The sequence below is a fragment of the Paenibacillus sp. NPDC055715 genome (assembly GCF_053617595.1).
The window spans coordinates 30,069-87,739 of the sequence record NZ_JBSHGA010000002.1; the positions used below are offsets into that span (position 1 = coordinate 30,069).

49 protein-coding genes and 7 pseudogenes are annotated in these 57,671 nt (G+C 43.7%); 43 read left to right on the forward strand and 13 right to left on the reverse strand.

Annotated features, from left to right (window positions below; all coding sequences use genetic code 11):
• The 7 genes and pseudogenes from ACWGOO_RS04430 to ACWGOO_RS04460 form a co-directional block, all read left to right on the forward strand.
• On the forward strand, positions 1-1,828 hold a 1,828-nt coding region (locus tag ACWGOO_RS04430; RefSeq protein WP_452481621.1), incomplete at its 5' end, for a WIAG-tail domain.
• A 156-nt stretch (positions 1,829-1,984) separates the two neighbouring features.
• The gene (locus ACWGOO_RS04435) at positions 1,985-2,455 is read left to right on the forward strand and encodes a hypothetical protein (RefSeq protein WP_452481622.1); all 471 of its coding nucleotides are present in this window, start codon (positions 1,985-1,987) and stop codon (positions 2,453-2,455) included.
• A 169-nt stretch (positions 2,456-2,624) separates the two neighbouring features.
• Complete coding sequence (locus tag ACWGOO_RS04440) at positions 2,625-3,338, forward strand: response regulator transcription factor (RefSeq protein WP_452481623.1); 714 nt, start codon at positions 2,625-2,627, stop codon at positions 3,336-3,338.
• Positions 3,339-3,340: 2 nt separating this feature from the next.
• Complete coding sequence (locus ACWGOO_RS04445) at positions 3,341-4,720, forward strand: HAMP domain-containing sensor histidine kinase (protein ID WP_452481624.1); 1,380 nt, start codon at positions 3,341-3,343, stop codon at positions 4,718-4,720.
• Positions 4,721-4,935: 215 nt separating this feature from the next.
• Entirely contained in the window at positions 4,936-6,003 is a 1,068-nt protein-coding gene (locus tag ACWGOO_RS04450; RefSeq protein ID WP_452481625.1) for an ABC transporter ATP-binding protein, read from the forward strand.
• A 302-nt stretch (positions 6,004-6,305) separates the two neighbouring features.
• Positions 6,306-6,707 (forward strand): annotated as a pseudogene (locus tag ACWGOO_RS04455) (GH12 family glycosyl hydrolase domain-containing protein).
• 199 nt (positions 6,708-6,906) lie between these two features.
• A pseudogene (locus tag ACWGOO_RS04460) lies at positions 6,907-7,581 on the forward strand (cyclase family protein).
• A 116-nt stretch (positions 7,582-7,697) separates the two neighbouring features.
• Here ACWGOO_RS04460 and ACWGOO_RS04465 read toward each other — a convergent pair.
• Positions 7,698-8,111 (reverse strand): DUF4183 domain-containing protein, encoded by a 414-nt coding sequence (locus tag ACWGOO_RS04465; protein WP_452481626.1) that lies wholly within the window; start codon positions 8,109-8,111, stop codon positions 7,698-7,700.
• A 399-nt stretch (positions 8,112-8,510) separates the two neighbouring features.
• Between ACWGOO_RS04465 and ACWGOO_RS04470 the strand changes: the two genes are divergently transcribed.
• Positions 8,511-9,062 carry a DUF4183 domain-containing protein gene (locus ACWGOO_RS04470; protein WP_452481627.1) on the forward strand — a complete coding sequence of 184 codons (552 nt, stop codon included), beginning with the start codon at positions 8,511-8,513 and terminating at the stop codon, positions 9,060-9,062.
• 31 nt (positions 9,063-9,093) lie between these two features.
• Here ACWGOO_RS04470 and ACWGOO_RS04475 read toward each other — a convergent pair.
• Positions 9,094-9,299: pseudogene (locus ACWGOO_RS04475) on the reverse strand (oxidoreductase); the annotation flags it as partial.
• Positions 9,300-9,544: 245 nt separating this feature from the next.
• On the opposite strand from ACWGOO_RS04475, the gene ACWGOO_RS04480 reads away from it, so the two are divergent.
• The 14 genes and pseudogenes from ACWGOO_RS04480 to ACWGOO_RS04545 all read left to right on the forward strand — a co-directional run.
• Positions 9,545-9,730, forward strand: a complete 186-nt coding sequence (locus tag ACWGOO_RS04480) for a hypothetical protein (RefSeq protein ID WP_452482057.1) — start codon at positions 9,545-9,547, stop codon at positions 9,728-9,730.
• Between the two features lie 154 nt (positions 9,731-9,884).
• Positions 9,885-10,469, forward strand: a complete 585-nt coding sequence (locus tag ACWGOO_RS04485; protein ID WP_452481628.1) for a TetR/AcrR family transcriptional regulator — start codon at positions 9,885-9,887, stop codon at positions 10,467-10,469.
• A 75-nt stretch (positions 10,470-10,544) separates the two neighbouring features.
• The gene (locus ACWGOO_RS04490; protein ID WP_452481629.1) at positions 10,545-11,126 is read left to right on the forward strand and encodes an NAD(P)H-dependent oxidoreductase; all 582 of its coding nucleotides are present in this window, start codon (positions 10,545-10,547) and stop codon (positions 11,124-11,126) included.
• Between the two features lie 31 nt (positions 11,127-11,157).
• Entirely contained in the window at positions 11,158-11,688 is a 531-nt protein-coding gene (locus ACWGOO_RS04495; RefSeq protein ID WP_452481630.1) for a transposase, read from the forward strand.
• A gap of 496 nt (positions 11,689-12,184) precedes the next feature.
• Complete coding sequence (locus tag ACWGOO_RS04500; RefSeq protein WP_452481631.1) at positions 12,185-13,588, forward strand: radical SAM protein; 1,404 nt, start codon at positions 12,185-12,187, stop codon at positions 13,586-13,588.
• Between the two features lie 62 nt (positions 13,589-13,650).
• Positions 13,651-15,042, forward strand: coding sequence for a radical SAM protein (locus ACWGOO_RS04505; protein ID WP_452481632.1), 1,392 nt, complete (start codon positions 13,651-13,653; stop codon positions 15,040-15,042).
• Between the two features lie 53 nt (positions 15,043-15,095).
• Complete coding sequence (locus tag ACWGOO_RS04510; protein WP_354454073.1) at positions 15,096-15,251, forward strand: hypothetical protein; 156 nt, start codon at positions 15,096-15,098, stop codon at positions 15,249-15,251.
• A gap of 241 nt (positions 15,252-15,492) precedes the next feature.
• Complete coding sequence (locus ACWGOO_RS04515) at positions 15,493-16,725, forward strand: site-2 protease family protein (RefSeq protein ID WP_452481633.1); 1,233 nt, start codon at positions 15,493-15,495, stop codon at positions 16,723-16,725.
• Positions 16,706-17,389 (forward strand): ABC transporter ATP-binding protein, encoded by a 684-nt coding sequence (locus ACWGOO_RS04520; protein WP_452481634.1) that lies wholly within the window; start codon positions 16,706-16,708, stop codon positions 17,387-17,389. The genes ACWGOO_RS04515 and ACWGOO_RS04520 overlap by 20 nt, the downstream gene beginning before the upstream one ends.
• 80 nt (positions 17,390-17,469) lie before the next feature.
• Positions 17,470-19,545 carry an ABC transporter permease gene (locus tag ACWGOO_RS04525; protein WP_452482027.1) on the forward strand — a complete coding sequence of 692 codons (2,076 nt, stop codon included), beginning with the start codon at positions 17,470-17,472 and terminating at the stop codon, positions 19,543-19,545.
• 42 nt (positions 19,546-19,587) lie between these two features.
• Positions 19,588-19,953 (forward strand): FtsX-like permease family protein, encoded by a 366-nt coding sequence (locus tag ACWGOO_RS04530; RefSeq protein ID WP_452482028.1) that lies wholly within the window; start codon positions 19,588-19,590, stop codon positions 19,951-19,953.
• 12 nt (positions 19,954-19,965) lie between these two features.
• A complete protein-coding gene (locus tag ACWGOO_RS04535) occupies positions 19,966-20,901 on the forward strand; it encodes a CPBP family intramembrane glutamic endopeptidase (protein WP_452481635.1) in 936 nt (311 codons plus the stop codon).
• A 470-nt stretch (positions 20,902-21,371) separates the two neighbouring features.
• Positions 21,372-21,734 (forward strand): hypothetical protein, encoded by a 363-nt coding sequence (locus ACWGOO_RS04540; RefSeq protein ID WP_452481636.1) that lies wholly within the window; start codon positions 21,372-21,374, stop codon positions 21,732-21,734.
• An 87-nt stretch (positions 21,735-21,821) separates the two neighbouring features.
• Positions 21,822-22,445, forward strand: a pseudogene (locus ACWGOO_RS04545) (IS3 family transposase); the annotation flags it as partial.
• A 322-nt stretch (positions 22,446-22,767) separates the two neighbouring features.
• Here ACWGOO_RS04545 and ACWGOO_RS04550 read toward each other — a convergent pair.
• Both ACWGOO_RS04550 and ACWGOO_RS04555 read right to left on the reverse strand, forming a co-directional pair.
• Positions 22,768-23,127 (reverse strand): putative zinc-binding protein, encoded by a 360-nt coding sequence (locus ACWGOO_RS04550; protein ID WP_452482029.1) that lies wholly within the window; start codon positions 23,125-23,127, stop codon positions 22,768-22,770.
• 502 nt (positions 23,128-23,629) lie between these two features.
• Positions 23,630-24,931: an IS1380 family transposase gene (locus ACWGOO_RS04555; protein WP_452481637.1), complete on the reverse strand. Its 1,302-nt coding sequence runs from the start codon at positions 24,929-24,931 to the stop codon at positions 23,630-23,632.
• A 23-nt stretch (positions 24,932-24,954) separates the two neighbouring features.
• Between ACWGOO_RS04555 and ACWGOO_RS04560 the strand changes: the two genes are divergently transcribed.
• The 8 genes from ACWGOO_RS04560 (at position 24,955) to ACWGOO_RS04595 (ending at position 31,593) form a co-directional block, all read left to right on the forward strand.
• Entirely contained in the window at positions 24,955-25,431 is a 477-nt protein-coding gene (locus tag ACWGOO_RS04560; protein WP_452481638.1) for a phage portal protein, read from the forward strand.
• A gap of 35 nt (positions 25,432-25,466) precedes the next feature.
• Positions 25,467-25,775: a phage portal protein gene (locus ACWGOO_RS04565; RefSeq protein WP_452481639.1), complete on the forward strand. Its 309-nt coding sequence runs from the start codon at positions 25,467-25,469 to the stop codon at positions 25,773-25,775.
• 868 nt (positions 25,776-26,643) lie between these two features.
• Positions 26,644-27,189 carry a MarR family winged helix-turn-helix transcriptional regulator gene (locus tag ACWGOO_RS04570; protein ID WP_452482030.1) on the forward strand — a complete coding sequence of 182 codons (546 nt, stop codon included), beginning with the start codon at positions 26,644-26,646 and terminating at the stop codon, positions 27,187-27,189.
• Positions 27,190-27,315: 126 nt separating this feature from the next.
• On the forward strand, positions 27,316-27,822 hold the full coding sequence (locus tag ACWGOO_RS04575; protein ID WP_179031575.1) for a hypothetical protein: 507 nt from the start codon (positions 27,316-27,318) through the stop codon (positions 27,820-27,822).
• 1 nt (position 27,823) lies between these two features.
• A complete protein-coding gene (locus ACWGOO_RS04580) occupies positions 27,824-28,690 on the forward strand; it encodes an SDR family oxidoreductase (protein ID WP_452481640.1) in 867 nt (288 codons plus the stop codon).
• Positions 28,691-28,794: 104 nt separating this feature from the next.
• Complete coding sequence (locus ACWGOO_RS04585; RefSeq protein WP_452481641.1) at positions 28,795-29,223, forward strand: phage major capsid protein; 429 nt, start codon at positions 28,795-28,797, stop codon at positions 29,221-29,223.
• Positions 29,224-29,754: 531 nt separating this feature from the next.
• The gene (locus tag ACWGOO_RS04590) at positions 29,755-29,880 is read left to right on the forward strand and encodes an SHOCT domain-containing protein (protein ID WP_452481642.1); all 126 of its coding nucleotides are present in this window, start codon (positions 29,755-29,757) and stop codon (positions 29,878-29,880) included.
• Positions 29,881-29,970: 90 nt separating this feature from the next.
• The gene (locus ACWGOO_RS04595) at positions 29,971-31,593 is read left to right on the forward strand and encodes a recombinase family protein (RefSeq protein WP_452481643.1); all 1,623 of its coding nucleotides are present in this window, start codon (positions 29,971-29,973) and stop codon (positions 31,591-31,593) included.
• 10 nt (positions 31,594-31,603) lie between these two features.
• Here the strand turns inward: ACWGOO_RS04595 and ACWGOO_RS04600 are convergent, their stop codons facing one another.
• The 3 genes from ACWGOO_RS04600 to ACWGOO_RS04610 all read right to left on the reverse strand — a co-directional run bounded on the left by ACWGOO_RS04600 (position 31,604) and on the right by ACWGOO_RS04610 (position 35,835).
• Positions 31,604-31,891, reverse strand: coding sequence for a hypothetical protein (locus tag ACWGOO_RS04600; RefSeq protein WP_452481644.1), 288 nt, complete (start codon positions 31,889-31,891; stop codon positions 31,604-31,606).
• A gap of 404 nt (positions 31,892-32,295) precedes the next feature.
• Positions 32,296-32,769: a hypothetical protein gene (locus ACWGOO_RS04605; protein WP_452481645.1), complete on the reverse strand. Its 474-nt coding sequence runs from the start codon at positions 32,767-32,769 to the stop codon at positions 32,296-32,298.
• 6 nt (positions 32,770-32,775) lie between these two features.
• Positions 32,776-35,835 carry a CdiA C-terminal domain-containing protein gene (locus ACWGOO_RS04610; RefSeq protein ID WP_452481646.1) on the reverse strand — a complete coding sequence of 1,020 codons (3,060 nt, stop codon included), beginning with the start codon at positions 35,833-35,835 and terminating at the stop codon, positions 32,776-32,778.
• A 545-nt stretch (positions 35,836-36,380) separates the two neighbouring features.
• Between ACWGOO_RS04610 and ACWGOO_RS04615 the strand changes: the two genes are divergently transcribed.
• The 6 genes and pseudogenes from ACWGOO_RS04615 (at position 36,381) to ACWGOO_RS04640 (ending at position 40,650) form a co-directional block, all read left to right on the forward strand.
• On the forward strand, positions 36,381-37,343 hold the full coding sequence (locus tag ACWGOO_RS04615; protein ID WP_452481647.1) for a helix-turn-helix transcriptional regulator: 963 nt from the start codon (positions 36,381-36,383) through the stop codon (positions 37,341-37,343).
• 113 nt (positions 37,344-37,456) lie between these two features.
• Complete coding sequence (locus ACWGOO_RS04620) at positions 37,457-38,083, forward strand: type 1 glutamine amidotransferase family protein (protein ID WP_452481648.1); 627 nt, start codon at positions 37,457-37,459, stop codon at positions 38,081-38,083.
• Between the two features lie 51 nt (positions 38,084-38,134).
• Positions 38,135-38,659 (forward strand): VOC family protein, encoded by a 525-nt coding sequence (locus ACWGOO_RS04625; RefSeq protein WP_452481649.1) that lies wholly within the window; start codon positions 38,135-38,137, stop codon positions 38,657-38,659.
• A gap of 805 nt (positions 38,660-39,464) precedes the next feature.
• Complete coding sequence (locus tag ACWGOO_RS04630) at positions 39,465-39,605, forward strand: hypothetical protein (RefSeq protein WP_452482031.1); 141 nt, start codon at positions 39,465-39,467, stop codon at positions 39,603-39,605.
• A gap of 19 nt (positions 39,606-39,624) precedes the next feature.
• Positions 39,625-39,900, forward strand: a pseudogene (locus ACWGOO_RS04635) (recombinase family protein); the annotation flags it as partial.
• Between the two features lie 36 nt (positions 39,901-39,936).
• Positions 39,937-40,650 carry a recombinase zinc beta ribbon domain-containing protein gene (locus tag ACWGOO_RS04640; RefSeq protein ID WP_452482032.1) on the forward strand — a complete coding sequence of 238 codons (714 nt, stop codon included), beginning with the start codon at positions 39,937-39,939 and terminating at the stop codon, positions 40,648-40,650.
• A 28-nt stretch (positions 40,651-40,678) separates the two neighbouring features.
• On the opposite strand, the gene ACWGOO_RS04645 is transcribed toward ACWGOO_RS04640, so the two are convergent.
• From ACWGOO_RS04645 to ACWGOO_RS04655, 3 genes are all read right to left on the reverse strand, one after another.
• Positions 40,679-40,966, reverse strand: a complete 288-nt coding sequence (locus ACWGOO_RS04645) for a hypothetical protein (protein WP_452481650.1) — start codon at positions 40,964-40,966, stop codon at positions 40,679-40,681.
• 185 nt (positions 40,967-41,151) lie between these two features.
• Entirely contained in the window at positions 41,152-41,943 is a 792-nt protein-coding gene (locus ACWGOO_RS04650; RefSeq protein WP_452481651.1) for a hypothetical protein, read from the reverse strand.
• Positions 41,944-42,053: 110 nt separating this feature from the next.
• Positions 42,054-44,993, reverse strand: coding sequence for a contractile injection system protein, VgrG/Pvc8 family (locus tag ACWGOO_RS04655; RefSeq protein ID WP_452481652.1), 2,940 nt, complete (start codon positions 44,991-44,993; stop codon positions 42,054-42,056).
• 614 nt (positions 44,994-45,607) lie between these two features.
• Here ACWGOO_RS04655 and ACWGOO_RS04660 point away from each other — a divergent pair.
• From ACWGOO_RS04660 to ACWGOO_RS04670, 3 genes and pseudogenes are all read left to right on the forward strand, one after another.
• A pseudogene (locus ACWGOO_RS04660) lies at positions 45,608-46,739 on the forward strand (IS3 family transposase).
• 92 nt (positions 46,740-46,831) lie between these two features.
• Positions 46,832-47,095, forward strand: coding sequence for a hypothetical protein (locus ACWGOO_RS04665; protein WP_452481653.1), 264 nt, complete (start codon positions 46,832-46,834; stop codon positions 47,093-47,095).
• Between the two features lie 195 nt (positions 47,096-47,290).
• Complete coding sequence (locus tag ACWGOO_RS04670) at positions 47,291-47,860, forward strand: SF0329 family protein (protein ID WP_452481654.1); 570 nt, start codon at positions 47,291-47,293, stop codon at positions 47,858-47,860.
• Positions 47,861-47,898: 38 nt separating this feature from the next.
• Here ACWGOO_RS04670 and ACWGOO_RS04675 read toward each other — a convergent pair whose 3' ends face one another.
• Together ACWGOO_RS04675 and ACWGOO_RS04680 are read right to left on the reverse strand one after the other, a co-directional pair.
• Complete coding sequence (locus tag ACWGOO_RS04675; protein ID WP_452481655.1) at positions 47,899-48,129, reverse strand: IS3 family transposase; 231 nt, start codon at positions 48,127-48,129, stop codon at positions 47,899-47,901.
• Entirely contained in the window at positions 48,126-48,350 is a 225-nt protein-coding gene (locus ACWGOO_RS04680; protein WP_452481656.1) for a hypothetical protein, read from the reverse strand. The genes ACWGOO_RS04675 and ACWGOO_RS04680 overlap by 4 nt, the downstream gene beginning before the upstream one ends.
• 415 nt (positions 48,351-48,765) lie before the next feature.
• Between ACWGOO_RS04680 and ACWGOO_RS04685 the strand changes: the two genes are divergently transcribed.
• The 3 genes from ACWGOO_RS04685 to thrC all read left to right on the forward strand — a co-directional run bounded on the left by ACWGOO_RS04685 (position 48,766) and on the right by thrC (position 53,117).
• On the forward strand, positions 48,766-50,160 hold the full coding sequence (locus ACWGOO_RS04685) for a TldD/PmbA family protein (RefSeq protein ID WP_452481657.1): 1,395 nt from the start codon (positions 48,766-48,768) through the stop codon (positions 50,158-50,160).
• A 3-nt stretch (positions 50,161-50,163) separates the two neighbouring features.
• The gene (locus ACWGOO_RS04690) at positions 50,164-51,507 is read left to right on the forward strand and encodes a TldD/PmbA family protein (protein WP_452481658.1); all 1,344 of its coding nucleotides are present in this window, start codon (positions 50,164-50,166) and stop codon (positions 51,505-51,507) included.
• A gap of 218 nt (positions 51,508-51,725) precedes the next feature.
• Positions 51,726-53,117, forward strand: coding sequence for a threonine synthase (gene thrC, locus ACWGOO_RS04695; protein WP_452481659.1), 1,392 nt, complete (start codon positions 51,726-51,728; stop codon positions 53,115-53,117).
• A gap of 195 nt (positions 53,118-53,312) precedes the next feature.
• Here the strand turns inward: thrC and ACWGOO_RS04700 are convergent.
• Positions 53,313-54,509: pseudogene (locus ACWGOO_RS04700) on the reverse strand (transposase); the annotation flags it as partial.
• A 476-nt stretch (positions 54,510-54,985) separates the two neighbouring features.
• On the opposite strand from ACWGOO_RS04700, the gene ppsA reads away from it, so the two are divergent.
• Positions 54,986-57,604 carry a phosphoenolpyruvate synthase gene (gene ppsA, locus ACWGOO_RS04705; protein WP_452481660.1) on the forward strand — a complete coding sequence of 873 codons (2,619 nt, stop codon included), beginning with the start codon at positions 54,986-54,988 and terminating at the stop codon, positions 57,602-57,604.
• Positions 57,605-57,671: the final 67 nt, after the last annotated feature.

The window sequence follows — 57,671 nt, forward strand, 5'->3', positions numbered from 1 at the left end:
GGTGAAGGCCGTGCACATCGCACCGGAGTCCATCCAGCCGCACCATTTGCAAATTGAAACCATTCAGGGCGTGCATATCGCATCACAGGCGATATCAACCCATGCCTTACAGGATGAGTCTGTTACGTCCGCCAAACTGGCGGATGAGAGCGTGACGTCCGCCAAGCTGTCTGCCCACTCGGTACAGCCGTGGCACATTACAGACGAAGCTGTGCAAGGAAACCATCTGGCAGAAGAGGCTATCCAGTCGAGCCATTTAGCCCCGGAATCCGTCACCTCTGCCCATTTGCAGGCTTCAGCGGTGCTTACGAGCCATCTGGCCCCGGATAGCGTGTCCAGTCGTGCGCTTCAAGCGGAAAGCATCACCTCGGAAAAGCTGGCAGCGCGCTCGGTGCAAGGAATGAACCTCGCAGAAGGTAGCGTAGGTCCTCTGCATCTGTCTGCGCAGGCAGTACACCCCCAGCATCTGGCAGCTGGAGCGGTACAGGATAGAGCGCTGGCAAAGGGGGCGGTGAAGTCCGTGCATATCGCACCGGAGTCCATCCAGCCGCACCATCTGCAAATTGAAACCATTCAGGGCGTGCATATCGCATCACAGGCGATATCAACCGATGCTTTGCAGGATGAGTCTGTTACGTCCGCCAAACTGGCGGATGAGAGCGTGACGTCCGCCAAGCTGTCTGCCCATTCGGTACAGCCGTGGCACATTACGGACGAAGCTGTGCAAGGGAACCATCTGGCAGAGGAAGTCATCCATTCGGACCATTTAGCCCCGGAAGCTGTCACCTCCGCCCATTTGCAGGCTTCGGCAGTGCTGACCCGGCATATCGCGCCGGGAAGTGTGTCCGTTCACGCGCTCCAGGCGGGGTGCGTGAACGCAGAGAAGCTTGCACTTCGGGCGGTGCGTGCTTCGAATCTGGCGGAAGCCAGCGTAAGCTCCACACATTTGACCGAGCAAGCCGTGCACACCCAGCACCTGGCCGATGGATCGGTACAGGAATCGGCGCTGGCAGAAGGCGCGGTGCAATCAAGGCATATCGCGCTGGATTCCGTCCAGTCGGAGCATCTGCAAGCAGGCGTCATCCAGCAGCAGCATATAGGCTGGCAGGTGGTGTCGGAAGACGCATTGCAGGAAGAAGCGGTTACGTCTAGCAAGCTTGCAAATGGAGCGGTACAGTCCCGGCATGTGGCAGAGGAAGCCATTGAAGGCCGACACATTGGAGCAGAAGTTATTGAGACGCACCACCTGAAGCCGGGCGTGGTAACACTGGCTCAGCTGTCCACAGACATTCATCTCTCGGGGCTTTTGCCAGAGGAAGGGGTCAGTGGTGACAGACTTCAGGCGGAGAGTGTATCCCGCCGTCATCTTCAAGTTCAGGCTGTCGACAGTGAGGTGCTGAGTCCCGAAGCTGTGGGATCAGAGCATTTACAGGCTGCTGCGGTACAAAGCCATCACTTGGCAGAGCGAAGTGTCGAAGGGCATCATCTGGCGGAAGGCTCCGTAGGCTCACGTGAGCTGGAGCAGAACGCAGTGAAGCCGGAGCATTTGAGCATCACCCCGGTTCGTACCTGTGCCAATCAGTCCGCATTGCAGCAGTTCGGCAGAGCGCCGTTTCTTTTGAAGGGCAGCGAAGGAGAGACGGAAGTAACGATTATATTTGGGGAGTCTTTTGTCAACCCTGACTATACACTTGTAGCCATGACCAACCATCCTCTCTTTCATGCGACACTGAAATCGCAAACACCGGATGGAGCGGTGATCGTAGTAACCAAGTGGAACGAAACCGCGCATAACTACGGTATTGTTTCCTGGATTGCCATCGGTTAGTGAATATAATTGTGTAAAACTTATAGCGTGCAGACTCACGTATTTTCTGAATACGGGGCTGCACGCTTTTTCATATACTTTTCACACATTTGTTCCACAATTATCCCGAATTCTCCTGATAAGCTAAAGATACTTTAAAGGAGAGGTGATACAATCATGAAAAAATGGACTAAAAATGCAGCAGCCGTATTGACCGTAGTAAGCGTATTGGGAGGAGCAAGCAGCGCATTCGCCGCTACAGCAACTCCAGCCACAACTGCACCAGCAACGAAAGCTCCGGCGGTTACAACCCCGGCTACTAAAGCACCCGCAGTAAAAGCACCTGTTAAAAAAGCTGCAACAGCTCATAAAGCAACAACAGCTAAAAAAGCTCCTGCCAAAAAAGCTGTTGCCAAAAAAGCGGCACATAAAGCAAAAGCGGTAAAAGCGAAACACCGTACCGTTAAACATCATGCTAAAAGACATCATGTAGTAAAACATAAAGCAACAGCTCACAAAACTCGTGCACACCATGTTGTAGCTAAAAAAGTGGCTCATAAAGCTCCTGTTAAAAAAGTGACTCATGCAAAAACAGTGGTAAAAACAGCTCCAAAAGCAGCAGCTAAAACAGTAACAACCCAGAAATAAGGTTGGAGCGCAGTTCGTTTCCAGCTCGCCTGGCATATACAGCAGCGATTCATGATAAGAAAAGACGGGACCGGGAACGGTATACCCGTCTTTTGTCTATTTTGCTAGGCTTCTGTTAAGCTTATAGAGAGGATGCAATCATTCAGAACAACGGCAAGGGGTTAAGGCCATGACAAAAATAGTAGTAGTAGATGACGACGTGTTCATTTTGCAATTAATATCTGAATATTTGAAAAAGGAATCCTACGAGGTAACTTCCTTTTCCAGTGGAAAAACACTGGTAGAGCATATCCGTTCCGACCGTCCGGATTGCCTTGTTCTCGATATCATGATGCCCGGAGTTGACGGACTTTCCCTGCTGACTCAGCTGCGTGAATTTACGGAAATGCCGATCATTATGATCTCCGCTCGCGGGGAAGAAAGTGACCGTATTCACGGGCTGGATCTGGGATGCAGCGATTTTTTAACCAAACCGTTCAATCCTCGGGAGCTGGTAGGCAGAGTCAAAGCGATGCTGCGGCTGACCAAGGCCGGAACTTCTGCACCGGACGATAAGGAGGCAGCAGAGGCGGATGGAGATGTATGTCGTGCGGGCAATCTGTGTATTTTCGCTGAATTCCGTAAGGTTACGGTGGACGGTCAAGAACTGAATCTGACCTCACGTGAATTTGATCTGTTGCTGTTTCTTTCAAATCATCTGGAAAGACCTTTTGGCAGGGAGCATCTGATCCAGCAGGTATGGAGCTATGATTTTATAGGTGATGTGAGGGTCGTGGACGATCTGGTCAAACGAATTCGCAAAAAGCTGGCGGAATGCCACTCGAAGCTCGTCATTAACACTGTATGGGGGTTCGGGTATAAAGCAACGGTGCAGGAGCTGTAGCCATGCGCACGATGAGAGCTAAAATATTACTGTCTCTGTCCCTCGCCATGCTCATTACTGTCTGCATAACGGTGTTCCTGTTCGTCAGGCTCATCGACGACATTCTTGTAAATCAGGCTAAATCCAAGCTTCATGATCAAGCACGCAAAGCGGTTCATATTATGAGCGACGGGGGCTTTGACCGACTGGACAGCGCTGAGTTTAACTATGTTATCAAAGATGTGCTTTTGTCTGCCGATTACTTTATTTTAAACACGGATCACCGCATCGTCGATTCAAGCGTCTCCGCAATGAAGGGCAAGAAAATAGAACAATTGCTGTTGATCAAGCAGGGATTTTTTGCGTCGGTTCATCCGTCTTCTCGCGATCTGACTACTACACATGAAGGGGTGGCCGTGCTCCAAGGTAAAAAAATACTGTTTACAAATGAAGAACTGCCTGGGAAGCCTTTTCGTATTTTTGTATATTCACCGTTGTCTTCTTTAAGAGCGCTGTATGTGCCATTAATGAGGACCACGCTGCTATCCATTGTCGCGAGCTTTGTCGTCATTCTCGTCATTGGACTGATGGTCGTTTCACGCTTGGTGCGCCCGCTCAAACGATTGAAGGAGGCCGTAGGCAACTATGAGCCGAACCAACCGCAGGACAGTGACTTCCCGCAGGCGGACAAGAGTGAGATTGGCGAGCTGATCGGTACTTTTCATTCCATGTCCACCCGTATTCAGCAGCATCACCACGGTCAAATTGAATTTTTGCAAAATGTTTCTCACGAGCTAAGGACACCGTTAATGTCCATTCAGGGCTACGTATACGCCATTCAGGATCAGGTGGTCTCTCAGGACGAAGGGCTGAGTATTATCAAAGTACAGTCACAGCGGTTGATTGACATGGTGGAAAAGCTGCTTCAGCTATCGAGGCTGGAGGCGCTGAATGAAGAATGGCCTGTCTCATTGATTGATCTGAAAAGCATGGCAGAGGACGCCATTCATCTGCTGATGCCCGTGGCTGCTGAATGTTCTGTTTCGCTTCGAGTGGAGGGCGAGGGACTGCATGTGGCCGTTCCGGCTGAACAGTTATTTCGCATGATGCTGAATTTGTTGCAAAATGCGGTTCGACACACCTCCACCGAGGTTGTCATCCATTTGGAGGCGGGAACCACACCGGAGGTCGTATGGGTAATTCATGTGGATGATGACGGAGACGGTTTGAGCGAACAAGAGGCAGCGGAGGTGTTCGGTAGATTCTATACCGGCTCGAACGGGGTCACAGGTCTTGGATTGGCTATTTGCCGTCAAATTGCCTCCCGGCTAAACGGGGAACTGATCTGCACACGTTCACCCTTGGGTGGAGCGCGGTTCAGCTATATTCAACGCATGTTATAAATGAGTGCAAAAAATGGTTAAAAATGATCGTTTTTCTGGATGGACATCCCGTGCATGTAACATAATATGGCAGGTTGTAGATATTTTTGCAGATATAGCTTGACTGGCGGGTACTAAACTGAGTAAAATTAAGCGTATATACCTTAACTTTTGAACGTCGTTTTTTTAGATAGTGGTCAATAATAGTGGTTAATAATAAATGAAAGAGTGATGAGATGAACCGCCTTTTGGAAGTGAAGGACTTAACGATATCTTTCAAGACCCGCCAGGGACTAGTGCAGGCCATTCGTGGCGTAAACTTTCATGTTAATAAAGGGGAGACGCTGGCGATCGTGGGCGAATCCGGTTCAGGTAAAAGTGTCACCTCACAGGCTGTGATGAAGCTGATTCCGACCCCTCCCGGTATTTATCAGAAGGGTCAAATTATGTTTGACGGACAAGAGCTGATTCATAAAACGGAAAAGCAGATGCAGAAAATTCGTGGTAAGGAAATCGGCCTGATTTCTCAGGACCCAATGACCTCGCTTAACCCGACGATGAAAGTTGGCAAGCAGATCACGGAAGTGCTTTTCAAACATGAAAAAATATCCAAGAATGCTGCTTACGAACGTGGTATTGAGCTGCTTAATCTGGTAGGTATTCCACATCCGGAGCAGCGTTTTAACCAATATCCGCATGAGTTCAGTGGTGGTATGCGTCAACGTGTCGTTATCGCGATGGCATTGGCTGCCAATCCGAAGCTCCTGATTGCCGATGAGCCGACGACTGCACTGGATGTAACGATTCAAGCTCAAATTTTGGAGCTGATGAAGGATCTCCAAAAGAAGATCGACACTTCCATCATCTTTATTACCCATGATCTTGGCGTTGTAGCGAAGATGGCGGATCGTGTTGCGGTTATGTATGCCGGACAAATCGTGGAAACAGGTACGGTTAATGAAATTTTCTATAACCCGAAACATCCATATACTTGGGGGCTTCTCGCTTCCATGCCAAGTTTAGACAGCCACGGCCAGAAGCTGGCGGCGATTCCGGGTACACCTCCTGATTTGCTTCATCCGCCTGTAGGGGATGCTTTTGCAGCCCGCAGTGCTTATGCGATGAAGATTGATTTTGAAAAAGAGCCTCCGCTCTTTCAATTATCCGACACGCACTTTGTGAAATCATGGTTGCTGCATCCAGATGCGCCTGCGGTTGAGCCGCCAGCTGTGGTAAAGGCCAAACTTCGCAAGCTGGATAATGCATTTGAAAAACCGGTTCTGGTGGAACAATACGGCGGTTAATGTGTAATAGAAGAAGGGCTGTTCTCTCCGTGGAAGAATCTACGGTGGGAACAGCCTTTTTGGTGTGAAGCCTCAGGTGTGAAAGCCTGTGGCTGTTTGTGTTAGCGGGGAAGTTTTTTACAACTTGCCGGAACCGGCTTGTGAAGTGACTTCTGCCTTCACGCTGGCGGATGGAGAAACCTTATCGTTCAGCGATGGTTTCCAGCCTACAGAAGAGCTAAGATCCGCGTTGGAGCCTGCCTTTACAGCTTGTCCATTCAGGATAGTGCCTGTGTCGGACAGGGCTGTGCCTCCAAAGACAGATACGGACCTACAACGCTGCTTATGATGTGTGGTTCCACGAAACGGACAAAGCGAGCTGGGACTCGACTCCGACCGATGAATTAATGATTTGGCTGAATCATACGAATGCCGGCCTGGCTGGAACTTATCTGGAAACCGTCTCCCTTGCGAGAAGTAACTGGGATGTGTACAAAGGCTGGATCGATGCAGGCAGTGGTAAGGGATGGAACGTGTTTTCCTTTGTGTGAAAGTTCAATACGAGTAGCGCGTCGTTCAATATCAAAAATTTTACCGACAATATGATTTATATGAAAAAATGGATGAGTAACGCGAAATTCGTCAGTAGCGTGGAATTCGGTACTGAAATTTTCGGTGGTAGCGGCTCTATTCATATCAACAAATGGAATGTTAATGTACAATAGTCATCAAGATCATAGCCCCTCTCAAGCAGGCACACGAAAAAGGACATCTGTATGATGAACCTTTTGCTGTCGATGGAGAGGGGCTTTTTTGCACATCGAGATATGGGGACAGACGAGTATGATCCTATCAGAGACATCTGTACTTTTCGGGAAACAATGGGTACAACTCTTGTAATATAGCTGAGGAGGAATGAGCATCATGGCAGAGCACTTAGCAGATATGCTGAAGTTATTGAAGCAAAAAGAATGGGTGGATTTGTCCCACGCCTTTTATCCTGAAATTCCTCATTTTCCGGTATTCGATAATGTTCAGGTTGACACGCTGTTTACTCATGACGATGGTTTTTTTGTGAAGGGCAAACGTTATTTACATGAGCTTTCCTTGAAGGAACTGGTTCTGCCGCTGGTCGTTATCGACCGTTCAGCAGCCGTTGCCGCTAATCCCGACTATGAGCTTACGGTTGCGGATATTGTGGACTTTGAGAAGGAGCATAGACGAATTGTCGATCAAGCTTTTGTAGCCTTTCGCAGTGATTGGAGCAAGCGTTGGCCTGATTCGGAAGCCTTTTCGAATCAGGATGCAGCTGGAGAAGCACACTGCCCGGGCTGGTCGCTGGATGTGCGTTTTTTGGTGGAAGAACGGAATGTCGCTGCCATCGGACATGAAACGCTGGATACCGATTCTTCCGTGGCTTATCGCAAAGCAGGCAAGCTGGTAGGGGAATATTACATATTGGAACAGGATCGTTATCAGGTTGAGGTACTGACGAATTTAGACAAGTTGTCTGCGACGGGGGCGGTCATTTAAAATATCGTTCCGAGCATTCAGGATTCCCCCGGATTTTCGGTGCGTTCTTTTGCTATTTTGCCTTAATCATAAACAAGGAAAGGCCGATTACAGGCATGAATATCTGTGATCGGCCTTTTATGGTCTATATGGGTAGTGTGAAGCCTCATTCATGTTCATTAATTTAAGATTTTGAAACGTCCTCAAGTAATAATAGTGACGGTAGGAGCAGAAATGGTAGGCTGAGTTGTTATACTGGAGGTGGTAGAGCCGAAATTTACTAATTCCACGGTAACTGGAACACCTAGTGATACGTCTATTGTGTCAAGGACCAGACTTGCAGTTGTTAGAGTGGATAAGGAACTTTGCTGAAGTACTCCGTTAATATACACATTGAGAGTATCGGCAGTCGTTACTGCCGGAAAAGCAGCAATCGGAGCTCCAGCGTCATCTGTGAATTCTCCTGCAAGAATAGTTGTCTCTGTTGCTCCGATATCCCCAGCTGTAATTGCGGCAAAGAAACGGGTCGTGCTTGGAGCAATAGTAGTTGTTATGACACCGCCGCTTGAGACTGGAGCTGTTGCAACCGCTGTAAAAACAGGTTTTACTATTGGCATGATTTTCAACTTCTTTCTGTTTGGTTTGGACCATTTCCTGGCTCTTAATCAATAAATGAGTTTGAAGCAGATTCGGAAACGGCATATTAACCTTTATGTTAATAATTAGGGTGGGTGAAGGAAGCCCTATTTTTCCGCAAATATGGATGGAAGCGGTTGCCTGATAGCTGTCTGTTACAAATGCCTAAAACCCTACAGGATGATGTGCATACAATATCATAGAGATGAGAAAAGGAGGTGTAAACGGCTGGTATGGGCAAACGCGACTCATCACTAAAGAGGCATGGAAAGCGAACCGCACTTTGCAGATTCATCAGACGTAAGAAATGTACAACAAGTTATAAATTCAGACGTAGAAGAAAGACGAGGCTACATTCCAAAAAGCATCCAAAGCTAATCATGCATCGGCGGCATTGCAACGTTCCTGCCAAACGACGCAGAAGATTGGGCTTGACGGGAAAACAAGGTATACCGGGTCCGGTAGGGCAGCAGGGCAAATCTGGCCCGGCAGGAGAGCCAGGCGTAGCGGGCTCGCCAGGACTGACAGGTGCACAAGGCGTTCCGGGTTTGGCAGGAGCGCAGGGTTTACCGGGATCAGCGGGCGCACAGGGTGCAACAGGTCCTTCTGGCCCGGCAGTCGACATTACGGATATTGAAATTGTCCCTACCGCTGAACGGTATTTTTATTTTGTCCCCGAGGATATTCAATCTTCGGTCACGATTATGGTGGATCAATTCTCTGTTGATGGAGTACAAGAAGCTTTTCAGCTGTTTAATGTCGGAAGCAACAGCTATGCCAATTTGTATATTAACGGGATAATACAAGAAAGCACTTTGTATAGCCTAACGCCTTCTTCGGTGACGATTCACCTCAACGAAGGAGAAACGATTTACTCCGGTACACCCATTATTGTGGAAATCGTTCAATTTAGTGCGCGATACAGTGCGTAATACAGCGCGTCATACGAAGATGTACAGTTATTCAAAACCAAAACTGGTTATACGGCTTAGGGCCTTCAATGCGGACACCGAGTTGTTCGGCTGCCTGTCTGGGCCAGAATGGATTACGCAGTAGTTCCGGCCTACCGCCACCACATCAGCCCGACCATTACGCAAAATTTCCTCTGCCTGAATCCCGTGAGTGATTAGTCCTACGGCAGCAGTCGGAATATCAGCAGCAAGGCGAAGTGCTCGTCGCTCCATAAGCCGAGGCTACCCGAATCTTTCCCCTGCGGGGTAACCGCATGTACCTCAAGCATGACCAGCCCCGCCTGTTATTTGGTTACATATCTATTTTATCACGCCTGTTGATTAACCACTAAATGGTAGAAAAAGAGTCGTCGACCCGGTAAAATGTTTGTACCCCTACAAACCAACCGAAAGGTGACGACTCCATGAAAAGGTCTACCCTGTTCCAGAATTTCCTTTAATCTTTGATCACGGAAGAAGATGTGAAGATAGCCAGTGATAACTCAGAATATAAAGAAAATGCACGTAAATTCACCGTCCACACCTTGCTTCAGTACTGGGCCCAGGCAGCCTTTGAGCAGTGGAATGGATTTCGAGATGGCGCAGACCGCGCCTTTGTTATGTTGCCCTTCATGGAACGACAGTTTTAAGGCACGGTGGCAGATTGAACTATTTTTCAGATGGATTAAACAGCATTTGGATATCCCGACTTTATTCGGTACATCCGAAATGCAGTGTACTGGTATAGGAAGATTTGCATAAATATCATTTGCAATTTAGTTAGTTATCACTTACTATATGTTTATGAACAAGAAAACACATGTAGATAGCAAGAAGAAGGATATTATGCAAGCAGCTATGCGCTTATTTGCGACCAAAGGCATCGACGGCATTTCTGTCAAAGAAATTGGGGAGGCTGCCGGTGTAACGGATGCCGCGATTTATAAGCATTTTAAGAGCAAAGATGCGATGGCCTTGGAAGTATTCGGGCAGTATTGCAACAGCTATACTACGTTGATTGACTTCTACTGCAAGCAGAGCGGGAGCTTTATTAGCCGTTTTCATCAATTGGTGGACGAGGTGCTTGTGATGCACGATGAAGATCAGTATGGTTTGCTTCTGTTATCACAGCATCATGAGCTATATGTAGAGGCAAGCAAAAGTTCGAATGTCCGGGAGCCGCTAGAGGCGTTAGTCGAGTTTATTGAGCAGGGGATTCAGCACGGAGAACTGCCCAAGCAGGATGCCCAGCTATCCGGTGTGCTCATTATTGGAGCCATTACACGCTTGTCCGTGTCCAGTCTGGAGGGTGAATTGCCCCAGCAGCTTATTCCGTTTGCAACGGAGGTCAAGGAACGTTTAACCGCTTTATTAAGTCAAGGTCAGTAGTGACCTTTTCTTTTTAAATATAAAGTTAGTGTTTTCTAACTAAAAAATAAAATATAAGGGTAGGAAGTGGCTCGAATGTCTAAAAAGATATTGGTTATTCAGGGAAATCCGGTCGTTGGCAGTTATGGAGAAGCGCTGGCTCAATCCTATGTAAAAGGAGCGGAGGCTGCGGGGGCTGAGGTGCGTTTATTGCAGTTGTCCGCGTTGGACTTTAATCCTAATCTATTAGGTGGATATCGTAATAAATTGCCGCTGGAACCGGATTTAATCAAAGCTCAGGAATCCATTAAGTGGGCAGAGCATCTCGTTTTCGTCTTTCCGATCTGGTGGGGGAGCTTGCCTGCATTAATGAAAGGATTCATTGACCGTACCATTATGCCGGGGTTTGCGTTCAAGTATCAAAAAGGAAAGCCTATGCCTGACAAGCTCCTAAAAGGCAGAACGGCCCGCCTCATTACTACGATGGACGGACCGGGCTGGTACTACCGATTTTTCCAGGGACAGCCCGGGCATCGGATGATGAAGGATTCCACGCTGCATCTATGCGGTGTCAAACCGGTGCGTTCTACTACAATTGATCTCATGAATAAGAAAACAGATCAACAGCGCAACGATTGGCTGAGCAAGGTCGAGCAGCTAGGACGTAGCATGAGTTAAGTTTTCATGATGAAGGGATCAGCTTCTGATCTTGGAACTGGGCGAACAGATCGAGAAATACGGTTTCGCTGTCGGCAACTTCGTGAAAACCAAATTGTTTTATTTTTGTCGTATCCGTGATCACATCATATTTTTGTACCATAGCATCCCAGGTTTCCTTGAAACAAAGCTGGAGAACACGGTTGTGGACCTCTTTAACCGTGAGATGATTGGTTTTAGCAGTGATCCCCGAAAGACAGCGTCGCTCGTGTACAAAGCGATTGCCAGCCTTTCTGTGCGATTAGATCGTATTCAGATGTTTCATACCGACCGAGGAAAGGAGTTTGATAACCAGCGGATCTCCGATGTTTTAGAAACATTTGGCGTCACTCGTTCACTAAGCGCAAAAGGCTGTCCTTACGATAATGCTGTCGCTGAGGCCACCTTTAACATCTTCAAAATGGAGTTTGTGAACCAGGCTCATTTTCAATCGGAGGAGCAGCTTGATGTCGAGCTGCGCGACTATGTCCACTGGTTAATCATCACCGCATTCGCGGAACACTCGGGTACCTCATGCCTGTAGAAGCCAGAAAAATGCCCTCTTAATTGATGAGAGGGCTATTTGTTATGTATGAATTTATAGAATTCGACTTAATTAGATAAAACTTCCTAATGAAAAGGAAAGTTTTATAATTTATACTATTCTTGTTACTAATCAACATTCTATGTGTGAAACTATAATAAAATTGGAATTTTAAGAGGAATACCGATGAATACCAGAGAATGTATGAATTATAGCTCTCTGGGGGCGATCTTGTGAGTAATTCTGTTAAAAGATATTTCTATACATCCGGTCCCACTGTACTCGTGGATCGGCTTTGTCGTGAAATTGGGTTCGAATCGTTCATCAATAAGCTACTTCCTTGGGCTGCTCTATATTGTAATATTTATAAAACTTTACCTCGAACTGTATAAATACCGAAAATAAAAACAGGTGTACAATATACCATACTTATTTAATGTATTTTTTGTGAAATTATTCACGTATTTCAAATGAAATAAGGTGAGAATGAGAGGAGATGGTTTTCTTGATAAAGAGCAAGTATTATTTACGTTATGAACTAGAAGAGGAATCACTAGTTATCAATACCTTAACAGGCTCGGTTGACTACTTCTCGGAAGAAATGATTAAACTATTTGACAAGTTAGAGTCCGTTGAATACAGTGATTTATCAGGTGAAGAGCAAGAGTTCATTCATCATCTCAAACAAAGAGGATATGTTTTTTCTTCTAAAGAAGAAGAGAAACGCTTAAAGCAGGCAATGAAGTTTGCAACAAGTCTGGATGTCATGCAATACATTATCTGTCCTACTTATGCCTGTAATTTTAGATGTTCGTACTGCTTTGAAGATCATGCTATTCATGAGAAAGCTTCGATTATGTCAGATGAGCAACTGGAAGGTGTATGGAATGCGATTCAACATTTTCATCAAGAAAGTGGTCTTACGAAAGGACACCTTCACTTGTTTGGCGGAGAACCACTTCTCCCTATGACACAGAAGATTATCAAAAAAATCTGTGACAAAGCTGTAGAATGGGATTTTCGTATTGGCTGTAATACGAACGGTTTCCATATTGGTTCATTTGTCGATACTTTAGCAAGTTATGGGGACCGAATCAGTATAGCAGTAACTATTGATGGACCTGAGGACATAAATAACCAACGCCGCATTTTGGCTGGCGGTCAAGGAACGTTTCAACAAATCGTCCGTGCGATTGGAGAAGCTCTTGCCAAGGAACTGCGTATTGTAGTCCGTGTTAATATTGATCAATCTAATATTTCACGAGTAGGCGAACTTGTGGAGTATTTTAGAGGGAATAAGTATCTTGACTATGAGAATTTTGGAATACATTTTGCTCCTATCACCGATCATACTTGCCAGAGTACGGGAGAAAACCTAATGCAGGGAGTAGCCATTATTAAGCTACTTCGCCGTGATATTCCTGATTTTGATGAGCTTGTTGCTTCAAGAAAACTTATGATCGGGCCTGACATGTGGCGTTTTATGCAGCCATTGGTTCAATTAGACCCTGAGTTGAAGGGGCACGCACAACCATTTTTCCCACAGACGGTATTCTGTGAATCTGTGCAGGGAAAACAAATTGCTTTTGGCCCAGATAGTCACATCTATGCTTGTACTGATCTTGTCGGTCGACCAGAATTCAAAATCGGAGATTACTTTCCAAAAATGAATTTAAATGATTGGAAGTGGCGAAAGTGGAATGAGTTCAACTCACTTACAATCTCCCAATGTAAAAGTTGCTCTTCTGCACCAATTTGTGGTGGAGGCTGTGCAGCGGAGGCATTAGTTACTTTTGGAAATCTTGAGCAACCTCATTGTACATACGCGGATAATAAAGTGTTTGAATATCTTGATACTATTCGTAATGATCTTGTTGCTCAAGGGGGTACATCCAAATGATATCTAGCACATATAATTCATTCTATAAACTATCGAATGGTGATTATGTTCTCATTAATTCCTTGAGTGGAGCGATTGATACAATAGGTGTGGAAGTGAAGCAATTCCTAGACCGTATTCGAAAAGGTGATGTGTCTTCACGAAATAAGGATTATGAACCGCTGTATCAATTCCTTGAAAAAAGAGGGTACATTTACGAAAATCGTGATTCCGAGTGGGCAAAGTTACTTGAAATACGAGACCACGTTTATCGGTTGCAAGATACCTCTGTTGCAGGGATTACTTTTAATGTATGTACAACTTATATGTGTAACTTGCGATGTCCGTACTGCTATCAAGGACATGAAATCCACGAAAAATCACATGCACTCACAATGACGGAAATAGACAAAATGTTTAAGGCAGTTGATGGAATCCTTGCAATGGAAAAAGAAAAAGGTCGCTATCAAAATGCAACACATCGTATGATGCTCTATGGAGGAGAACCTCTGTTGCCTACAACTCGCGAAACAGTGAAGGAAGTTGTAAGGAGAGCTGTCGATGAGTACGGTTTTAGAATATATGCCATTACTAACGGGACTTTTCTACATGACTATCTCGATTTCTTCGAACAGTATAAAGAAGAATGGGATTATTTCCAAATCTCTGTAGATGGACCTAAGTCGATTCATGATCAGAGAAGGATTACAGCTGGCGGTCAAGGAACGTTTGATAGAATAGTTCGCAACATTGATATGGCATTAGAGCGCGGCTTTCGAATCGCATTGCGCACAAATATCAACAAGGATAATGTTGATCATCTAGAAGAGTTAGTCTCTTTTGTTGAGCAAAAGGGCTGGCACGAGCACCCATTATTTTTCTGGCAGATCTCCCCCGTTACTGACCACTATGGCGACAATTTACCTAACCACTTACCTGAACATAAACTACTAGTGGCTCTTTACGAGAAGTTCGGCGATTTGGAAGAGTTTCTGGACAAGTACAGCGTCCAGCTTGGTACAGATTTGAGTATGAGGACTTCAAGAATTCGTCAGGCCATTACCTCCAAAGACTGGGTTATGAACAACCCTAGCGATAGTTGTACTTCTACACCTAACACACTTCCAATTTTTAAAGAATGTAGCGCAAGAGAGCATCGTTTCTATGCCTTCGGTGCAGAAGGAGCGATTTACGCCTGCCCAGAATCTGTAGGATGTTCGGAGTTTGCCATTGGGGCATTTTATCCAGAGTTTGTGATTAATCCCATCAAACATAACATGTGGGATAAGGATATAACAGATTCTGAACAATGCGGCACGTGTAGTGTTTCTCTGTTCTGTGGCGGCGGGTGTGCCTACTCAAATTTGATGCGCAATGGGTCTATAACTGAACCGTACTGTAACTACTCTCATCCAACCATTTCAACCTATGTGAAGCGGAATGAAGACATCTTTTTACAGGTGCAACATAAATAAATTTCAAATCCCGTTCATGTGAATAGAAACTTTAGTGAAAGGAGGTGAGAAATATGTCATTTAAAATTCATTCTGTTAATGAAAATGCGAAGCTTTGGACTGAATTGGCAGACGAAATGGAAGTTTTAGAAAATCGCGATGAAATGTCTATTATCAATGCAGGATCTTGTTGTTTCCAACCTTGGACTTGTTGCATCAAAGTTAACTAATACTTATTCGGCGATAAACCCAATTTATAATTTTGGAATAATTTACAAACAGAGGATAAGATTCGTCTGCTTGTGAACAGGAATTTAGGTGTCTATGATATTTGGGTTGTACTTCTGCAACGCCACATTTTTAGAGGCTTAAATTGTTGTGAAAATCAGGAACTGATTTCGGTGTTGGCACTTATTCAACGAAGAAACTCCACTTTCATGTGGAGTTTCTATCCTGCTTTGGGGTGAAAATGTGGATAGGAAAATTAGCAATCCTCATTTATTTCCATATACAGTCAGTCCCATGGATATCTGGGACAAGGGAAGTCACTATATTGTTTCTTTTGAGACAGGGCTGCAATTAAAAGTTACAGAGAGATTACTCAACATATTCTCCTGTATGAATGGAAATCTCTCATACGAAGAGATAAAAGAGCAGTTAAAACAGAAATACGATCTATATATCGAAATAGAAGAGTTATGCTATTTTGTTGAGAATTTATTAATTCCTCACGGTGTACTCGCTGGTTATGCCAAAAAGTCTGAACATAACTCAGCTATTTTATTTCGAACGCCACTTATGACAGGAGAGCGTTTTGAAAAAATAGCGAAGCCTTTTCATTGGTTATTTCAAAAACCTTGGTCCATCCTCACGCTATTTGGGATGGGATTTTGTTTGCTTTTGAACTTTTACCAAGTACAAACAGCAGATATGATGGGGGCATTTGGAACTTTTAGTGGAGTTGGAATGTCACTCATACTTCTTCTCTTATCTATTGTATTCCATGAGTTTGGGCATGTGGTGGCAGCATACCGATATGGTATTCGTCCACGTGATATTGGGATAGGATTATATATGTTGGTGCCTGTGATGTTTGTAGATCTAAGTGAAGCGTGGAAATTACCCCGTAAGCAGAGGGTTGTAATAGATTTTGCAGGTATATACTTCCAGTTAATAATGATATCCGGTCTTGCCATTTGGTATAGTTTGGCAGCGGAACGAGACATACTGATTGCTAACCAATTAATTTTATATTCTGTCGTTTTAAACCTAAACCCTATCCTACGTTATGATGGTTTTTGGGCATTGAATGATGCAATTGGTATTTATAATGTTCATACAAGAGCCTTTGCCTTACTTAAAACGGGAATAAAGGGATATCTACTGCGTCATCAGGAGTCGAGGGGTGCTTTTCACAAGAGCATAAGAATGATGGAGAAAAAACTTCGTTCTGTCCTACTTTTCACTCTATATCCTTATGGCAACAGCAGTGATCTCATATATTTTGTATACGATGATCCATACGTTATTAGCAGTACGTCCGTTGACTTTGGAAAGTACGAAAGGATTATGGATGCTTGCGTTGGTGATCCTCGTACAACTAGTTTTGAACATGAGCTATCGCCTTATACAAAAGAAGAAACAGATAAAACAAATAAAACAAATGATGAAGGAGGGATAATCTTTGTCTCAAGTAATTGTTGAAGTAAGAAATATCCGAAAAGAGTATCAAACAGAGTCAGGTACCTTACAAGTTTTAAAAGGGGTCAACACAGACATTCGTAAAGGTGAGGTTGTCAGTATTATGGGACCAAGCGGAAGTGGAAAGTCTACTTTGCTTGGTATTTTAGGAACCTTGGATACACCAACTTCTGGTCAATTAATGATTGATGGTGATGAGGTTACTGGTTTGACCGAGAGCCAACTTACCGAGTATCGCGCAAAAAAGATTGGCTTTGTCTTTCAGGCTTACAATTTGATCTCCACCATGACTGCCAAAGAAAATGTAATGCTCTCCTTGATGTCTGCAAAAGGAAAAAGTAATTTCAAAATGGAACAAAAAGCGCTTGAACTGCTAGATATGGTAGAAATGAAAGAGCGTTGTAATCATCTGCCGAGTCAACTGTCGGGCGGACAACAACAAAGGGTAGCCATTGTCAGAGCTCTTGCCAATCATCCATCTATCATCATTGCCGATGAGCCAACGGGGAACCTTGATTCGACGACCGGCAAACTCATTCTTGATCTTATATGTAGCCTCCGAGAAAAGGTAGGCACAACATTTGTCATAGCAACACATGATCCAAACGTTGCCGAAGTTTCAGATCGGGTACTGCACATTTTAGATGGGCAAATCCAAGAAAATTAAGTAAAGGTTGTGAAGTTTCCATGTTGTGGCTATCTTCTTTTCGGAGTTTATCTCGAAATAAGTTAAGAACTTTTTTTACGATGACAAGTATAGCCATAGGAGTTGCGAGTTTTTTCTGTATGTCTATGCTTTCTGAGCTTGTACCGCAGGCAGTACATGAATCCTCCAAGAAAGTTTTAGGGGGAGATATCCAAATTCAAGCTTATATGAAGCCTACTACTCTGACAGATTTGGAAAAAGTGATACCTGATCACGCAAGAAAAAACATGACGATTGGGTATGTCACAAACACGATGATCAGATCAGACCACAAAATAACGAGTGCTTTTGTAAAAGGGATTGATCCCAAACAGTATCCTCTCTATGGAGAAGATATGCTTCCGGGTGTTCGCTCGTTACACGAAAACGAGGTCTTGATCACAAAAAATCTCGCCAATCGCTTACAAGTGCAAGAAGGGGATAACATCTCGCTTCCGAATAAACAGGGCGAGCTTACTACTTTTCAAATTCGTGGATTGGTAGAAAAGATCCAAGAGTCATATGGAGATTCTATGATTTTTGGCATGATCTATATGGGTTACAATCCGTTGATACATTTGCAAAACTTAACACCAGGTATCACAAATGAAGCGTGGGTCACTCTTACGAACAACGAAGAAATCGGTCAGATACGAAAAAATACAACTGCAGCCATCGAAGGAAGTAATGTATTGGATTCAGCCGACAAAGAGAAAAAGATGCTGACCGACGTCCGCTCTTTGTTACTGTTTTTGCGTGTGTTCAGTCTTATTACACTTGCTATAGCCGGTATGACTACCTTTAATACAATGACGATTATGATGTCTACTCGTATCAGAGAAGTAGCCGTGATGAAAGCCATTGGTCTCAAAAATAGCTTCATCATGTACAGTTTCGCTGTCGAGGCATTTTTAATCGGGCTACTTGGAACCATTGGAGGAATTCTGGTTGGAGAAATTGCTAGTGTGTGGTTTTCTTCCTATATGGGTGCTGTTCTTGTCTTGCCTCTTCATTGGGAATTTAGTTGGCAAGCGATTGTCTCCACTTTGCCAGTAGGTATTTTAGTAACTATTATTGCAGCTTGGATGCCGTTACGTAGCGTATCACATATGTCTCCTTTACAGTTACTTCGTGGAACAGAGCCTATAGGTGAGGGGAAATTACCTTTTTTTAAAAAGCTGCAGATCCTTTTCTTTGCAAGTGTAGTGGTTGGTTTCTATTTGCAGGATGTCATGTTTGATTCAGTTGGTTCTTTTCAAATATCTAATTTGCTTCTCGCTTCATTAACGTCCATGGTGATCTTATTGTTGATGATTGGACTAATCAATGTGACTTCTTGGATCTTTGGATTACTCTTTCGGCTTTTGGGGAGAGGAAAATCACTTTTCTCTCAACCTATCTATTTAGCTTTACATAACTTATCGATGGGATACAAAAGGAATGGTCTATTATCAGTAACATTGACTGTTGGTGTGCTATCTGTCGTTCTAAGTCATGTACTTACAGATAATCTTATCCAAGTGATTCAAATGCAAATGGAAGTCCAATCCAAAGGAAATGTGTTGCTCACTTCCTCTGCGAGTGACGTAAAAGTAGTTGAGAATTTACTGAGCACAACTGACGGAATCATCTCCTATAAAAAAGGATATAAACAAGAAACACAGTTGTTACGGATAAACGATCAAAGTGCGATTGAGAAACTGAAAAGTCTAGGGCGAATCAGTAAAGTGTTCGAAAATATGAAATTTTCTACAGAAGCTGTGGACTTACAAGAAAAAAACCATTCGTATAAAATCTCCTCGGGTCGTGACTTTACTCCGGAAGACAACGGTGCTCTACACGCCTTGTTAATTGAAGACTTCCAAACAGAATTGGGAGTAAAAGAAGGGGATACTCTTAAAGTTAACTTGGACCATAAAACGATGAATGTAAAAGTCATTGGCTTTTTCGAATCCAATTTATTTAAGACAGCAGAGATACGTCTTCCTGAACAAACCATGCAGAAGTACGGTCAACCAACGCGTGTTTCTTACTATGTAGACGCAAATGCAGGTAAGATACAGAATATCTTGGATTTGCTCAACCAAAAGCTGCCTGAATCTGCAATGGCTTATTCCATCAAGCAAACCGTGGCATAGAGTTTACAAAATGTCGTAGATACATTTAGCAACTTTTTTTCTATCGTCTCTTTACTTGCATTTTTAACTTCTGGATTAATGATTGGAAATCAAGTGGTGATCTCGCTTTTACAACAAAAACGAGATGTTGCCATTATGAAAACCGTAGGTGTCTCTACAAGAAAACTGATTTTATCTATTTTAACTGAAAAAGCGATTCTTTCTTTTGTAGCAGGTGTCGTAGCAACTGGTTTAGCATTGATTTTCTCTTTCGTCATACTGCTTTCCGTGTTCCATGTATCGCTCATGTTAATGAATGTCTATTGGGTAGTCATCGGCATTGGGATGTCGATGCTTGTAACCTTGCTCGTTTCCTTATTGGCATCTTTGCAGTCTTTGGCGGCGAAACCAATTGAAATGCTACGTTAGGAGAGTGGTTTTATGTCAAAAGCTCCTTCTCAGATCCCGACAAATCAAACACCTAATCGTCTAACAGGTTGGGTTCAGCCCTTCACCTTGCTGGTTCTATTTATTTATATCGCCGCACTGGTTGTAATGGGTGTTTTCACAGATGAATGGATATCTCATCCTATATACGCTATTGGCGTAATTTTACCCGGTGTTGTAGTGTTTGTTTGGTTACGGGCTTATCAACTTGAAACGACATCCGTACAGATATCGAATGAAGAAGCAAAAGTGAGCCTCATCTGGTATGTGATCGTATTGATCATCTACAGTGTTGTTTTGGGCAACGAGGATTTACGCGTTCTAATTAATGAGGAAACAAACTGGATAACATTGGTCATTGTACCGCTTATTTTGATTCAGTCAGCGCGAGGGAAGCAAGGTGGAACGTTTAGAGAGTTACTGAGTTCGGTGGGATTAACGCGTCAGGGATTGGGAAAAACGATAACGCTTGCTGGTGTTACATGCCTTTTGCTTATACCCATTATTCTCTATTCCCTTAGCGAAGAACAACTTTCCAAAGTGATGACTGTTTTCCAGAAACCTGATCAAGCAGTCCTCTTTTATCCATTAAGCTTAGTAATGGCTTTTCTCCTTCCTGGCTTTACAGAGGAAGTAATGTTTCGAGGCATTCTGCAATCTCGATTATCAAGCTTCACAAGGTCTGAGGCGAGCGGCTTATTCTTAGCTTCTCTACTGTTTGCTCTCTATCATGTACCGTATGCCTACTTCCTTACTTCATGGGCTACGCACGGAAACCTAACTTGGTCACTCTCCACAGTTTTGACAGAGCAGTTTATCACAGGATTATTGATGGGCTTGATCTGGATGCGTACAAAAAATCTAGCAGGGCCCATGATCGTTCATGCTTTTATGGATAGCTTTATTATTCTTGCTAGTTTTGTGAAATAGGAAGTGAGAGTTAAGACTGTTCGTATGATTTACGAGGCTCCAAGGCGAAAAATGAGAATAAAAATTATTCCTTTTGTTAGGTGGCTACCAGTGAAGGGAAGCTGCAAAATGTACAGCTTCATTTGCTATATGAACAAGTCCATCACCATTAAACACATTATAAAGACACCCCAAACTATACCGTTACAAAGCTGGGATTCAAGCGTTGGTGTGAGCAGGGAGATAAAATCGACCATTCCGCTGGCCTGAGCACTCTGAAAACGATGTGTAATCGGGAAAAAGAAATCGTGAACTACTCATCGTTGCTGATGGACAAGCGCTGCGGTAGAAGGTCGTCACCATTGTATAGATTCTTTCAGTGGCCCCACTACTTTACAGGGATAGAAAAATTAGAAATCATTGGTACTTTATTTGAACAGAATAATGTATACTTATCTAGTAACAAAATATCCGAAAAGGAGAAGTGAACCATGAATCGTTTAATGTTAATGGTGGCAGTTGCAGGGGCAGCGTTATTCTCAGTAGTGGGTACTCAAAGTGCTAGTGCACAAGAAGTAAGTCAACTTGGCGTATCTGATTTTACGAGACAACCAGATCATAATCTTGAATTAGCTGGTGTTGTGAAACATCCTGAGAAAACGATACCCGCCGGCAGTAAAGTGACTTTAGTAAGAGGCTATGGCTATTCTTATGGAGTAACCTCTTATGGTGGCAGTTGGAGAGTGAGTTCCCCCAGTGGAATTCTCGAGAATTATTCTGCTGGAAAAGCAGTTGTTTATGTTTACGATAAGAAGGGCAAGTTGATTGAGACCTATTCTTTCAAAGCAGTTTAACAATGCTGATCGTTTGAACTCTTCGGTTCACTCTTCTAAACAAGCTGGTGGACTGTTTTTTACAGTCCGCGCCAGCTTGTTTTCCATGCTGATCATGGGACGAAAGTAAATGTAATTCGCCAGAACAAACACAAATACTCGGTATCAGCCATGTGCGACGTACTGAAACTCCCTAGAAGCACCTATTATTATGAAGAGCGCAATGTCGAGGCTACATCGGAGGATGAGCTTTCCTCTAGGATTGTGGACATTTTTCAAAGCAGCCGCCAAAACTACGGTACGCGTAAGATTAAAAAAGAGTTGCACCAGCAAGGCTTTACGGTATCCAGGCGGAGAGTTGGACGAATCATGAAGGAATTCGGGCTGGTTTACCGCGCTCTGGCTTTAATCAAGGGCAATTTGAATGACATCCAGCTCTTTCATACCGACCGAGGAAATGAGTTCAAGAACAAACTCATTGATGAGGCACTGGATACTTTTCAGATTGAGCGCCCCTTGAGCATGAAAGAATGCCCCTAAGACAATGCCGTTGCGGAAGCCACTTTTAAAACTTTCAAAACGGAGTTTGTGAAGAAACGTCATAGTTTAGCTGAGCTTACCACAGAATTATATGACTACGTGCACTGGTTTAACCATATTCGGATTCATGGATCTCTGGATTACTTGAGTCGGGCTGTATTCAAACAGAGACACCACAAAAAAGCTGTTTAGTATAGTCATCTGCTATCTTGATTTTGTCTTTGAAGAACCTTTTTGAGTGATATATTTATCTGTCTCAATGAAATTCAAACATTTTACATTTATATTTTTTAATGGAATTTCATTTACGGCTGTAACGAGAGCAAGGCTATCGTCAAACCCCAAAAAATTTTAAATTTAGTTTTCATAACAATCACTTCTCACTTTAGCGGAGCAAAAAGGCTGCCGGATGCAGCCCAGTTTGTTGCACAATCAGTCTCCGTTTGGTGCAATACTCATCTATTAAAAAAAAGTTGAGTCATCTTTCGATGCACACCTTTATTTTGATTAAGAATTATTGTCCAATTAGTTCTAAGATTTGTGTGTAAGCATTCCTATAATGATTGGGGTTAGGATCTTCTCCTATTACTTTGGGTACGTCAAAGTCAGACAGCGTGAAATGGTGTTTGGGTTGAACTTCATGCCTTGCTAAGCAACTCTTGCAACAGGACAAGGGACAGCCATCAATTGCAATGATGTCACGTCCCGATTTTGCTGTTCTGACAAGTGGCTTGACATCACCACCAACACCAGCAATGCAAGACATTTCAGCGACTTTTTCTCGATCCATTTTTATAGCGATCATGTTAGCGGTTTGTGCTGCGGAGGAACATCCAGAACATGAATAGACAAGAGGTAAATCAGTTCTTTTCATCTTTGTACACTTCCCTGTTTTTTCTTTGTAATCAATCACGGTATTTTTTTGTTTTAGATGAAACAAAATTATTTTTTTCTGTATCTTAACCTAAACTTACAGACTGAACTGTGATAATGGTCACGACAACATTCTCTCAAATTTCTTCCTGCCTCCTAGCTGTCGAGGAGCCCGAAAATCATATGTCCCTTCATTTATTGGGCCGCGTAATGGATATTTGAACAAAATATCTAGAAGAGAGAATGCACAAGTTCTATTATCCTCTCACAGCCCTTCAATTATTAAGAGAGTTCAATCAGAAGAAATATTCCATTTTAGAATAGATGAACCTGAATTTCGAAAGCCCGTAACAGTAAGGAATCGAGAGACTCAGCATTCGGAAAATCTGTAAGAATAAGGGGTGATTTGCAGGGGGAATATTCAAAAATGGATTTCCAGCATACAACTTCCCCCACCCCAGAAGACCGGGCATCTGAATTTCGATGTTAGATTTTGGAAGTATTCATTCTAGATGGGCAATGCGGAATTCCATCCGTTTCCAGATGTGGCGGTTTGTGAATGTCTTCGCCAGTTTGAGAACGGTGGTTCGACTGTGACTCACCAGCGTTGCTGCACAGTGGATGAATTTCAGACGAAACCTTGCAATGGTATAGCCCCTATGAACCGGTTCGCAGCAATCTCGTTTGAAGCGCTCGTAGAGGTTATAGGCCAGTAATTTGACGAGCAGGTCGATTTCATTCGCTTCAAAAGAGCCGGTGACGATTTTGTCGATGGAAAATCCGCGTTTGGCTTCCTTGATGTAGTTCTCCATACAACAGCGTTGGTTATAAAAGCGCCACAAATCGATGGATTCCCAATCCAGGTTCGTGACGATGGCCTCGTACTCCCAGTCGGTATCCAGCAGGAGACAAGCTTGGTCATCATCAACGACTTTTGCCTTGCGGATCACGGCGACCCGCCGAGGCTTTTTCCAAGACGTGGCTTGGTACCCAAGAGCGATGCCTTCCATGATCCAGTCTTCGTCCACGTAACGTTTCCAGTACCGGCAAGCGGCCACTTCTGTTGCCAAGCGCTTTGTCCATTTCATTTTGCCCACGTATCCAACCTTCCGCCCCTCCCACATGGAATAGAAGTCTTCGCCGCCAAAACCTTTGTCAAACCGGGAATAGAGAACCTGGTGCAGACCGAAGAGGTTAAAGGTCTCTTCCAGAAAAGGGACAGCCTCGGTGGAGGAGTGAACATTTCCTGCGCGGAGCACGGCATTCAGGCAAAGGCGGGATTGTCCCTCAAAAGCGAGCAAGGGGTGGTAGCTTTTTCGCCCCGGTTTATGGGCATTCATGCCTTTTGCTGCTTTGGCCTGATGGCCATAGACCGTCTCCACCGTCGAATCCAAATCGAGAATGAGCTTGGAAGGCAGACAAGGCCGGATCACTTCGAGGTTCACTTGCCGGAGTTCTATTTGAACATGAGGATTGGCATTCCCCAGCCGATCCAGTTCTTTGTAGAGAAGGGAGTGGTGTGGACAGCGTCCTCCAAGAAACCGCTGAAGGAGAGAGTCCTTTTGCCATCGGCGAAAGTGAAAAAGACGCTCACAGCCGAGAACCCAGCCGACAATGAGATATAGCAGAATGCGATGCACGGGGAACAAGGCATTGTGTGCTTTGCCTCCGGCTAAGATTTGCAGCACCTGGCTCAGTTTAATTTTTTCGAGATAATCGAGGAAGATCTTGCTTCCTCCGATGCTTGTGGACTGATCCAGTGAAAATTCGGTCTTGATTTTATGGATGGGTGTGGTAGACTTCACCTAAAAGGTGCTCCTCTCTTTGGGTGATTTTGTTCTCGCAAACACCATTCTACCAAAGATTTGAGCCCTTTTTTTTGTTCTTTAATAGAAGGTTACTTTCGAAATTTAGGTTAAAATATATCGGCAAACATAATCACATCTTTGGAAGAGTCCCGCTTATCCCCTGTCCAGCCAATACAGAGAGGAAAAGCGGCTTTCATGATGTGATTTCTTTATTTGATGCTTATAACACGCTGAATTCCGATTTGGTCAATGAAATTGCAGATCATCGCAACGCCTATCTGGTGATTGAGAATGCCAAGTTGGAAGCCGACGATTTATTGAATATGAAGAAGATGGGCATTATTCAGGTTCCGGCTGGAGGAAAGGTGAGCTGGCTTACGAAGGAGATTAACGATTCTTTTGTGAAAAACGAGTTGGATAACATTGAACGCAAAATCTTCGATATGATGGATCAGGTGAACTTCAATGAAAACTGGGCAGCAATACCTCCTCCTTAGCGCTCAGAGACAAGCTGCTGAATCTGGAGAATCGAGTGGCAATGCGTGAAGCGTTAATGGAAAAGGCGATCAAGCAACGACTACGCAATTTCTTCACCTACCTGCACATTAAAGAAGGCGTTCAATATGATTACCGTGATATTGCCGTAAAATTTACTCGTAACTTACCGACAGATTTGGTGGGGATGGCTGATGTGATCGTTAAATTGCAGCAAGTCGTATCTCAGGAAACGTTGCTCACGTTGCTTCCGTTTGTTGAGAATCCGAAGCTGGAATTCAATAAATTTCATTCGGAGCAGCAACGATTAGTTGGTACGGATAAGGAGGTATCAGCTGCAGAATAAAAATAGTATCAAGCGGTTAGTTAAGAATAATTGTGCATGCTATCTTGGAGCAAAGCATGGTATCCCAAACTATTGCTGTTTACAAGATGGCCCATGTGTATTTTTCGCTCAAGATGATGATCTGCCCCGTTGTATATATTTTGAAAATAGGGTTTTGCCAATGGACGAGAAGCTGGATCAAGAATATAAGTCTAAACGTAATGTAGAGACTGAGCCTAAGACAGCAAAGCCGAGGGTGAACTGTACACGTTGTGGAGGAATATTTTCGGCAAATTCGAATCGGCAGAAATATTGTGAGAAATGTAGAGGTAAGGCGAGAAAAGAAAATATCAGGATACGTGTTCGGAAGTTCAGACAAAAAGACGGCTCGATGTAACGCTTTAGGGGTTAAAAAAGTCATATAAACTAAGGGTTAAAAACAACCCAAAATGAGGAGCTGGTATGTTTGTACCTATTTCTCGTTTTTACGTTTTCTAAAGCGTTACATCATTGTACTGAGCATGATATTCAATATGATACAGGTTCAGCATACATATACGTTTCTGAAGTTTAGGCAAACAATAGGCTTGATGTAACGCTTTAGGCTGTCAAAAATCCAAATAAAATAAGGATGAAAAATACCCAAAAGTGGGGAGCGGGTGTGTAGATCCTTTTGTTAGAAAAAAATGGTTAGACCAAGGAGGTGGAACGCCATTAAGCTAACGAAGTCTTTGGCAGTGTCCGAGAAGGAATACAACTCCGAGTATGAAGAAATATGGAGGAAAAATTCTTATGAGCCAATCTTGATATTTGAAAAAAGAAAAATATAGGAATTATGATACGACAAAAAAGTATTGACACAAAAGTAATTAGCGACCATACTATATATATGAGCAAGGATAATAAAGTAACAAAGGATATTGACGCTATTCCCTCGCTTGTACAATCCAAGCGTCAGATTGATCGCTATAACCTGGACCTAGACGCACAGGCTATACTCGTCGCGTCTAGGCTAATGGAAGCCGGAGCCAAGCTTGGACATGCCGCAGAGATTCATTTCTCCAGATTCGGTTTATCAACAGGGCGATATCGTTTATTGGCAGACCTTGAAGATAACGAAGGAGAAGAGTTGCCCTCGCAATTAGCGGAGCATCTAGGTGTGACACGTGCTACAGTGACTGGTCTTATCGATACTCTTGAGCGAGATGGCCTAGTATCCCGGCGATCAAGTGCAGACGATGGACGTCAAAAAGCGGTCATATTGACAGAGCAAGGAGCGAAGAAGCTCTGTGAAATGGCTCCTGAGCATTTCGCTCGGCTGGAAGCCATGGTGGGCTTACTCAATATCGAGGAGCGCAGTGTATTTCTCGACCTGTTAGGCCGAGTTACAAAAGGCATCTCAGCACTTACGGACGAACCAAGCAAACCAAAGTAACACATCAGTAATGAGTAGAACGGGCTAGTGAAGCTAGCCCATTTTCACTCTTATATAGTTAGGATCCTAATTATATATCACTGAAAGCAAGCGCTGAACGATTAAAAAGAAAAAAGGAGCAACTAAATGAACAAGACAGAATACCCCAATCAGACGGATGGTGTTTACGAAATCAAATCTGCTGGTTCTGGCGCAAAGACTTTTGTACTGTGGCGTGAAGTTGTAATGGCCTATGCGTCTCCTGCCATTATGGCAGGTATCGGGGGATTGGTCACTGCCGACAAGGGGCTTCAAATAGGGGCCTTGACCACCATTGGTGGAGCCTCGGCTTTCTTGGCTTTGATGCTCGGCCTTTGGCTGCGCGGCAGAGGAGTACATAACCGACGGTGGATCATTGGCGCACCTCACTTGGTTGTGGTTGGGATGTTCGCGTTGATGGGAGCAACATTTGGGCTATTCGCCGCATGGGCGACATCTGGTTTACTAGAAATTATGATTCCGAGCAATCACTTGGCCTGGGTCAGTCGTGTCTGGATCGACTTCCCGTTGTCTGGATTCATAGCAAGCACGATAGTGACATGGCGGTGGCGTCTTGCCGTCACAACAAATTTTTCATCCAAAAGGAGAAGATAAAATGATAGTTATTATTGGAGCAACAGGTACGATAGGCAGTATGCTTTTAGAACGTTTGATTGATCTTGGCGTACCCGCCAGAGCGCTGAGCAGAGAGCCTGAGAAGTTGCGTGATCAGATTGGAGAAAAAGGCCGGTCGACTATCGAGGTCGCATCGGCTGATGCTTCCGACCCCGAATCGCTGCGTCGCGCGTTTACAGGAGCTAGCCAACTCTTCCTTGCCATGTCCAACAGTCCAATACAAATCGAATTGGAAACTTCGATCATTCAGATTGCCGCCGAAGCTGGAATCAAACACATCGTAAAAATATCCAGTCCTGCCTTTGAGCAGAGCTCTCCAGTGGCAGTGGCGGGCTGGCATCAAGAAATCGAGAAAACGCTGAGCGAATCGGGTCTCACCCACACCGTGCTGCGCCCTTATGCGTTCATGCAAAACTTATTGCGCCTTGCATCAACGATCACAACCCAAAATGTTTTCTTCGGCGCCATGGGCGATTCAGCCTGTAACTTCATTGACTGTCGTGATATCGCAGATGTCGCCGCAGAAGTTCTGACCAACCGCGAGGTGTCAGGCCAGATATATACGCTTACCGGTTCTGAGATCTTTAGCTATCCACAGATTGCGAGTCAACTATCAGCTCTGCTTAATCGGCCGATAAGCTACATCAACATGGAGCCTCAAGTACTACTCCGTAATCTAATCGAGCATGGGAATATGCCTCCTTGGCTCGCGAACCACGTTGTGGAAATTCAAACCATGTCTACACTGGTACCTGAAAGTCCTAATGACACTGTGAAGCGCTTGCTCGGCAGAGAGCCACGCACGTTAAACGCCTTTCTGCATGAGTGTGTAGATCATTTCCGGTAGAGGCGAGTCTACCTATTTTGAAATAAGTGTCGTTGGCAGCATCTTGCTCTGATATTATTTAAGCCATTGTACCGGAGAACGATAGTTCGAAAAAAACAACGGCAATGATACAACCGTCTCTAGTTCCAACTTCTTCAACGGCGTATGATTTACTAATTGATTTAGGCGTACTATTGGATGAGAACAATGTACCGGAAAGCGAGCGTTTTGTGGTAGTTCCTGCATGGTACTATGGCTTGCTTTTAAAGGATGCTCGTTTCACGAAAGACCCGAATGTTATCCGCACAGGCTATGTCGGAGATATTGATAGCATGACCGTTTATAAATCCAACAATGCGCCAAATACAGGAGGAGCCAAGTATAAAATCATCGCTTGTCATAAGAGTAACATTTCTTTTGCGGGTCAAGTGGATTCGGTGGAAGCGTTCAGACCAGAGAAGCAATTTTCAGATGCGGTGAAAGGGTTGCAGGTATTCGGTGCTAAATGTATCAAGCCTGAAGCTCTCGCTGTACTCACGGTCAATAAGTCTTAATTGAAAGTGATGATATGAGAGCACATTATAATAGAAGAAATTGTTCAGGGTATCTGTTTTGGATACCCTATTTTTCATTTTTGGAGGATGATAAGATGTGGTTTTTGAATCAAGGAACAGGCTGCACATGGGAAGTCACGGATCAGGAGTTGGTGCTGCGTTTACAGAATAGTGGGCAATATGAGCAAGTGGAGGAACCACAATAAAATAAGACTGAGCAAGAAGTAGCCCAAACGAAAGCTCAAGTTGTCAAGAATATGAAGCGTACCGAGAAGGCACAGGTAAAGGAAGAACAGGAGCCAGCACATGAGTGAGCTAATGGATTTGATGAAACGATTATTGGGTATGGAGCCAACAGATATATCTAAAGACGATATCCTGATCCACTACTTAAATATTAACAGCCACTTTAGTAAGCGATCCTAACATTGCCATAGAAAAGACCATTAGCCTTAAAAATTTATTCTAAGCTTTATATCTATTGGCTTGCCTTAGAGGTGAGCCATTTTTATTTCAAAGGAGCACATACATATGCAAACAAAATCTATCGACTACTTGCTCAGTCTAAGCCTATTGAAGCAATTGAGATCACAACAGTTGATAACAGAAGAAGAGTTTATAGCGATTGACCAGCTTAATAAAAAATCTTTCAAGTAGCTATAACATGGGCAGAAATGGACTTGATGATGTGCCGCAAGCATTATACCATGTGACCGTATAAAGAAGATATCGAAGGGAGAAACACCTATGGCACAAGCCGCAACCGCAAAAAAAGTCGTGATCGTTCCCGTGAAAACGTTGGACATCGTAGAGGGAATTCAGCCCATCCAGAAAAAGAAAGTCGCTGCCTATTGTCGGGTCAGTACCGATTCTGAGGAGCAAAAGGAGAGCTATACCAATCAGGTCAATCATTATACCCAATATATTCAAAACAACTTGGAATGGGAAATGGCTGATATTTACGCCGATGAAGGGATCACCGGAACCAGTACCCAAAATAGAACACATTTTAATCGGATGATACAGGATGCCCGAAATGGTAAACTGGATCTCATACTGGTCAAGTCGATTTCGAGATTTGCTAGGAATACACTGGATTTATTGAAATATGTACGGGAACTTAAAAGTCTCGGAGTGGCTGTATTCTTTGAACGAGAGAACATTAATACACTCGATACCACAGGCGAAGTATTACTGACTATCCTGAGTTCCCTTGCCCAAGATGAGAGTCGGAATATCTCTGAAAACAGCCGATGGGGAATACTGCGTGGCTTCCAGAACGGAAAAGTCTTCTGCAATACGACTCGCTTCCTTGGCTATGATAAAGATGAACATGGTGAATTGGTCATTAATGAGAAGGAAGCAGAGATTGTACGGCGTATATACGAGGAGTATCTGGATGGCAAAAGCTATCAGGCGATTGCTAGAGGATTGATGCGAGATCACATTAAAACAGTTACGGGTGGCGATACGTGGTGGGATTCCTCCATTACCTTAATTCTGACCAATGAGAAATATTACGGAGCTTTGCTTCAGCAAAAGACGGTAACGGTAGATTTTCTAACCCACAAACGAATCAGGAATAAAGGACAGGAGCAGCAATATTTAATTGAAGATAACCATGAACCGATTGTATCCAAAGAAATATTTGAGGCGGTGCAAAAAGAGAAGGTAAGACGTGCCAAGCTGAAAGGAAATGTCATGGGGGAGAGTAAAAGATACTCTAGTAAATATGCACTAAGCAGTAAAGTATATTGCGGATGCTGTGGAGCTATTTTCAAACGCCGAACCTGGAACAGCAATAATCCATCCAAAAAAGTGGTATGGCAATGCAAAACATATGTCAATGAAGGTAGGGCAGCATGTGATGCCAAATCGGTTGATGAACAAGTTTTATATTCCGCGTTTGTACGATTGTTTAACCGGATGTATGAGAACAAGAAAAGATGGATTAAAACGCTGAAAGCCAATATTGAATCAGTGCTTTCCAGCAAAATAGGGCAAGAACCGCTATTGGACATTGAAGGAAAGATGCAACAATTGAAATCCGACTTGAAGGAATTAGTGAATCTTAAGCTGCGGAATCAGATTGATGAGATTATATATGATGAAGAAACGAACAGACTTCCCGGCGAGCTCAATGAGCTAAGACAACAGATGCTGATATTAGAGGAGGAAGAGGATCAGAAGGAGAAAATCAAGGAACGTGTCGATGAGGTTATTCAAATCCTAAGCTCACGGCAAGATATACTGGAACAATTTGATGATAACCTATTTAATGCGTTGGTGGAGAAGATCACGATTCTCTCACCAGCGCATTTTGTTTTTACCTTGAAAAGTGGAATGAGCATAGATGAAATATTGGACTGATAAAAGATAGCTAACGAGTAGCTGTTGTTTGCATGACGGGAAGGATCAATCGAATCCCGTCTTTAACTCCTTCCATATAGATGGATTGTTTGTCTTGGCTTAACTGATAGCCTATGGCTTCTTCCCATTCGGATAACAGACGTTGGATATCCTCGTTTTGGTTGGTTTTGAATTGATCCATTTGAGTGAATAGATTGTTGTCCTCTGATGAACATGAAGCCTGTTGTTCACTGGCAAGTTCTAATTGATAAAATCGTTGGCGTAATGCTTCTTGAAACCATTCTGGCCAATCTGGCATAGCGTATTTTCCCCCCCGTGGTTTGAGTGTGTGTATGTTAACTCTGATGGGGAGGGATGGCAAGTCATTTGTTTTGTGTGGAGGGATGTTGAATTATCTTTAAAAATATATTTTTCATTAAGAGAATTTTGGGTTATATGTAGATTTAAATATTGATAAAAATAACCTATTCAAGTAATATAAGGATAACAAAAACAAGTCAATTATGGTGGTATCTGACCATAATCAACCTGTTCAATGTAACGCTATTACGTTATTTAGGGTATAAAATTCAAGCATTACTGTACGTACAAACAAAATGACGAAATCTTTATACGGGTATTACATCGGTTATATGTGTTATTGGTTGAATGATGGATTCATCCGGGACTGGGTAGCCCCACAGATTGATGCATATTTACATCTTAGTTTGACAATTCTTTTTCAATGTAAGGACGGTCAAGTAGACTAAGTAGACTTGGGGTTAAATATTTCGTCTGATACTGGTCTAAAGCGTTATTGACAATTAGCTGACCATTCTCAATTCTAAGCAACTGAGCTGAGCCATCTTCTAGAAATAATAGATTTCCATCAATATGTCTTATAAGCCTTCCCATAATTTTAAACAGAAGCTCTAGTCCTTGATAAAATGTATTACTAAATAATTGAATTCTGATACAAATATTTACATCTAAGTTATAATGATTTCTAACAAAAGCGATATCAGAAATATCTTCAATTTCAAGAGCCAATGAAAATAGCTCCGACCCAATAACTATTTCCTCATCGTTACAACTCAATGATGCCTTCTTGTTCGCATACTCAGTCGTAAATCTTTCCAGCATCTCACCTAATGAATTATTACCTACATAAGATAGTAAAAACAATTCATAATCCATTCACTTCTATCCCCCAAATACTCGTGTAATTTCCCCATCTTTCACAATAAATAGTTCTTTTAAGTTCTTTAAATCACCGTTTGGATTTGCTTTTCTTAAAATCCCTTGAATAATTTCGGCGACTTTTTCAGAAGGGAACTGATCTAAATTTAGAACTATTCTTTCTGTTTGTGTTTTAGTCTTTTTTGTTGCGTTTCTAAGAATATTATCTACATTTGTTTCTATTGTTGGTGCATAACAGTCAAATACCTTACCTTCAATTAAGAAATCTGGATTTGACGACTCTTTTACTCCGTATCCATTACCACCGTTTACTTCATCTAGCATTTCAATGTCATATCCTTGATCTGCCATTAGATCGGCTGTTTCACTCTCTTTCTTAATACCGTGTGAATCACCTTTTGTGTAGTTTCCTTTAGGTTTTCCACCTTTAGGTAAAGAAGGTTCTGTTAGATTAACATTTCCTGTCCCCTCAGTTTTAGGCGGTTTCTCCTTTGGATTGCCTGGTTTTGAAGATGTAGTTTCACTCGTTCCCTTACCAGAGGACTTAGGAGTCCCCTGTTTGCCCTCATCTTTGATCATTTGCCAGAGTTCAGCAGAGCTTCTTCCGGTGTTGGACGCCCCACTGTAGGCAACCTTTCCTCCATGAACCATAAAACCAGCGGATGCTGCTGCTGCCAGTACGCCTACAGGAGTTAATACGCCTGCAGAAGTCGCAACCACAACCACAGAAGCGCCTGCTCCTCCCGCCCCAGCGATTGCTTCCCCAGCACCAAATAAAGTACTGACCACGTTTCCTACAACCTCGCCTACCTTGCCAGCTGTCGGGTGCTTGGGATTATAATCACGTTGCTTATATAAACCCATCGACATGTTAACCTTAATGGTTTCACTGGCTCCCTGAGTAGCATCCCATGCCGTTTCACGGATAACCCGGCCTTCTTCTAACTGTAGTTGTGCGTTCAGTATATAAGCATCACCCATCGTCTTTGATGCTCGGTTCCACCATGACTGAGATTCCTCTTCTTGCTTTGGCTTTGCTTGTTGAGCCATATAGCTGTCATAATTTGCTCTCCAGCGTTGTCTAAGATCTACCGGAATCTGCTGATACGCATGAACCATGGCATTAGACTCTTTCAGTAGGCTTTGAACCAGCTCTAATGGGCCACCGGAATGTGCTATATGACGCGCACTCGTATACACTTTCCCCAAAATCCACTTGCTATAGTAGGCTTGTCTCGCTTGCTCATGCTCATACTGATTAATCAATCCTTGGAGTGCTAGACCAGCCAAGTGTTTGAGCGGATGAATGCCGTCCCCCTTACTGCCTCCAACGGTAGGGGTTCCTTTGCTCCGAACAGGGATCGCTGCGGTTGCTCTCAGAATCACACCTCCTGCAGGTCCACTTAGCGCTCCTGCAACAACGCCAGCCACTTTTCCCATCACTGGAATGGAACCTAATAGCTTGGATACTGTCCCCATCAAGGCATTCGCCTGTTGAAGCGCTGCTGGAGTCGTGATTTTTGCTTTGGGAGTAGGGGCTTGGCTGCTCTTGGCTGCTGATTGAGCTGCTTCATATGCTTTGATACTCATTAATGGTGGTTCAGGCACAGGAGGGAGATCCATCACAAAAACAGGAGCTTTCACTGTCCCTTCCTGATAAATCACTGGAGCTTTGGTATCCGTCTCACCATCGAGCACCATGCTACTTTCTCCGCCTTTTAGATACAGCGCCGTTCCAGCCTTGAGCGAAAGTTCCTCACCTGCATCGAGCTTCACATGACCACCCTGAATCTGTACATCCCCCGGACTGTGGATGGTGATGCCTGTATCCTCGTGCAGTGTAATGGAAAATCCATCCGAGGTAGAAAGGGTCAGTTCTTGCTCAGACATGTCTACGCCGCTACCTTGCACATGTTGCCACGCCTTCACATTTGGCTGTCCATTCGCGTGGCGTTGTTGTCGCAGCGAATCCGTCACATAGGCATCTTGTTCGCGATTTGTAGGCAGATACAGTTCGACCTGTTCCCCGATTTCAGGCATATCGTACCAGCCACTATGCTCTTCAGCGACATAACGGGTGGCCACGGGAAACCAGCAGGCTTTGGCAGGATCTTGCTTCGGGTCGATGTCCAGTTGAAGCTGTACGAAATCCTGCTGTACCTTGAGCACTGTTCCTGTCAGCGAAATTCCGGTGGCCTGATCGTTTTCATACCGGGCATAGCGAATATTCTGTTCCGCTTGGAGATCGTAACGGGTACGCAGTAAGCCATCCTCTAACCGTGTCACTGCCCGAACGACGACCAACTCTTTGCCTTGTCCAATGGATAACGTAATCAGGTCACCCAGCGCATAGTATTGCAGGCTTTCAATCATATAGGTGACATACGAGCCAGCACGTTGTTCTCCGGGCTTTTCCGCATCCAGCTCATGAAACGTTTTTCGTACCCTGTAAAATACATCTCGTTCCACTTTATGCTGCTTGCCTTCTGGCATCCCAAAAAAGACCTTGGGCGAAGCTGCGGTTACCTCTGGCACAAGTACGGAGCCAAAGCGAGAAGCGAGACGTTTTAAGAACGCCCAATCGGTCTCTTCATATTGTAAAACAAAAGTGTCCAATTTGGCATAGTTCGTGACGGTATCAATGGCATCTCCGTACTGATATTTTCGAACCAGTGCAGTGACCAGATCATCATAGGTACGATGAATATCTTGATAGGAGCGTATTTTCACCTTGATATCCATCTGGTACGAATGGGATGCAGCCTCTAGTTCAAACGTATACACGCCTCGTACACAATGTACAGACATACTCGTAACGATCCCGTGAAACAGTATTCTTAGCGATTGTCCCTGATCATCCAACTGACGAATCACAATCGGCTCCTGCTCCATATTTTGTCCGATGCATGCGGCTCCCTGTTCTTCGGAGAGCAACCCACGGATATGTAAAAAGGTATGATCATTAATGGCACGTGTTATTTGAAGGTATTCAATGTGTAGTGACTGAAAAGGACCATACAAGCGCAGGCTTTCATAGCCGATTCCATCTGACAAAGCGCTCAAGTGAGTTCATGACTCCTTTCTAGATGTGATTATTATTTCTAACTATTGCATGTCGTTTTTAATTCGGGTCAAGACACGGATGGGTGCAACGTTGGGTCAAGACCGATATGTATCACAGGGTGTGTTTGGTACAAAAACACTCTTAATCGGATACAGGTGTCCCAAGTAAGCATTCATTCAAGGTACAAAAGGGCAAGAGGAGATATTTATTAAGCAACCCAACATATGTATTTATCGGTTAAAGGAGAGATTTAGTTTACAGAATGACCCATTGGTTGGGGTATTTACTATGTGTATTTTGGAGGCAGGTGATATGGGAGGGGAGTGTAGGAAAGAAAAAAGTATATAATAGGTGATTAGAGGGAGTATATCCTTTCCATCGTCTCGACACACGTTGAATGCTTCGTGAGGATTGAAAAGCTGAAAGATTGATGAATAAAGGGATGCAGGCGATTCGCAAAGCTAATCATTTAGTGCGATCCTTGAGAAGATAAAAAAGATTTTTATAAAATATTGAGGTTTAATGAAAGATGAGGGTTCATGTTATGCCAAAAAACGATAATATGCTGGCAATTCTATGGATGCTGAATTCGGGCGTAAAAATGACTGCAAAACAAATATCCGAAAAGTTAGAAATAAATATAAGGACAGTTTATCGGTATATTGATGCACTGTGTGCCAGTGGAGTGCCTATAATATCCGACACAGGTCATAATGGCGGGTATAGCTTGCTGAATAATTTTATCAGAGCACCTCTGCTATTTGATATTGAGGAAAAAAAGGCACTCCTTCATGCTGCTGTTTTTGCAAAAGAAGCCGGATACCCTTTGAGTGAGGCATTAGGCAATGCGACATCAAAATTGAAAATGTATTCGAATCAGGAGCAGGAAAGTATACTTAGTCGTCATTTAGCCGGATTTGAAGTTATAAACCGCATGGGAGACCCTTCTCTTCAGCCGGTATTGGCGGAATTGGAGCAGGCTGTAGCAAATGAATTCTCTGTAGAAATGGATTATCGCACAAGCCATGAAGAACAACCCAAGAATAGGGTGATAGACCCCTATGGAATGGTTTACTGGAACAATAAATGGTATACTGTTGCATTTTGCCACCTAAGGAATGAGATCCGCAGCTTTCGGGCAGATCGAATTCTACAAATCAAGCGTACTCAAATCATATTTAAGCGTCCCGAAGCTTTTTCGGCCCGTGGATTTTTTATGCAAAATCTGTTACCTGATTTGGTGGGCAAGGACGGGTTAATTTCTTTAATTATCGGAGGCAGGTCAGAGGCATTGGATGACTTATGCCTGCATTGGTTTTTGGGGCATCATCTGAAAGAGCGGACATCAAATCAAGCAATCTTTTTACTTGAGGAAAAATCAATTCATATATATGTCCCTTATTTTCTCCTACCCTACGGGAAATCCATTCAAGTAATCGAACCACAGAGTTTGAAGGAAAAACTTGTTGCTGTTGCGTCGGAGTTAATGGAATATTATCAACTTTAATAGCTTCACTGACAGCAGATGTCAGTGAAGCTATTTTATAATGATGATAATCATTGATTACCGATGGATGGTTGGTATCGCTTGATGAATTGTAAAATAAGGAGAACTTGCGAATGAATAATACGGTATATCTTTATGTGTTTGACACAATGGCAGACTGGGAAATAGGTTACTTAACTGCCGAACTGAACTCGGGGAGATATTATAAAAAGGGGCTGGCCCCATCAAAAATAGTTACCGTGGGAATTGAAAAGACTCCTGTAACTACAATGGGCGGATTGAAAATACTGCCTGACATCAAACTGGATGAGTGCAGCATTGAAAGCACGGATACATTGATTTTACCCGGTGGAGATACATGGACAGAAACAATTCACCAACCCATCTTAAAAATCGTTGAGAGGTGTTTAAAGGAAGGTGTATTGGTTGCAGCGATTTGTGGTGCTACAATGGGACTTGCCCAGACAGGATTGCTGAATTCACGTTGGCATACAAGCAATGATCTGGAATACCTTAAAATGGTCTGTCCTACTTACGCGGGCGAAAAGTATTACAAAATGGAGTCTGTTGTAACTGATGGAAAACTGATCACTGCATCTGGAATAGCTCCGTTGGAATTTTCTGTGCACGTCTTGAAAGCTCTGGGTGTGTTTTCTTCAAAAACATTAGATGCCTGGTATAGTCTTAATAAGACTCATGAATCTAAATATTTCTATGAGTTGATGAATTCAATCCAATGAAGGTATAAGCATAAAATTGATATGTTACGATCATTTAAAGGAGGAGTAAAAATGACTGAAAGCAGAGAGTATATGGGAGTGTCAGGTAAATATACAAAGAATGGAACACCCAACGGCTGTACATCTATTACCCCATTTATAACAGTGAAGAATCCTTCTGAGGCCATAGAGTTCTATAAAACCGTTTTCAATGCAAGGGTTAAAAATATTATTGAATATCCTGATGGAAATGGGGATAAAATAATTGCTCATGCGGAATTAGATTTTGGAAATGGTTTTTTGCAGCTGGGAGCAGCGAATCCGGCATATAAATTGGTCTTGCCGCCAGATGAAGACAATGCGTGTTATTCTTTAGGGATTTACGTAATGAATGTTGATCAGGTACTTGAAAATGCGGTAGCAAGAGGAGCAAAAGTAAGGGAACCGGTTGTAAGCTTTGTTTCAGGTGATCGATTCGCAAGTATATTGGATCCTTTTGGAGTAAGATGGTCTATTATGACTAGGATTGAGGATTTGTCAGAAGAAGAAAGTAGTCGGAGGGTTGCTGAATGGGCCAAAAGCTTTAGTGGAGAATAAATGCAATAACTGTCTTAATAAAAAGTGTTAAAAGTGACAGTTTGCTGAGATGATGTAATAGAAACGCTGGTGCCAAATCGTTGGCGAAAATAGAAACTTCAAAATTTGAGGTTGAAAAAGTAATCTTTCGAAAATATACCGTGTCGCCAAGGAACTACGAGCTTCATACGGCATCATTATCACCACCACAAGGCATGTGGATGGTAGTAATATATAGGAACAAAAAAGCATTGATATGCAATAGATGGAAATAAATTCTAATATATGCCCACACTCAAGAAGTTGTACGAGGGTTGAGTGCGGGCATATATTATTTTTATTCAAAAGGCACGCAGAGCGTATACCCCAGAGGTTTGCAAACACTTCGTAAAAAGAGCGGCTTTTATTATGAGGGATGTCCTGTAGCTACTCATTCACTACAATCAGCAAAAAGCCCATACCATAGAATTCAACCGCCAAGTAAGCCTGTTGTTCTGCTCCGCAGGTGCATGACAGCAGCCCATCCTTTTGCATTGACGCAGGCTGTCGAAGTCAGTACGATTTCGAAAAAACACTTTGACGAATGACCACACTTATAGGATTCGGTGCGGTCAGCCCAATATAGGTATATTTTCCCTATGGGGATTGCAAATCTAAAACAAATGGTGAAGCTCATAGAAAATAAGCAGCCGATCCACGGTTGAGGATGAACTGCTTATTTTCGCTTCTCTACATCTGTTTTCCAGTTCAGATTGCTTATTTAAAGAGCTATACCAATCAGGTCAATCATTATACAAAGTACATTCAAAGCAACTTGGAATGGGAAATGGCTGATATCTATGCTGATGAAGGGATCACTGGAACCAGTACCAAAAATAGAACACATTTTAATCGGATGATACAGGATGCTCGAAACGGTAAACTGGATCTGATTCTGCAACACGAATCGTTTCCTCGGCTACGATAAGGATGAACATGGTGAATTGGTGATTAACGAGTCGGAAGCAGAGATTGTACGCAGTATATACGAGGAGTATTTAGACGGGAAAAGCTATCAGGCGATAGCCAGAGGTTTGATGCGAGATCACATTAAAACAGTCACGAGTGGCGATACCTGGTGGGATTCCTCCATTACCTTAATTCTGCCCAATGAGAAATATTACGGAGCCTTGCTTCAGCAAAAGACGGTGACTGTAGGTTTTCTAACCCATAAATGAATAAGGAATAAAGGACAGGAGCAGCAATATTTAATTGAGGACAACCATGAACCCATTGTTTCCAAGGAAATATTCGAAGCGGTGCAAAAGGAAAAGGAACGGAGAGCCAAGCTAAAAGGTAATGTCATGGGGGATGGTAAAAGATACTCCAGTAAATACGCACTCAGTAGCAAAGTATATTGTGGATGCTGCGGAGCTATTTTTAAGCGCCGAACCTGGAACAGCAATAATCCATCTAAAAAAGTGGTGTGGCAATGCAAAACGTATGTCAATGAAGGTAAAGCAGCCTGTGATGCCAAATCGGTCGATGAACAAGTTTTACATTATGCGTTTGTACGATTGTTCAACCGGATGTATGAGAACAAGAAAAGATGGATTAAAACGCTGAAAGCCAATATTGAATCGGTGCTTTCCAGCAAAATAGGGCAAGAACCGCTATTGGATATCGAAGGACAGATTCAACAATTGAAATCAGACTTGAAGGAATTAGTGAATCTTAAGCTACGGAATCAGATTGATGAGGCCGTATATGATGAAGAAACAAACAGGCTTCCAAGTGAACTCAACGAGCTACGACAACAGAAGCTGACACTGGAGCAGGAGCATGAGCAGCAAGCGAAAATCAAGGAGCGTGTAGATGAGATTATTCAACTTTTAAACTCGCGGCAAGATATACTGGAACAATTTGATGATAACCTATTCAATGCGTTGGTGGAGAAGATAACCGTTCTCTCACCAGCGCATTTTGTTTTTACCTTGAAAAGTGGAATGGACATAGATGAAATATTGGACTAAAAAATCATAGGCTAACACTATCAGTAGGCTAACGAGTAACTGTGGAGTGCATGACGGGAAGAATTAATCGAATCCCGTCTTTAACTCCTTCCATATAGATAGATTGTTTGTCCTGACTTAGCTGATAACCTATAGCTTCTTCCCATTCGGATAACAAGCGTTGGATATCCTCGTTATGGTTGATTTTAAATCGATCCATTTGAGCGAATAGATTTTTGTTCTCTGTTGAATATGAAGCCTGTTGTTCACTGGCTAGTTCTAATTGATAAAAACGTTGGCGTAATGCCTCCTGAAACCAATCTGGCCAATTTGACATATTATGATTCCCCTCCCGTGGTTGAAGTGTGTGTATGTTAACTCTGATAGGGAGGGATGGCAAGTTATTGTTTTTGAAGAAGATAGAAATGTGTTTCATACTTCTTACATAGATTGTACGACCACAAAAATAAGTCCAATAAAAAACAAAATACTCCCGCCTTGACTTCTTGGGCGTAAGAATTTTTATTTTGGTAAAGTGTAAATAACATCAAATGGATTTTTATCTTCAAAAAACTCGGTGTAAAGTTTTACAGTTTCATTTGAATTCAAGTTCGTATTATATCGTAATATGCCCCCTAATTTCACTAATACGTCAGCTTCCCTAGAAGTTACTATTTTCTTTTGTACTATATTTTCTGTGTTTTTTGGAGTTACCCACGCCCAATCATTCACAGCCGCTTCGGTAAATGGATACCCAAAAGTTAACGAACTGATATGAGCATATTTTGAACACAGAGGATGAACAATTAATAAAAAGGCTGCAATTATTCCTGAACGATATCTTATTCTTTGTGCTATTTGAACCTCTTGAGCAAATGATCCTAGGTAATGAGGGATTTCTCCCCAATTAGAACGCCCCATTGAAACTAGTATTTCAACGGCAAATTTATTATTTAATTTATTGGCCAATTGTAAGAATATCTGATTGTTTGTAGAGCCGGAGGCAGTAAATGCACCTAAACATCTTGCAGCTTCCTGAACGTTAGTCGCACCTTCTGATATAAGTTTCACATATTCGTCCAGTATCGTATCGTCGCTAATGAATTCTGGAGATTCCACAATTGTTTCGATTAAAAGCGCCTTTGTACTCTGTTCTTTAACCAGAGGAATCATACTAACAAGTTGAGCAAAGTAGTCACCTTCTAATTCTTCTAAATTGCAATCATTCTTTAATAACTTCAGAGCAGTTACTATAACACTATCATCTTCATCTAAAGTAGCGTTTGTTATTAGCTGCATAATTTTTTCAACCATACATTTCTTCCTCTCACGTTCAGATTAAGAATCATCTTAATATTTAGCTATATTCTTTTGGTCGGCTAGCCTAAAAATGATTTACTTACTTTATAACTCGTCCTCATATTTCAATGATTCTGAATAATTTTCCAGTCTATAACGCCATTTTCCTCTTTATAAAGTAGTCTCATTTTATTAGATGCTCCTGTATTCCCCTCCATGAGATCTAAACTATTCCAACCATCGTCACGGGGATGATCTCTAAATTCCGATAATCTTTTCGCAGCATCTGCATTCCCATTCTTACGAGCTGCAAGATCATCAAGGTGTTGATTGGCTATTTTCTTTTCTTCTTTAGTAAGATGTCTACGTTCTGGTTTCTGCGTTTTCTTTAATAGTCTTTCATCTAGTGAAATCTTTTCGTTAAGTGCATCTCTTGGATTTTTCATGTTGGCATGTTTAATACCTAACAATTTTTCTGGAGAAGGATTATCTGTTGCTTGAGTATTGGGCGGTTTCTCGTTAGGTTTGCTCGGCTTAGGAGGCGTAGGTCCATGTTTGCCCTCATCTTTAATCATTTTCCAAAGTTCAGCAGAATCTCCTCCTGCATTCGACGTCCCATGATAGGACATCACACCTCCATGATAAATCATACCGGCAGATGCAACATTCACCAACACACCAGCCGGAGACAATACGACCGTTCCATCAAGGAGAAAGCCACCAATCTCTCCCCCCGTACCAATCATCATCTCTCCAACTCCAGCTATAGTGCTGTACACATCTCCTATCACTTCACCTGTTTTACCTGCAATCGGGTGTTTTGGGTTGTAGTCAATATGATGTTTACCATGTGATACACTTCTTAAACCAGCTTGGTATGCTCCTTGAGTAGCATCCCATGCTATTTCACTGCTAATCCGGGTTCCTTCTAACTGTAGTTCTGCGTTTAGTAATTCAGCCTCCCCTTGCTTCTCTAATCCTCGTTTCCACCATGACTGCTGAGATTCCTCTTCTTGCTTTGGCTTTGCTTGTTGAGCCATATAGCTGTCATAATTTGCTCTCCAGCGTTGTCTAAGATCTACCGGAACTTGCTGATACGCATGAGCCATGGCATTAGACTCTTTCAACAAGTTCTTAACCAGCTCCAGTGGGCCACCGGAATCCGCCACATGACGCGCACTCGTGTACACTTTCCCTAGTATCCACTTGCTATAGTAGGCTTGTCTCGCTTGCTCATGCTCGTATTGACTAATCAACCCTTGCATTGCTAAACCAGCCAAGTATTTCAACGGATGAACTTCGCTTCTCTTGCTACTACCTCCAACAGTAGGCGTTCCTTTGCTCCGAACGGGGATCGCTGCGGTTACTTGTAAAATAGTTGCTGCTACTTTACCTGCTGGCCCACCCACCGTATTCAACATCACATTGGCCACGTTCCCCACTACCGGAATGGAGCCTAATAGTTTGGATACCGTGCCCATCATGGCATTGGCCTGCTGAAGCGCTGCTGGAGTCGTAATTTTTGCTTTAGGAGTAGGGGGTTGGCTGCTCTTGGCTGCTGATTGAGCTGCTTCATATGCTTTGATACTCATTAATGGTGGTTCAGGCACAGGAGGGAGATCCATCACAAAAACGGGAGCTTTCACTGTCCCTTCCTGATAAATCACTGGAGCTTTGGTATCCGTCTCACCATCGAGCACCATGCTACTTTCTCCGCCTTTTAGATACAGCGCCGTTCCAGCCTTGAGCGAAAGTTCCTCACCTGCATCGAGCTTCACATGACCACCCTGAATCTGTACATCCCCCGGACTGTGGATGGTGATGCCCGTATCCTCGTGCAGTGTAATGGAAAATCCATCCGAGGTAGAAAGGGTCAGTTCTTGCTCAGACATGTCTACGCCGCTACCTTGCACATGTTGCCAAACCTTCACATTCGGCTGTCCATTTGCGTGGCGTTGTTGTCGCAGCGAATCCGTTACATAGGCATCCTGTTCGCGGTGTGTAGGCAGATATAACTCGACTTGTTCCCCGATCTCAGGCATATCGTACCAGCCACTATGTTCTTCGGCTACATATCGAGTCGCTACCGGAAACCAACAGGCTTTGGCAGGATCTTGCTTCGGGTCGATGTCCAGTTGAAGCTGTACGAAATCCTGCTGTACCTTGAGCACTGTTCCTGTCAGCGAAATTCCGGTGGCCTGATCGTTTTCATACCGGGCATAGCGAATATTCTGTTCCGCTTGGAGATCGTAACGGGTACGCAGTAAGCCATCCTCTAACCGTGTCACTGCCCGAACGACGACCAACTCTTTGCCTTGTCCAATGGATAACGTAATCAGGTCACCCAGCGCATAGTATTGCAGGCTTTCAATCATATAGGTGACATACGAGCTAGCACGTTGTTCTCCCGGTTTTTCCGCATCCAGTTCATGAAACGTTTTCCGCACCCGATAAAATACATCCCGTTCCACTTTATGCTGCTTACCTTCTGGCATCCCAAAAAAGACCTTGGGCGAAGCTGCGGTTACCTCTGGCACAAGTACGGAGCCAAAGCGAGAAGCGAGACGTTTTAAGAACGCCCAATCGGTCTCTTCATATTGTAAAACAAAAGTGTCCAATTTGGCATAGTTCGTGACGGTATCAATGGCATCTCCGTACTGATACTTCCGCACCATCGTAGTGACCAGATCATCATAAGTACGGTGAATATCTTGATAGGAGCGTCTTTTCAGCTTGATATCCATTTGATAGGAATGGGAAGCGGCCTCCAGTTCAAAGGTGTATACTCCCCGTGTGCAATTCACAGACATTTGCGTAACGATTCCGTGAAACAGTATTCTTAGCGATTGTCCCTGATCATCCAACTGACGAATCACAATCGGCTCTTGCTCCATATTTTGACTAATACAATTCGCTCTCTGTTCTTCGGAGAGCATGCCACTGATGTGTAAATAGGCATGATCATTAATGGTACGTGTGATTTGAAGTTGTTCGATGTGTTGTGGCTGAAAGGGACCATACAAGCGCAGGCTTTCATACCCGATCCCATCTGATAATAGGCTCAAGTGAGTTCATGACTCCTTTCTAGATGTGACGATTATTTCCAAGTAAAGTATGTCATTTTTAATTCGCTTCTGATTATAGAAGACACGGATGGGTGCAACGTGGGGTCAAGACCGATATGTATCACAGGGTGTGTTTGGTACAAAAGCACTCTTAATCGGATACAGGTGTCCCAAGTAAGCACTCATTCAAGGTACAAAATAGCAATAGGAGATACTTATTAAGTAACCCATCATATGTATTTATCGGTTAAAAGAGAGAGTTAGTTTACAGGATGATCCATTCGTTGGGGGATTTACTATGTGCATTTTTGGAAGTAGGTGATATGGGAGGGAAATGTAGAGTGGAAAAAAGCATATAATAGGTGGTAAGAGGGAGTATATCCTTTCCATCGTCTCGACACATGTGGAGTGTGTGGTAGTAATATATCGAGATAAGAAGCATTGATGAACGAGGGTTTAAGAGTAATTTGAATATGTTCCTGCGTTCAAAAAATAGCATTAGGATTGAGTGCTGGGACATATTTTATTTACATACATATGATGCTAGACTAAAAAGTGGACACCGAGAATCGAGAATGCGAGAATAAAATCAAATACATTCGAGGTGCGTCCCTATGAGTAAAAACTACGACAAGGCTCTTAAAGTTCAAACCGTTCAAATGATTCAAGAAGAAGGTAAACCTGTCTCTCCAGTGGCGAGAGAATGGGGCATCTCCGCGAACACGCTGTATCGTTGGGTAGCTGAACATAACCAAGATGGAAACAGGCTTTCCCTGGCAGTGGGAACCTGAAGCCAGCGGATCAAGCCACAAGAGAACTCCACAAACGCATTCGTGATCTGGAAGAGGAGAACGATATTCTAAAAAAGGCGATGCACTACTTTGCCAAAGACCGACGCTGATCTATATGATCACCGCTTCCAGTGTCGTGTTGCAAAGATGTGTGCGGTGTTTAGTGTTTCACGAAGCGGCTATTACAGATGGGTACAAACTCGAACGATTCATAAAGAACGACAACAACTACGGGAAAAGCTCTTACAACGTATCCGCCGGATCTTCTTGGATTCAAGCCGTTTGTAGGGCAGCCGGAAGATTCATAAAGCTTGGGTTCAGGAAGGAGTTGTCGTGTCGGAAAAAACGGTCGTGCGAATCATGAAGGAGCTTGGTTTAACGTCCAGAACCGTGAAAAAATACAAAGCAACTACGAACTCCAAACACCAACTGCCTGTTCATGAGAACCTTTTAAACCAGCCGTTTGTTGCTGAGGCTCCAAACGAGGTGTGGATGACGGATATTACGTATATTCCCACCGATGAAGGCTGGCTTTATTTGGCGAGCGTGATGGACTTGTACAGCCACAAAATCGTAGGATTCCACATGGATTCTCGGATGACTAAAGAGTTAGTCATTCAGGCCCTTGACCAAGCCTATCGTTTCCAACGACCGGGCAAAGGGGTTCTGCATCTTCGGATCGAGGGAGCCCATACGCATCTCACGAGTATCAGCTAAGCTGGTTAAGTACCACATGAAAGGCAGCATGAGCCGCAAGGGGAAATGTTATGACAACGCCTGTATCGAATCCTTTCACAGCGTTCTAAAGAAGGAACTGATTTAATTAGACCACTACAAAACCCGTCGTGAGGCAAAGAAGCAGATTTTCGAATATATTACATGCTTTTATAATGGAAAACGAATTCACTCTTCCCTAGGTTATGTATCTCCAAATCAGTATGAACGATTGTACTGAAAACCCGCTTGAAGTTCTCGACGTGGGGTGTCCATTCTATTGACAGTAGTCCAAGTTTCTACGATGAAAATTCGGATCATATCAAGTTAGTAGTGCAAGACATTTTAAAAAATTGGCGTAATCGTTCTAATAAAGGAAAATATAAACCTTTGTTTACAACTCACGTGGGTGGTGGTAAAGCAAGTACGCCAATGGCAATGATGTATTTTAATGAGTTTCAACGTGTCAACGAAGAAAATAAGAAGAATGGCGGACAATGGTTAAAAGTTGCGGTAACATTTAGTCAAAACACTTCAAACAATGACGGTATGCTTGCCGCCAATCAAGGTTTGTACCCATGCCATTACAGCTTATAATGCTGAATTTGGTACATCTTTTGGAATGGATGGTGTGGCGGTGCTGGTTAAGAATTTTATGACCCATGCGCTTCAGAAAACAGATTAAATGAATGTAAGATACAGAGTGATTCAAATAAACTGCCTCATCTTTCAAATAAGAAAGCCTGACAGCCGCAAATACTGGTAGTAGGCTTTGAGAACATAGGGGGATATATGTCCTGGAGCAAATTGAAGCAACATCTGGAGAGTTTCCTCTGTCCTGCGTTATATGGAAGAGTTGAATACCGGGCAACCAGCTACCGGTATTTACCTGATAAATCTGGAATTTGTTATATCGCTGTAGATAAAAAGAACGTACTCAATATGAGTGATACAACGAGCTCAATCAGATGGTATCAGTCGGATCAGGAAATGAAGAGTGATCCCAATATCCAAGTTCCTATCAACGATGAAGAAATTGAAGCGATCAGAAAAGATACCAAGGGAATCATTCCGGAGGATCGTCTAAAAGTAATTGCAAGAAGTAGAAAAATATCAGAATATGCAAAGGATATTTTGTCAGCACAGGCTTCATTAAGTAAATCCAATTTTATCGTTGTCGCTAATCAGTTTTTATCTATTTCTATAGAGGAAAGCTTAGAGAGTAATGATATCTTATTGAATATTCTAGCTTTAGTGGACAGACGAGTTGGAAAAAAGCGAATATTAAACATGACCGAGAAGATGAAGTTAAAGCATCCAATTGTGCAGTATTTTTATGAACTACGGCGTAGTACGTTATGAAAATAAATAACTTTCATTGAAAGAGTATTCAAGACTAGTCAACAGTATCGGTTCTGGACTTTCACATACGTCAAATCACTGACGACGAAGCGTTTAGCTTCCGTTTGCTCGAACTCCCGCTTCAGAATATTCGCCGTCGTCGCATCGTTACATGCCGTTTTATGGGGCTTATATTGTGCCACCGTGTAGGTGGAAACGAGCCCCTGTTCTTTCATGATGCGGCCAATGCGGCGTCTGGAGACGATGAACCCGCGCTTGTGGAGCTTCACTTTGATCTTGCGTGTGGCGTAGGCTTTTCGATTCTTGTGAAAGATTCTCCTGATGAGCGATTGTCCTTCTCTTTGAAGGAACCCGTCGCCTGAGCTTGTTTGCTCCAACGGTCTAAAGCTGAGGCTGTGAGGTCATATTCCTCCACAATCGCTGCTCTGGTTTTTCCATTTTCATAAATTTGTACCATTTGCTTCTTGAATAATGAAGCAAACCCAAGCATAGAGCGGAGGAGACGGAATCGTTCTGAAGAAGCGGAGCGTTCGCCTTTGAACTCGGATTTTTACCGTTAAAATATAATTACAAAAATCTGGAGGCAACAGCGATCGGAAGAATGATCCGTTTATCTAATGGCCTCACATCCACGTACTCTCTCAGTCCAACCAGTCATCAAGTTACTCAGATAACCCGACATGACCCTTCACAGTCAACTCGGGTTTTATCATTTTCCCTCCCTAATTCCCGCTTCATATATCTTCACGCCCCATCCAACACCGCCACCCGGATAGTTACACCCACTCCCAACATCATGTATAGTAAAGTTATGGGAAATAAATATGAAATAAATATGAACCCGCATATTATCTTGAACGTTTAACCGTACAATAAGAAACATTGCAAAAACGAGGAGGAACGTGATGATACATCCAACACAGATTCAGGATATGCTGCAAGCCGCGCTGGAGACGGGCGGAGATTTTGCAGAGGTGTTCGTCGAGGATCGTACCAATGGACAACTGGGCATGACCGGGGGAGTCGTGGATACGGCGCTGTCAGGCCGGGATTTCGGGATTGGCATTCGGATCATGAAGAAGCATTTTTCGGTGTACGCCTACACCAGTGATATGAGCGAACAAAGCCTGATTCGACTGGCCAAATCGGCCGCCAAGGCCATTCGCGGTGGTGGAGCGCCAGGTACACATGCAATTACACTCCATCCCCACGCCATCCCTAATCACCATCCCATTGCCATCATTCCCGACGGATCACAGAAACACGCCAAGATCGACATGATGAGACGTGCGCATGAGGCGGCAAGCCAATACGATCCTTCCATCTTGCAAACCTCCATTGGCATTAGCAACTCAATCCAGAACGTACTGATCGCCAATAGCAACGGGCTACTGGTGGAGGATACCCGTACGTATACACGGATGAGAATAAGTGCGATTGCGACCGATGGGGAGCATAGACAATCCGGTTTTCGCGGGCCCGGAGCTTATGCGGGGACTGAATTTCTGGAGAGCCTGAATATCGAAGAAAATGCGAGAGACGCGGCTCGTATTGCTACAACCATGGTAAAAGCGGGATATGCGCCTAGCGGCAGACTGCCTGTCGTGATTGAGAACGGCTTCGGGGGCGTTCTTTTTCACGAGGCGTGTGGACACGGGCTGGAATCTACGGCAGTGGCGCATGGAACGTCCGTGTTTGCAGGCAAAATCGGACAGCAGGTGGCTTCGCCGCTCGTCACGGCTGTGGATGATGGAACGATTCGGAATGCCTGGGGCTCGCTCAATATCGATGATGAAGGAGCGCCGACACAGCGCAACGTACTGATCGAGAACGGTATTCTAAAAGGATATCTAATCGACCGAATGGGCTCGCGTCAAATGGGTGTACCTGCAACGGGATCAGGACGAAGACAATCCTATAAATTCGCGCCTGCATCGCGCATGAACAATACGTTTATTGCGAACGGGGATTCGACCCGTGAAGAAATCATTGCAAATACGGAGTACGGGATCTATGCCAAGTCGCTGGGTGGCGGTTCGGTGAATACTTCGACGAGCGAGTTTAATTTTGCGGTCGAAGAGGCGTATATGATTCGCAACGGTAAAATTGCTGAGCCGGTCAAAGGTGCAACGCTGATCGGAAAAGGGATTGAAACGCTCCAGAATATTGATAGGGTCGGCAATAATCTGGATCATGGGCAGGGAATGTGCGGCTCGGTCAGCGGAAGCCTTCCGGTCAACTGCGGACAGCCGACGATTCGAGTGTCCGAAATGACCGTCGGCGGACGGAAGGGGGAATAGGCCATGAATATTCAGCAATTTCAGGAAGCGTTGTTCACGAAAGGTCGGGAAATCGGCTACGCAGATATGGAAATCTACTATGTAAATGGACGTTCTATCTCGGTAAAGGTACTGAAGGGAGAAATTGATCAGTACACGATTGTTGAAAATGGCGGGCTTTCCTTCCGGGGCGTTATTAACGGGAAAATGGGCTATGCCTCTACGGAGAAGCTGGAGCCGGACGTGATCGACTTTTTATTGGAAGAAGCACGCAGCAACGCGGACATTTTGGAGAGCGAGGAACAGGATGAACTATTCGAAGGCTCTGCAAGCTACCCTGAGCAGCCTGCCTATGCTGCCGCATTAGCTGACACGGCTCCTGAAATTCTCATGGAGGCTGCGCTAGAAATGGAGCGTACAGCGCTTGCCGCAGATCCACGGATTGTGATGGCCAGACATTGCTCGGTCAACATTCGTGAAAATGAAGTCCTGATTGTCAACACGAAAGGGCTGCACTGTCATCGCCGCAAAAGTCTGGCTACCGCTTATGTATACGTCATTGCGACAGAACATAATGAGACGGTTACCGGGGGCTGGCATGATTATTCCCTGCGAAGTGTGGAAGAAATTAATATTACGGATGTGGCGCATAAAGCCGTAAAAGAGGCTGTTTCCAAGCTGGGTGCGCACACGATTCAATCCGACAATTACCCGGTGATTTTCCGTCATGATGCAGCGGCGCAGTTGTTGGCCGCGTATACGACGGTGTTTTCAGCAGAGTCGGTGGATAAAGGCTTTTCAAGATTGGCTGGAAAATGGGGTCAAAAGGTGGCAAGCGCCAACGTCACACTGGTCGATGATCCGCTTATGGAGAACGTTCCGGCAGGCAGTATGTTTGATGCCGAAGGCAGCGCGACGCGCCGTAACGAAATCATAAAGGACGGAGAACTGCGGACGTACTTCCATAACCGCAAGACAGCCCGCAAGGCTGGGGTGCAAAGCACCTCCAACGCTTCCAAGAGCGGCTATAACGGTAAAATCGGGGTGTCGTATCATAATCTATATGTGGCACCCGGCTCCTCTACGTTGGAGGACATGATTCGCAAGACGGATCGTGGCTTGATGATTGTGGAGCTGCAAGGACTGCATGCAGGTACGAATACGGCTTCCGGTAATTTTTCGCTGGCTTGTCTGGGGTACTGGATTGAGCAGGGGCAAGTGGTCAGAGCTGTGAATCAGATTACGGTATCTGGTAATTTTTTTGACGTGTTGCAGCAGATTGAAGAGGTTGGTAACGATTTGCGTTTTACAGGGAGCTGCACTTCACCATCTCTCAAGCTGGCTTCACTCTCCATTTCAGGGTCATAACGACTGGAGCGTTCTCCATCTTTCCAGACCTTCGGCTTGTTTCTGGCGTTCCATTTGCCTGTGGATTACAGATGCTTGATGTAGCGGGGTATGGTAAAGTAGGAGAAAGCCTTTAAAATATGAAAAAAAGACTTGGTTACAGCAACGCGACAGAGTATTATAGACAATAATATATTCGAAAAAAAGGTTTCGAATTGAATTTTTATTGGGGGATGGATATGAGATATATAAGCACTAGAGGTCGAGTAGAAGCCAAGGGATTTATTGATACCGTGCTCATGGGGTTAGCTAACGATGGGGGCCTGATGGTACCGGAGCAGATTCCAACTGTGTCGGCAGCTACGCTGGAGCAATGGGCAACATTGAGCTACAGAGAGCTGCTGCTAGAAGTTTTTGCGCTGTATATCAATGATGAAATTCCTTGTGAGGATTTGGAGCAACTGGTGGAGCGCAGTTATGCGAGCTTCCGTCAGCCAGAAGTCACGCCAGTGAAGAAGATCAACGATTCTCTATATATTTTGGAGCTGTTCCATGGTCCAACGTTTGCGTTCAAGGATGTAGCGCTGCAATTTATGGGTGAATTTTATTCCTACGTGTCCAAGAAGCAGAATGAGATCATTCATATTTTGGGCGCAACCTCGGGCGATACCGGGGCGGCAGCGATTCAGGGGGTACGTGGCAAGGAAGGTATTAAAATCTGTATTTTGCATCCACACCAAAAGGTGAGCAAGGTACAAGAGCTGCAAATGACGACTGTTGACGATGAAAATGTATTGAATCTGTCCGTGAAAGGGAACTTTGACGATTGTCAGAAAGTCATTAAGGACCTGTTTGCCGATCTGGATTTCAAAGGTAAACATCATCTGCGGGCGATTAACTCGATTAACTTTGTGCGTATTTTGGCGCAAACCGTGTATTACTTCTATGCTTATTTCCGGGCACAGGAGACTGCGGGTACGAAAAAAATCAATATCAGCGTGCCATCCGGCAACTTTGGCAATATTTTTTCCGGCTTTCTCGCGAAGAAAATGGGCCTGCCGATTCATAAGCTGATCATTGCGACGAATGAAAATAATATTTTGGAGCGCTTCGTGAAGACTGGTGAATACAAGCCAGGCGACTTCAAAAGTACGTATAGTCCTTCCATGGACATTCAGGTGGCGAGCAATTTTGAAAGATACCTGTACTACTTCCTTGGAGAAGATGCAGCGAAGGTATCTGATTACATGAACACTCTCAAAACCGAGGGACGGATTGTGATCAGTGCAGAGGATTTGAAACGGGTACAGCAGGATTTTGAAGCCCTGGGCGCTTCGAACGAAAAGTGTCTGGAACTGATTAGCAAATACAAAGCCGAATATGACTATTTGCTGGACCCTCATACGGCTTGCGGTCTTGCTGCGTATGAGGCGTATAATGGCGAGGGAGAAGTATGTGTGACCTTTGCAACAGCGCATCCGGCTAAATTCGACGAAGCGATCCGTCTGGTGAACATTAAGCAGGAGTTCCCGGCGCAGATTGAACAATTGTTCTCGAAATCGCAGCATCAGCAGGTGGTAGAGTATGACGAAGCGAAAATTGTGCGTCAGCTTGAAGCCTTCTATGTGTAGAAGATCATCCCGATCACGACGAGTTATACCATCATAGAATATAAAAAAAGAGGCTACGCCCTGTGGAGGCCACTGAAAAACATGGTTCTCACAGATAGCTGAAAGAGAATCCATGAAAAAGACGACATTCATTCCTTTGTTTTTGAATGAGATGTCGTCTTTTTTTGCTTCCTCATGTCTACGAGTCTCCTCTTTTTAGCTCATCAACTTCAAGATCCGCTTCAGATTCACCGCGAAAATCGCCATCGCTCCTTGTATTTCCATGCCAATCAGACCCGAGGAGGATGCCACATCATACCCGTTGTCTGTGCTTGAGTTCACTGTTCTTGCTTCAATTTTGTATCGCTCTTTGGCCTTGGTCTTAAAGGCCTCACTCTCCTGAAATACGGCTTGAGCCAGATGTTCGTCGCTTTTTATACTTACAGAATACGTCTTGCTTTTTGCCCCGTCCTTGTAGAAGCCTTCCCGAAGAAGGCATCGCTTGCATGTTTCTACGTCAAAGTAATAGGTGTCGGTTTGGTTTTCTCCTTGGCCCTTTTTCCCCTGCCGCGCCCGGCGAGTTGCTAGATGACCCGCCTTGCACACATACATCCCTGCATCTTTATTGAACTCAAATTCGTCTTCCTTCTTTCGATTTCCCTGAGTAATTAAAGGATGTAGTTTTACGACCAGTTGGATGTTTTCTTGCGCACTGTAGGCGAGGTTATCTTTTTCTGAATAGGCTGCATCTCCAATCACCGTCTTCACTTTCATTCCTACCGCCTTACTTTTTTCAATCAAGGTTTGGAGTTGCTTGCCGTCGTGTTTTTCCCCGGTGGTAATGGTTGCCGCTGTTATGATTCGCTCTTCACTCATAGCAATGTGGGTTTTGTAACCAAAAAACGAGAAGTCCACACTTTTGTGACCGATTTTGGCATCGGGATCCGCAGACGTTTGCAGATGCTCCACATCGTCGGTGACGGTTTCTTTCAATAAATTCAACGGTTCTGTCACCTTCGGCAGTCCGGTAAATCGCCCATCCTGTTCAATCACAGCGACCAGTTGCTGGCTATACTGGATTTCATCTTCTAGGACATCCGTGGCGGGTTTGGCGGGAAACTTACTTTTCATGGATTCATCCAGCGTGTAGATGGCCTTTCTCAGACGCTTGGAACGTTCCCGTAGCACGGCTTGCGGTGTTTTTTGAGTGTAGCGGGCTTGGGTATGAGTTGCGTCCACAATGATAGATTTGCTGCGAATGACGCCTTTTTCGATGGCGATTTCCACCGTTTTGCCGATGAGCAGATCTAACAACTTCATCCCTTTGAGCCGTAATTTGCAAAACTTGGTGAGTAGACTGGGATCAATGACAGCTTCTTCTGGAGCCATATGCAGAGCCAAGAAGCCCTTAAAAAGTTGTCTGATTTACTGTTGACAATCCAGAAGAAAGCATCATTACTAACAAAATAGTAATAGATCCAAGAGACAGCGGGATGATTGATCATCAGGAATGACTAACTAAACTAACATGATGGTTCAACTGAACACAAAAAGAGATGCCCCTGATAAATTTAAGGATCATCTCTTTTTAGATAAAACAATTGAACACAAAAAAACACTATGATATAATCGATAGCGTTATTGACAAATCATATAAACAAATAAAAAATATTATTCCTATTTTTATAGTACATCTATAACTTTGATTTGTCAATGTTTTTTTATCCCCCCCCAAAAAAAACAGAAGGGATGGTGGAATGTGCGATCAGGCTGTCTACACCCTCAAGCGGTTTTGAGAAGAAGTACGCGGCGACTTACTTTGGCGGTGAATAGGCATGACGATGATTGTTCGCTTTTTTCTCTATATTAATGGTTAGGAGAGATGTTGAATGAATTCACTGGTTCTCGATTTTCAAGAAATGGATAATACTCAGCTTTTGCTTGTTGGTGGAAAAGGGCTGCACATAGGGGCATTAACCAAAATAGAAGGAATACAAGTGCCAGAAGGTTTTTGTGTTACAACAGTGGGATATCAAAAAGCCATCGAACAAAACGAAATGGTTCATGCTTTGTTGGGTCGTCTAACTACGCTTAAAGTAGAGGATCGAGAACAAATTGGTGAAATCAGCAAGAAGATTCGACAGGCCATTATGGAAGTAGCCATTCCTTCCGATGTTGTGAAAGCAATTGCTTACTATTTCTCCCAGTGTGGTGATGAATATGCTTATGCCGTCCGTTCTAGTGCGACTGCTGAGGATCTGCCGCATGCTTCTTTTGCTGGTCAACAAGACACTTATTTAAATATTATCGGCAAAGAATCCATCTTGGAGCATATCCGCAAATGCTGGGCTTCTTTATTTACGGAGCGCGCGGTAATTTACCGAATGCAGAATGGATTTGATCACAGCCAAGTTTATTTATCTGTTATCGTTCAAAGGATGGTGTTCCCACAGGCTTCAGGGATTTTATTTACCGCTGATCCCATCAATTGCAACCGAAAGCTGCTCTCCATCGATGCCAGTTTCGGACTTGGAGAAGCGCTGGTCTCCGGCTTGGTATCTGCCGATTGTTATCAAGTACAGGATGGGGTAATCGTCAGCAAGAGGATAGAAACCAAAAGAATGGCTATTTATGGACGAAAAGAAGGCGGAACAGAGACCAAGCAGCTCAATCCTGATCAGCAAGAGATGCAAGCCCTTACGGATCAACAAATTTTACAACTGGAACGCATTGGAAGACAGATCGAAGAACATTTCGGCTGCCCCCAAGACATCGAATGGTGTTTGGCTGACGATACATTTTATATTGTCCAGAGCCGGCCAATCACCACTTTATATCCCATTCCTGAAGCAAATGATCAGGAGAATCACGTGTATGTATCTGTCGGCCATCAGCAAATGATGACTGATCCTATTAAACCACTGGGGATATCTGTTTGGATGTTAACAGGTGCCACATCCATGTTTAAAACTGGTGGTGGAAGGCTGTTTGTGGATATCACGATGAGCCTGGCTTCACCGGATGGCAGGCAAAATTTGTTGGATGTTTTAGGGCACTCCGATCCGCTTATAAAAGACGCGCTTACTACCATCATAGAGCGGGGAGATTTTATAAAATTGGACCCAAATGACAAAAGCGAACCTGGACCCGTTAAAAGCCATAAGGGTATGTCGTCTGCGAATATTATGGAAGAATCAGGAAATGACCCAGCAATTGTTGCTGATTTGATTAAGAGTAGTGAGACATCGTTATCAGCGTTAAAACATAACATCCAAACGAAATCGGGATTGGATATATTTGGTTGTATCCTGGAAGATATGCAGCAACGGAGGCAGCGTGCGTCAGATACGAAAAATTTGAGTGTGATTATGGCCGCCTTCCATGCTTCAGCATGGATCAATGAAAAAATGAATGACTGGTTAGGTGAAAAAAACGCAGCAGACACACTTTCCTTATCTGTACCTAATAACGTCACTTCAGAAATGGGTATGGAGCTACTGAATGTTGCAGATGTGATTCGTCCCTATCCGGAAATAATTGAGTACCTCCAACAGGTAAAAGATGATAACTTTTTGGATGAACTGGTTCAATTCGAAGGCGGCCAGCAAGTGTGTGATGCTATTGCTGCTTTTCTCGACAAATATGGAATGCGATGTGCCGGGGAGATCGATATTACAAGAACACGCTGGAGTGAAAAACCAAGTGTACTGGTACCCATGATCCTCAGTAACATCAAAAACCTTGAGCTTGGCGCCAGCAAACGAAAATTTGAGCAAGGGCGACAGGAAGCTTTGAAAAAAGAACAGGACTTATTAGCCCGATTGAAACAATTACCGGGTGGTGAACAAAAAGCCGAAGAGACAAAACAAATGATCAACCTGATCCGGAATTTCATCGGTTATCGTGAATATCCGAAATACGACATTGTTAGTCGCTACTTTATTTATAAACAGGCTTTACTAAAGGAGGCGGAACGACTCGTACAAACCAACGTTCTTCATGAAAAAGAAGATATTTACTATCTCGCTTTTGAAGAAATGCAGGAAACCATACGCACAAATAAACTGGATTACCAGGTCATCGACAAACGAAAAGATGAGTACAGGTTATATGAAAAACTGACTCCGCCACGTGTTATCACATCTGATGGCGAAATCATTACGGGTCAGTACAAACGAGAAAATATCCCCGCCGAAGCTATTGTAGGTCTCGCTGTTTCATCGGGCGTTGTAGAGGGGCGGGCACGTGTGATCTTGAATATAGAAGGGGCTGATCTGGAAGATGGCGATATACTAGTCACCGCCTTTACTGATCCCAGCTGGACTCCATTGTTTTTATCCATAAAAGGCTTGGTTACGGAGGTGGGCGGACTGATGACCCATGGAGCAGTTATCGCACGTGAATATGGCTTGCCAGCCATTGTGGGAGTGGAGAATGCGACCAAACTGATAAAAGATGGGCAACGAATTCGCGTGCATGGAACAGATGGGTATATCGAATTATTATGATGGATAAATAAGGAATTTTGATTATGAGCAGCGGCGGTGAATCAACAAAATCAGTGACATTTTTCCT

What these genes read in the sequence shown, in the direction of transcription:
- ACWGOO_RS04435 (WP_452481622.1), top strand. Translation starts at nt 1,985, where the DNA reads ATGAAAAAATGGACTAAAAATGCAGCAGCCGTATTGACCGTAGTAAGC.
- ACWGOO_RS04440 (WP_452481623.1), top strand. Translation starts at nt 2,625, where the DNA reads ATGACAAAAATAGTAGTAGTAGATGACGACGTGTTCATTTTGCAATTA.
- ACWGOO_RS04445 (WP_452481624.1), top strand. Translation starts at nt 3,341, where the DNA reads ATGCGCACGATGAGAGCTAAAATATTACTGTCTCTGTCCCTCGCCATG.
- ACWGOO_RS04450 (WP_452481625.1), top strand. Translation starts at nt 4,936, where the DNA reads ATGAACCGCCTTTTGGAAGTGAAGGACTTAACGATATCTTTCAAGACC.
- ACWGOO_RS04465 (WP_452481626.1), bottom strand. Translation starts at nt 8,111, where the DNA reads ATGCCAATAGTAAAACCTGTTTTTACAGCGGTTGCAACAGCTCCAGTC.
- ACWGOO_RS04470 (WP_452481627.1), top strand. Translation starts at nt 8,511, where the DNA reads ATGCATCGGCGGCATTGCAACGTTCCTGCCAAACGACGCAGAAGATTG.
- ACWGOO_RS04485 (WP_452481628.1), top strand. Translation starts at nt 9,885, where the DNA reads ATGAACAAGAAAACACATGTAGATAGCAAGAAGAAGGATATTATGCAA.
- ACWGOO_RS04490 (WP_452481629.1), top strand. Translation starts at nt 10,545, where the DNA reads ATGTCTAAAAAGATATTGGTTATTCAGGGAAATCCGGTCGTTGGCAGT.
- ACWGOO_RS04500 (WP_452481631.1), top strand. Translation starts at nt 12,185, where the DNA reads ATGGTTTTCTTGATAAAGAGCAAGTATTATTTACGTTATGAACTAGAA.
- ACWGOO_RS04510 (WP_354454073.1), top strand. Translation starts at nt 15,096, where the DNA reads ATGTCATTTAAAATTCATTCTGTTAATGAAAATGCGAAGCTTTGGACT.
- ACWGOO_RS04525 (WP_452482027.1), top strand. Translation starts at nt 17,470, where the DNA reads ATGACAAGTATAGCCATAGGAGTTGCGAGTTTTTTCTGTATGTCTATG.
- ACWGOO_RS04535 (WP_452481635.1), top strand. Translation starts at nt 19,966, where the DNA reads ATGTCAAAAGCTCCTTCTCAGATCCCGACAAATCAAACACCTAATCGT.
- ACWGOO_RS04540 (WP_452481636.1), top strand. Translation starts at nt 21,372, where the DNA reads ATGAATCGTTTAATGTTAATGGTGGCAGTTGCAGGGGCAGCGTTATTC.
- ACWGOO_RS04550 (WP_452482029.1), bottom strand. Translation starts at nt 23,127, where the DNA reads ATGAAAAGAACTGATTTACCTCTTGTCTATTCATGTTCTGGATGTTCC.
- ACWGOO_RS04570 (WP_452482030.1), top strand. Translation starts at nt 26,644, where the DNA reads ATGAGCAAGGATAATAAAGTAACAAAGGATATTGACGCTATTCCCTCG.
- ACWGOO_RS04575 (WP_179031575.1), top strand. Translation starts at nt 27,316, where the DNA reads ATGAACAAGACAGAATACCCCAATCAGACGGATGGTGTTTACGAAATC.
- ACWGOO_RS04580 (WP_452481640.1), top strand. Translation starts at nt 27,824, where the DNA reads ATGATAGTTATTATTGGAGCAACAGGTACGATAGGCAGTATGCTTTTA.
- ACWGOO_RS04585 (WP_452481641.1), top strand. Translation starts at nt 28,795, where the DNA reads ATGATACAACCGTCTCTAGTTCCAACTTCTTCAACGGCGTATGATTTA.
- ACWGOO_RS04590 (WP_452481642.1), top strand. Translation starts at nt 29,755, where the DNA reads ATGCAAACAAAATCTATCGACTACTTGCTCAGTCTAAGCCTATTGAAG.
- ACWGOO_RS04595 (WP_452481643.1), top strand. Translation starts at nt 29,971, where the DNA reads ATGGCACAAGCCGCAACCGCAAAAAAAGTCGTGATCGTTCCCGTGAAA.
- ACWGOO_RS04600 (WP_452481644.1), bottom strand. Translation starts at nt 31,891, where the DNA reads ATGCCAGATTGGCCAGAATGGTTTCAAGAAGCATTACGCCAACGATTT.
- ACWGOO_RS04605 (WP_452481645.1), bottom strand. Translation starts at nt 32,769, where the DNA reads ATGGATTATGAATTGTTTTTACTATCTTATGTAGGTAATAATTCATTA.
- ACWGOO_RS04615 (WP_452481647.1), top strand. Translation starts at nt 36,381, where the DNA reads ATGCCAAAAAACGATAATATGCTGGCAATTCTATGGATGCTGAATTCG.
- ACWGOO_RS04620 (WP_452481648.1), top strand. Translation starts at nt 37,457, where the DNA reads ATGAATAATACGGTATATCTTTATGTGTTTGACACAATGGCAGACTGG.
- ACWGOO_RS04625 (WP_452481649.1), top strand. Translation starts at nt 38,135, where the DNA reads ATGACTGAAAGCAGAGAGTATATGGGAGTGTCAGGTAAATATACAAAG.
- ACWGOO_RS04630 (WP_452482031.1), top strand. Translation starts at nt 39,465, where the DNA reads ATGGCTGATATCTATGCTGATGAAGGGATCACTGGAACCAGTACCAAA.
- ACWGOO_RS04645 (WP_452481650.1), bottom strand. Translation starts at nt 40,966, where the DNA reads ATGTCAAATTGGCCAGATTGGTTTCAGGAGGCATTACGCCAACGTTTT.
- ACWGOO_RS04650 (WP_452481651.1), bottom strand. Translation starts at nt 41,943, where the DNA reads ATGGTTGAAAAAATTATGCAGCTAATAACAAACGCTACTTTAGATGAA.
- ACWGOO_RS04670 (WP_452481654.1), top strand. Translation starts at nt 47,291, where the DNA reads ATGTCCTGGAGCAAATTGAAGCAACATCTGGAGAGTTTCCTCTGTCCT.
- ACWGOO_RS04680 (WP_452481656.1), bottom strand. Translation starts at nt 48,350, where the DNA reads ATGCTTGGGTTTGCTTCATTATTCAAGAAGCAAATGGTACAAATTTAT.
- ACWGOO_RS04685 (WP_452481657.1), top strand. Translation starts at nt 48,766, where the DNA reads ATGATACATCCAACACAGATTCAGGATATGCTGCAAGCCGCGCTGGAG.
- ACWGOO_RS04690 (WP_452481658.1), top strand. Translation starts at nt 50,164, where the DNA reads ATGAATATTCAGCAATTTCAGGAAGCGTTGTTCACGAAAGGTCGGGAA.
- thrC (WP_452481659.1), top strand. Translation starts at nt 51,726, where the DNA reads ATGAGATATATAAGCACTAGAGGTCGAGTAGAAGCCAAGGGATTTATT.
- ppsA (WP_452481660.1), top strand. Translation starts at nt 54,986, where the DNA reads ATGAATTCACTGGTTCTCGATTTTCAAGAAATGGATAATACTCAGCTT.